Annotated in this window: 39 protein-coding genes and 1 tRNA gene; 29 read left to right on the top strand and 11 right to left on the bottom strand. The window is 68.2% G+C overall.

The window, feature by feature from the left end:
* From NJ4_RS19930 to pyk, 14 genes are all read left to right on the top strand, one after another.
* On the top strand, positions 1-1792 hold a 1792-nt coding region (locus NJ4_RS19930; RefSeq protein WP_067439360.1), incomplete at its 5' end, for an ABC transporter ATP-binding protein.
* A 52-nt stretch (positions 1793-1844) separates the two neighbouring features.
* Complete coding sequence (hisI, locus tag NJ4_RS19925) at positions 1845-2195, top strand: phosphoribosyl-AMP cyclohydrolase (RefSeq protein WP_067439357.1); 351 nt, start codon at positions 1845-1847, stop codon at positions 2193-2195.
* Positions 2188-2853 (top strand): Trp biosynthesis-associated membrane protein, encoded by a 666-nt coding sequence (locus tag NJ4_RS19920; protein WP_067439354.1) that lies wholly within the window; start codon positions 2188-2190, stop codon positions 2851-2853. Before hisI ends, NJ4_RS19920 begins: the two co-directional genes overlap by 8 nt.
* A 48-nt stretch (positions 2854-2901) precedes the next feature.
* The gene (locus NJ4_RS19915; RefSeq protein ID WP_067439351.1) at positions 2902-3099 is read left to right on the top strand and encodes an HGxxPAAW family protein; all 198 of its coding nucleotides are present in this window, start codon (positions 2902-2904) and stop codon (positions 3097-3099) included.
* Positions 3083-3514 (top strand): DUF2752 domain-containing protein, encoded by a 432-nt coding sequence (locus NJ4_RS19910; RefSeq protein WP_067439347.1) that lies wholly within the window; start codon positions 3083-3085, stop codon positions 3512-3514. Before NJ4_RS19915 ends, NJ4_RS19910 begins: the two co-directional genes overlap by 17 nt.
* A gap of 83 nt (positions 3515-3597) precedes the next feature.
* Positions 3598-4386 (top strand): indole-3-glycerol phosphate synthase TrpC, encoded by a 789-nt coding sequence (trpC, locus tag NJ4_RS19905; RefSeq protein ID WP_067439343.1) that lies wholly within the window; start codon positions 3598-3600, stop codon positions 4384-4386.
* Positions 4383-5636, top strand: a complete 1254-nt coding sequence (gene trpB, locus NJ4_RS19900) for a tryptophan synthase subunit beta (RefSeq protein ID WP_067439339.1) — start codon at positions 4383-4385, stop codon at positions 5634-5636. Before trpC ends, trpB begins: the two co-directional genes overlap by 4 nt.
* A complete protein-coding gene (gene trpA / locus NJ4_RS19895) occupies positions 5633-6430 on the top strand; it encodes a tryptophan synthase subunit alpha (RefSeq protein WP_067439336.1) in 798 nt (265 codons plus the stop codon). The genes trpB and trpA overlap by 4 nt, the downstream gene beginning before the upstream one ends.
* Positions 6431-6434: 4 nt before the next feature.
* On the top strand, positions 6435-7049 hold the full coding sequence (locus NJ4_RS19890) for an SCO family protein (protein ID WP_245644641.1): 615 nt from the start codon (positions 6435-6437) through the stop codon (positions 7047-7049).
* Positions 7046-8017 carry a prolipoprotein diacylglyceryl transferase gene (gene lgt, locus NJ4_RS19885; protein WP_067439333.1) on the top strand — a complete coding sequence of 324 codons (972 nt, stop codon included), beginning with the start codon at positions 7046-7048 and terminating at the stop codon, positions 8015-8017. Before NJ4_RS19890 ends, lgt begins: the two co-directional genes overlap by 4 nt.
* A gap of 47 nt (positions 8018-8064) precedes the next feature.
* Positions 8065-8829 (top strand): VIT1/CCC1 transporter family protein, encoded by a 765-nt coding sequence (locus tag NJ4_RS19880; protein WP_082748940.1) that lies wholly within the window; start codon positions 8065-8067, stop codon positions 8827-8829.
* Between the two features lie 210 nt (positions 8830-9039).
* Entirely contained in the window at positions 9040-13569 is a 4530-nt protein-coding gene (gltB, locus tag NJ4_RS19875; protein WP_067439330.1) for a glutamate synthase large subunit, read from the top strand.
* Positions 13570-13604: 35 nt separating this feature from the next.
* Positions 13605-15071, top strand: a complete 1467-nt coding sequence (locus tag NJ4_RS19870; RefSeq protein ID WP_067439327.1) for a glutamate synthase subunit beta — start codon at positions 13605-13607, stop codon at positions 15069-15071.
* Positions 15072-15241: 170 nt separating this feature from the next.
* Positions 15242-16690 (top strand): pyruvate kinase, encoded by a 1449-nt coding sequence (pyk, locus tag NJ4_RS19865; protein WP_067439324.1) that lies wholly within the window; start codon positions 15242-15244, stop codon positions 16688-16690.
* A 6-nt stretch (positions 16691-16696) separates the two neighbouring features.
* Here the strand turns inward: pyk and NJ4_RS19860 are convergent, their stop codons facing one another.
* Positions 16697-17452 carry a transposase gene (locus NJ4_RS19860; protein ID WP_067439321.1) on the bottom strand — a complete coding sequence of 252 codons (756 nt, stop codon included), beginning with the start codon at positions 17450-17452 and terminating at the stop codon, positions 16697-16699.
* Between the two features lie 69 nt (positions 17453-17521).
* Positions 17522-17594: transfer RNA gene (locus tag NJ4_RS19855), tRNA-Leu, on the bottom strand.
* A gap of 107 nt (positions 17595-17701) precedes the next feature.
* Between NJ4_RS19855 and NJ4_RS19850 the strand changes: the two genes are divergently transcribed.
* From NJ4_RS19850 to NJ4_RS19830, 5 genes are all read left to right on the top strand, one after another.
* Complete coding sequence (locus NJ4_RS19850; RefSeq protein ID WP_082748939.1) at positions 17702-18307, top strand: ANTAR domain-containing response regulator; 606 nt, start codon at positions 17702-17704, stop codon at positions 18305-18307.
* Positions 18308-18500: 193 nt separating this feature from the next.
* Positions 18501-19751, top strand: coding sequence for a branched-chain amino acid ABC transporter permease (locus NJ4_RS19845; protein WP_217996926.1), 1251 nt, complete (start codon positions 18501-18503; stop codon positions 19749-19751).
* A 12-nt stretch (positions 19752-19763) separates the two neighbouring features.
* Complete coding sequence (locus tag NJ4_RS19840) at positions 19764-20750, top strand: branched-chain amino acid ABC transporter permease (protein WP_067439312.1); 987 nt, start codon at positions 19764-19766, stop codon at positions 20748-20750.
* Entirely contained in the window at positions 20743-21681 is a 939-nt protein-coding gene (locus NJ4_RS19835) for an ABC transporter ATP-binding protein (protein ID WP_067439309.1), read from the top strand. Before NJ4_RS19840 ends, NJ4_RS19835 begins: the two co-directional genes overlap by 8 nt.
* The gene (locus tag NJ4_RS19830; RefSeq protein ID WP_067439306.1) at positions 21678-22436 is read left to right on the top strand and encodes an ABC transporter ATP-binding protein; all 759 of its coding nucleotides are present in this window, start codon (positions 21678-21680) and stop codon (positions 22434-22436) included. Before NJ4_RS19835 ends, NJ4_RS19830 begins: the two co-directional genes overlap by 4 nt.
* Before the next feature lie 143 nt (positions 22437-22579).
* Here the strand turns inward: NJ4_RS19830 and NJ4_RS19825 are convergent, their stop codons facing one another.
* The gene (locus tag NJ4_RS19825; RefSeq protein ID WP_067439303.1) at positions 22580-23866 is read right to left on the bottom strand and encodes an ABC transporter substrate-binding protein; all 1287 of its coding nucleotides are present in this window, start codon (positions 23864-23866) and stop codon (positions 22580-22582) included.
* An 88-nt stretch (positions 23867-23954) separates the two neighbouring features.
* Here NJ4_RS19825 and NJ4_RS19820 point away from each other — a divergent pair, with 88 nt between their 5' ends.
* The gene (locus NJ4_RS19820) at positions 23955-24740 is read left to right on the top strand and encodes a GNAT family N-acetyltransferase (RefSeq protein WP_082748935.1); all 786 of its coding nucleotides are present in this window, start codon (positions 23955-23957) and stop codon (positions 24738-24740) included.
* Between the two features lie 50 nt (positions 24741-24790).
* Here NJ4_RS19820 and NJ4_RS19815 read toward each other — a convergent pair whose 3' ends face one another.
* A complete protein-coding gene (locus NJ4_RS19815; protein ID WP_067439297.1) occupies positions 24791-25240 on the bottom strand; it encodes a PaaI family thioesterase in 450 nt (149 codons plus the stop codon).
* An 86-nt stretch (positions 25241-25326) separates the two neighbouring features.
* Here NJ4_RS19815 and polA point away from each other — a divergent pair, with 86 nt between their 5' ends.
* On the top strand, positions 25327-28032 hold the full coding sequence (gene polA, locus NJ4_RS19810; protein WP_067439294.1) for a DNA polymerase I: 2706 nt from the start codon (positions 25327-25329) through the stop codon (positions 28030-28032).
* 46 nt (positions 28033-28078) lie between these two features.
* Here polA and NJ4_RS19805 read toward each other — a convergent pair whose 3' ends face one another.
* The gene (locus NJ4_RS19805; RefSeq protein ID WP_245644640.1) at positions 28079-29320 is read right to left on the bottom strand and encodes a lipopolysaccharide biosynthesis protein; all 1242 of its coding nucleotides are present in this window, start codon (positions 29318-29320) and stop codon (positions 28079-28081) included.
* A gap of 91 nt (positions 29321-29411) precedes the next feature.
* On the opposite strand from NJ4_RS19805, the gene NJ4_RS19800 reads away from it, so the two are divergent.
* Genes NJ4_RS19800 through NJ4_RS19785 form a run of 4 tightly spaced genes read left to right on the top strand, consistent with a single transcriptional unit; the run spans position 29412 to position 34069 of the window.
* Positions 29412-30278 carry a decaprenyl-phosphate phosphoribosyltransferase gene (locus NJ4_RS19800; protein WP_245644639.1) on the top strand — a complete coding sequence of 289 codons (867 nt, stop codon included), beginning with the start codon at positions 29412-29414 and terminating at the stop codon, positions 30276-30278.
* On the top strand, positions 30271-31587 hold the full coding sequence (locus NJ4_RS19795) for an FAD-binding oxidoreductase (protein ID WP_157551240.1): 1317 nt from the start codon (positions 30271-30273) through the stop codon (positions 31585-31587). Before NJ4_RS19800 ends, NJ4_RS19795 begins: the two co-directional genes overlap by 8 nt.
* A 15-nt stretch (positions 31588-31602) precedes the next feature.
* The gene (locus tag NJ4_RS19790) at positions 31603-32361 is read left to right on the top strand and encodes a decaprenylphospho-beta-D-erythro-pentofuranosid-2-ulose 2-reductase (RefSeq protein WP_067439281.1); all 759 of its coding nucleotides are present in this window, start codon (positions 31603-31605) and stop codon (positions 32359-32361) included.
* 1 nt (position 32362) lies between these two features.
* A complete protein-coding gene (locus NJ4_RS19785) occupies positions 32363-34069 on the top strand; it encodes a hypothetical protein (RefSeq protein WP_067439279.1) in 1707 nt (568 codons plus the stop codon).
* 288 nt (positions 34070-34357) lie between these two features.
* Here NJ4_RS19785 and NJ4_RS19780 read toward each other — a convergent pair whose 3' ends face one another.
* On the bottom strand, positions 34358-35515 hold the full coding sequence (locus NJ4_RS19780) for a glycosyltransferase family 4 protein (protein WP_067439276.1): 1158 nt from the start codon (positions 35513-35515) through the stop codon (positions 34358-34360).
* Between the two features lie 62 nt (positions 35516-35577).
* On the opposite strand from NJ4_RS19780, the gene NJ4_RS19775 reads away from it, so the two are divergent.
* Both NJ4_RS19775 and NJ4_RS19770 read left to right on the top strand, forming a co-directional pair.
* Positions 35578-36330, top strand: coding sequence for a class I SAM-dependent methyltransferase (locus NJ4_RS19775; RefSeq protein ID WP_067439273.1), 753 nt, complete (start codon positions 35578-35580; stop codon positions 36328-36330).
* Positions 36327-40430 (top strand): alpha-(1->3)-arabinofuranosyltransferase domain-containing protein, encoded by a 4104-nt coding sequence (locus tag NJ4_RS19770; RefSeq protein ID WP_067439270.1) that lies wholly within the window; start codon positions 36327-36329, stop codon positions 40428-40430. The genes NJ4_RS19775 and NJ4_RS19770 overlap by 4 nt, the downstream gene beginning before the upstream one ends.
* Here NJ4_RS19770 and NJ4_RS25290 read toward each other — a convergent pair.
* Positions 40331-41521 carry an acyltransferase family protein gene (locus NJ4_RS25290; protein WP_082748933.1) on the bottom strand — a complete coding sequence of 397 codons (1191 nt, stop codon included), beginning with the start codon at positions 41519-41521 and terminating at the stop codon, positions 40331-40333. The genes NJ4_RS19770 and NJ4_RS25290 overlap by 100 nt on opposite strands.
* The gene (locus NJ4_RS19765) at positions 41518-43326 is read right to left on the bottom strand and encodes a hypothetical protein (protein WP_157551238.1); all 1809 of its coding nucleotides are present in this window, start codon (positions 43324-43326) and stop codon (positions 41518-41520) included. Before NJ4_RS19765 ends, NJ4_RS25290 begins: the two co-directional genes overlap by 4 nt.
* A gap of 151 nt (positions 43327-43477) precedes the next feature.
* Between NJ4_RS19765 and NJ4_RS19760 the strand changes: the two genes are divergently transcribed.
* On the top strand, positions 43478-44389 hold the full coding sequence (locus tag NJ4_RS19760) for a DUF3068 domain-containing protein (RefSeq protein WP_281178369.1): 912 nt from the start codon (positions 43478-43480) through the stop codon (positions 44387-44389).
* Between the two features lie 118 nt (positions 44390-44507).
* Here the strand turns inward: NJ4_RS19760 and NJ4_RS19755 are convergent, their stop codons facing one another.
* Entirely contained in the window at positions 44508-44690 is a 183-nt protein-coding gene (locus tag NJ4_RS19755; protein WP_067439261.1) for a hypothetical protein, read from the bottom strand.
* A gap of 142 nt (positions 44691-44832) precedes the next feature.
* On the opposite strand from NJ4_RS19755, the gene NJ4_RS19750 reads away from it, so the two are divergent.
* Positions 44833-45423: a TetR/AcrR family transcriptional regulator gene (locus NJ4_RS19750; RefSeq protein WP_169799298.1), complete on the top strand. Its 591-nt coding sequence runs from the start codon at positions 44833-44835 to the stop codon at positions 45421-45423.
* On the opposite strand, the gene NJ4_RS19745 is transcribed toward NJ4_RS19750, so the two are convergent.
* Positions 45416-46216, bottom strand: a complete 801-nt coding sequence (locus NJ4_RS19745) for a class I SAM-dependent methyltransferase (RefSeq protein ID WP_067439255.1) — start codon at positions 46214-46216, stop codon at positions 45416-45418. The two genes, NJ4_RS19750 and NJ4_RS19745, sit on opposite strands and share 8 nt — an antisense overlap.
* 51 nt (positions 46217-46267) lie before the next feature.
* On the bottom strand, positions 46268-46892 hold a 625-nt coding region (locus NJ4_RS26060; protein ID WP_217996925.1), incomplete at its 5' end, for a binary toxin-like calcium binding domain-containing protein.

The following is a 46892-nucleotide window of genomic DNA, read 5'->3' as shown; positions in this document are numbered from 1 at the left end:
CACGGTCACCACGAGCAGCGTCGACAGCGGCGAGCAGATCAAGGCGATCGCCACGATCCGCCGCGGCCTGCAGCTCTCTCCCGAGCTGGGCAAGGGGCTGGGCCTCACCCTTCTGCTGGCGGTGCTCTCGACCGCCGGTCAGGTGGTCATCCCGATCGTCGTGCAACAGACCCTCGACCGTGGCCTCAACGGCCCGAACGGTCCCGACACCGGGTTCATGATGCGCATGGGCGTGATCGCCGCCCTCGCGATCGTCGTCACCAGCGGGGCGTCGTACCTCATGACTGCGCGGCTCTTCCGTGCCGCCGAGAGCGGCCTGGCCACACTGCGCATCAAGGCGTTCCGCCACGTCCACGACCTGCCGCTGCTCACCCAGAACACCGAGCGTCGCGGTGCCCTGGTCGCCCGGGTCACCAGCGACGTCGACCAGGTCAGCCAGTTCCTGGTCTTCGGCGGCGTGATGATGATCGTGAGCATCGGCCAGATCCTCGTGGCCACGGTGATCATGGTCGTCTACTCCTGGCAGCTCGCCATCGTCGTGTGGGTCTGCTTCCTGCCGCTCATGCTGTCCTTGAAGTACTTCCAGCAGCGGCTCTCCGCGGCCTACGGCGTGGTTCGCCAGCAGGTCGGCGTCATGCTCTCCGCGGTCTCCGAGCCGGTCGTGGGCGCCTCGGTCGTCAAGGCGTACGCCGTCGAGCACCGCACCCAGCAGCGCATCGACACCGCGATCCGGGCCAACCAGGAGGCCGCGACGAAGGCCCAGGGTTTCACCGCGATCTCGTTCTCCCTCGGCGGACTCTCCGGCGGGTTGGCCAACGCCGGCGTGATCATCGTCGGCATCTGGCTCGGCTTCGCCGGTGACATGACCGCCGGCAAGGTGGTCGCCTTCGCGTTCCTGGTCACGCTGTTCGTCTCACCGGTCCAGATGGGCACCCAGATCCTGACCGACGCCCAGAACGCGATCGCCGGCTGGCGCCGGGTGATCGGCATCCTCGACACCCCGGCCGACCTGGTCGACCCCGGCGAGTCGGGTCAGGTCCTGCCCCGCGGACCGATCGACGTGTCGTTCGTCGACGTCGGCTTCGCCTACCCGAGCGGCCCGAAGGTCCTCCACGACGTCTCGATGCACATCGACGCCGGCACCCGCGTCGCCATCGTCGGAGAGACCGGCTCCGGCAAGTCCACGTTCGCCAAGCTCCTCACGCGCCTGATGGACCCGGTCGACGGGGAGATCCGGTTGGACGGGGTCGACGTACGCGACATCCGCCAGGAGTCATTGCGCCGCTCCGTCGTGTTGGTGCCCCAGGAGGGCTTCCTCTTCGACGACACGCTGCGTGCCAACGCCCTCTACGGACGGCTGGGCGCCAGTGACGACGAGATCCTCGGCTCGGCCGCCGAGCTCGGTCTGGCCGACTGGATCGACGGGCTGCCGCGCGGCCTCGACACCCGAGTGGGCCAGCGCGGCGAGTCGCTGTCGGCGGGGGAGCGGCAGTTGGTGGCGCTGCTGCGCGCGCACCTGGTCGACCCCGACCTGCTGGTGCTCGACGAGGCCACCAGTGCCGTCGACCCGCAGCTGGAGATGCGCATCGGGCGGGCACTCGAGCGCCTGATGCAGGGCCGCACGTCGGTCACCATCGCGCACCGCATGAGCACCGCCGAGAACGCCGACGAGGTCGTGGTCGTCGACCGGGGTCGCATCGTGCAGCGGGGGCCCCACGCAGCCCTCCTCGAACAGCCCGGCGGCGTCTACGCCGGCCTGCACGCCTCGTGGGTGGCCCAACAGGGCACGTGACCAGGGCTCCCGTCCTCACACTCGTGACGACACGGCCGTAGGCTGGTTCCTTGTGAGCACCCTCGATCCGGCCATCGCCGCACGACTCAAGCGCACCGTCGACGGACTGGTGCCTGCGGTGGCCCAGCAGTACGACACCGGCGAGGTGCTGATGCTCGGGTGGATGGACGACGAGGCCCTGGCCCGAACCCTGACCACCGGGCGCGCGACGTACTGGAGCCGCTCCCGTCAGGAGTACTGGGTCAAGGGCGACACCTCCGGCCACGTCCAGTGGGTCAAGGACGTCCGGCTGGACTGTGACGGGGACACGCTCCTGGTGAAGGTCGACCAAGTGGGTGCCGCGTGCCACACGGGGGAGCGCACCTGCTTCGACGCCGACCGACTGGGACCGGCCGATGACTGATCCGACAGCGAGCGGCGAGTCGATCGACCCGGCAGAGACCGAGCCCACCCCAGCTGAGCCGGCCGCGCCCAAGCGACCCCGCTCCACGTTCGGACCGGTCCTCCTGCTGGGCCTGGTCGGCGCCGCCCTGGCGGCTGTGGGCGGCAACAAGGCGTGGTACGCCGTCCCCGACGCAGCCGCGAACATCGACGCACCGGTCTCCACCAGCGACCAGTTCGCCCTCGACATGCCTCTTGCCGGTGCGCTGGCCCTGGTGCTCCTGGCCGCATGGGGGGTGCTGCTGGTCACCCGGGGGTGGGTGCGACGGGCCGTGGCTGGCCTGGCCCTGATCAGCTCGCTGGGGTTGGCGCTCACCTACGTCCAGGCGGTACGCACCCTCCCCGACGATCTCGCCGACAAGCTCGCCGACTCCGGCACCTCGCAGTCGACGTCCAGTCTCGACGCCGGGTTCACCGGCTGGTTCTGGGCCGCTGGCGCGGGGATCGTGATCTCAGTGGTTGCGACCGCCCTGGCTCTGCGCTGGGTGCCGAGCTGGCCCACCATGGGCAGCAAGTACGACGCCCCGAGCTCCTCGCGCACCGGGCCGGTCGACGTCGAGCGCGCGAACGACGGTGAGCTGTGGAAGGCCATTGACGAGGGCCACGACCCGACCCTCTGATCGACTGAATAGACTGTCCCCAGTTTTCACCGCGCACAAGGAGCATGCATGTCTGACAACCACGGCAACACCCCCGCAGCCTGGACCGCGGTGATCATCGGCCTGGTGGCCTTCGTCGTGGCCGGTGTCGGCCTGATGCTGTCACCGATCAGCATGCCCATCTTCTGGATCGGCATGGCGCTCCTCCCCGTGGCGATGGTGGTCTTCGTCGTGATGACGAAGATGGGCCTTGGCGACGCTCACTGACACCCGCGCGTCACGGTCGACGCGGCTGCGGCCACCGCTCCTGCTGGCGGCCGGGCTCGGTGCCGCCACCCTGGCCCTGCACGTCAGGGATCCGCACGCGAGCGGGTCATGGGGCATCTGCCCCTTCACCTTTCTCACCGGGCTCCAGTGCCCCGGGTGCGGTGGGCTGCGGGCCGTCAACGACCTGACGAACTTCGACGTGGTGGGCGCCCTGTCGAGCAACCTGATCGTGGTGCTGGGCATCCCGGTGGCGATCGTGTTCTGGATGCGATGGGTGCGTGATGCCTGGACGGGTGCGATCGCCGGCACCCAGCCGAAGGGCGTCTCCACGCCGGTGGTCGCGCTGCTCCTGGGTCTGGTCGTGGTCTTCGGCGTGCTGCGCAATCTCCCCGCAGGGGCGTGGCTCGCCCCGTGAGAGGTGCCTCGGGTCGCTGACCACGAGGATGACAAACTGACTTCTGCTGCCCCTGCAGCGAGTCCCATCTGGAGGTGTGTTGCATGTCCGTGCTCGACGACATCGTCGCCGGGGTCCGGATCGACCTCGCCGAGCGCGAGGAGCGCATCCCCTTCGACGAGATCGTTTCAGCGGCCCAGTCCGTGGTTCCGGCGCGCGACCCGATGCCGCACATGCGTGCCGAGGGCATCAGCGTGATCGCCGAGGTCAAGCGCAAGAGCCCCAGCAAGGGCGACCTCGCCGACATCCCCGACCCCACGGTGCTGGCCTCGGCCTACACCCGCGGGGGGGCGGCCGCGATCAGCGTGCTCACCGAGCGGCGTCGATTCAACGGCAGCCTCGACGACCTGCGCGCGGTTCGTGCCGCGGTCGACACGCCGCTGCTGCGCAAGGACTTCATCGTCACCAGCTACCAGCTGCACGAGGCCCGTGCTGCCGGCGCCGACCTGGCCCTGCTGATCGTCGCGGCCCTGCCGCAGCCCGAGCTCGAGCGGTTGTACGCCGAGGCACGGGGCCTCGGCCTGACCGTGCTGGTCGAGGTGCACGACGAGGAGGAGACCCGGCGGGCGGTCGACCTCGGTGCCGAGCTGATCGGCGTCAACGCCCGCAACCTCAAGACCTTGGCGGTCGACAACGACACGTTCGGCCGCCTGTCCGCACTGATCCCCGACGACAGGGTGAAGGTGGCCGAGTCCGGCATCACCGGAACCGCCGACGTCGAACGCTTCGCGGCCGAAGGCGCCCGCGTCGTACTCGTGGGTGAGGCCCTGGTCAGGGACGGTGACCCGGAAGGCGCCGTGCGGGCGATGACTGCGATCGGGAGAGACTCATGAGTGAACTCAGGTTCGGCGCCGACGAGCGCGGCTTCTTCGGCAACTTCGGCGGGCGGTTCATGCCCGAGGCACTGGTCGCCGCGCTCGACGAGCTGACCGTCGCCTGGCAGGACGCCATGGCCGACCCCGAGTTCACCGACGCCTTCGAGAAGATCCTGCGCGAGTACGCCGGCACGCCGAGCCTGCTCTACGAAGCAGAGCGGCTCTCGAAGAAGGTCGGGGCCCGGATCCTGCTCAAGCGCGAGGACCTCAACCACACCGGCGCGCACAAGATCCGCAACGTGCTCGGCCAGGCCATGCTCACCAAGCGGATGGGCAAGACCCGGGTGATCGCCGAGACCGGTGCCGGCCAGCACGGCGTGGCCAGCGCCACCGCCGCGGCCTACTTCGGCCTCGACTGCACCGTCTACATGGGAGCCGTCGACACCCGGCGCCAGGCCCTCAACGTGGCGCGCATGCAGCTCCTCGGAGCGAAGGTGATCCCGGTCGACTCCGGCTCGGCGACGCTGAAGGACGCGATCAACGAGGCCCTGCGTGACTGGGTGGCCAGCGTCGACCACACGGCGTACCTCTTCGGCACCGCCGCCGGGCCGCACCCGTTCCCGAGCATGGTGCGCGACTTCTGCCGCGGCATCGGCGACGAGGCACGCCAACAGTGCCTCGACCAGTTCGGCGCTCTCCCGGACGCAATCGCCGCGTGCGTCGGTGGCGGATCGAACGCGATCGGCCTGTTCACCGCGTTCCTCGAGGACGAGGACGTCGCGATCTACGGCTTCGAGGCGGGCGGCGACGGTGTCGAGACCGGCCGTCACGCCGCCACGATCGGGGCCGGAGAGAGTGGCGTGCTGCACGGTGCCCGCACCTACGTGCTCCAGGACGAGGACGGTCAGACCATCGAGTCCCACTCGATCTCCGCCGGACTCGACTACCCGGGCGTCGGCCCCCAGCACTCCCACCTGTCCGAGATCGGGCGGGCGACCTACCTGCCGGTGACCGACGCCGAGGCGATGGACGCGATGGCCCTGCTCAGCCGCACCGAGGGCATCATCCCGGCCGTCGAGTCGGCCCACGCCCTGGCCGGGGCGCTGAGGATCGCCGAGCAGCTGGCCGCCGAGAAGGGCCCCGACGCCACGATCCTGGTCAACCTCTCCGGTCGTGGCGACAAGGACATGGGCACCGCCATCGACTGGTTCGGGCTGGGCGGCACCGAGGGTGAGACCGACGACCAGACCGAGGGAGACCACCAATGAGTGCCAAGCGGGCTTTCGAGCTGGCCAGGTCCGAGAGCCGCGCCGCCCTGGTCGGCTACCTGCCTGCCGGGTTCCCGGACGTCGACGGCTCGATCGAGGCGATGAAGGTCATGGTCGAGTCCGGCTGCGACGTCATCGAGATCGGCCTGCCCTACAGCGACCCGGTGATGGACGGCCCGACCATCCAGGCCGCAGCCCAGCAGGCACTCGAGGGTGGCGTCCGCACCCGTGACGTGCTGCGCACCGTCGAGGCGGTGGCCGCCACCGGTGTGCCGACCCTCGTGATGACCTACTGGAACCCGGTGGAGCGCTACGGGGTCGAGAAGTTCGCCGCCGACCTGGCCTCTGCCGGCGGCGCTGGTCTGATCACGCCCGACATCACCCCCGACTTCGGTGAGGAGTGGATCGCCGCCGCGGATCGCCATGACCTCGACAAGGTCTTCCTGGTCTCGCCCTCGTCGACCGACGAGCGGATCGCGATGACCACCGCCGCTTCGCGAGGATTCGTCTACGCCACCGCGGTCATGGGCGTCACCGGTGCCCGGTCCACGACCAGTGATCTGGCCGGCCCCCTGGTCGCGCGCACCAAGAGCACGACCGACCTGCCCGTCGGCGTCGGCCTCGGTGTCTCGACCGGTGACCAGGCCGCGGAGGTGGCCTCCTACGCCGACGGTGTCATCGTCGGGTCGGCCTTCGTGCGCACCCTGCTCGACGCCGGCCCCGACAGGCAGGCCGGACTCACGGCTCTGGCCACGCTGACCCGTGACCTGGCAGACGGCGTACGACGTGGGTAGCCGCGTGCAACGGCGTGTCCTGGCCGCAGCGGCCGTGACGGCTGCCCTGGTGCTGACCGGTTGTGCGAGCGGCAGTGAGCCGGTGGGCGAGGAGGGCTTCCACGGCACGGCGCTGAAGGACAAGTACGCCGCACCCGTGCCCGCGCTGACCGACACCGACGGCCTGGCCTACTCACTGGCGAAGCAGACCGGCAAGCCGCTGACTCTGGTCTTCTTCGGCTACACGAACTGCCCCGACATCTGCCAGATGGTGATGTCGAACATCGCGTCCTCGCTGACCCGTCTCGATGACGACCTGCGGGACGAGGTGGAGGTGGTGTTCGTGACCACCGACCCGGCTCGCGACGACGAGAAGGCGCTGCGCACCTACCTCGACCGGTTCGACGAGGACTTCGTCGGCCTCACCGGCAAGCTCTCCACGATCGCCGACCTCGCCACGTCGTTCGGTGTCTTCATGGGGCGGGAGCCGAAGCTGCCCACGGGCGGCTACGACGTCACCCACACCACCCACGTGTTCTCGATCGACGCGAATGACGAGGTTCCGGTGGTCTGGAACCAGGACACCTCGGCTGCCGACCTGGCCGATGACCTCACGACCCTGTTGAAGGAAGACTCATGATCCTGCAGACCATCCCGAGCCCTTCGGAAGGCGTCTGGGAGCTGGGCCCGTTCCCGATCCGGGCCTACGCGCTGTGCATCATCGCCGGCGTCATCGCGGCGATCTGGATCGGCGAGAGGCGCTGGGTGGCCCGTGGCGGGAAGCCCGGTCAGATGTCCGACATCGCCCTGTGGGCGATCCCGTTCGGTCTCGTCGGCGCCCGGCTCTACCACGTGATCACCGACTACCACCTCTACTTCGGCGAGGGCAAGGACCCGATCACCGCGCTCTACGTGTGGCGTGGCGGGCTCGGCATCTGGGGCGCGATCGCGCTCGGCGCGGTCGGCGCCGTGATCGGTGCCCGGGTGATGGGGATCAAGATCCTCCCGGTGATGGACGCCCTGGCGCCCGGCGTGATCGTGGCGCAGGCATTCGGCCGCTGGGGCAACTGGTTCAACCAGGAGCTCTACGGCAAGCCGACCGATCTGCCGTGGGGGCTGGAGATCGACCCCGAGCACCGGCTGGCCGGGCACCTCGAGGACGCCACCTATCACCCCACCTTCCTGTACGAGTGCATCTGGAACCTCGGTGTCTTCGGCCTGCTGATCTGGGCCGACGCGAAGTTCAAGCTCGGCTTCGGCCGGGTGATGGCGCTCTACGTGATGGGCTACACCGCCGGCCGCGGCTGGATCGAGACGATGCGCATCGACACCGTCCAGATGGACGACGTGTTCGGCCTGCGGCTCAACGTGTGGACCTCCATCGTGCTGTTCCTGGCTGCACTCGCGTTCTTCGTCTGGTCCTCGCGCCGGCACCCGGGTCGTGAGGACAGCGTGCTCCGGCGACCCGAGGACGAGGCGACCGCCGACTCAGCCGAGGGCGCCGACGACGTCGATGAGGACGCCGACGCCGAGACCGACCAGCCCGAGACGGACGAGCCCGAGACGGACGAGCCCGCGACCGAGAAGTCCGAGGACACCGGCAGGTGAGCCTCTCCTTCGGTGCAAACGCACGTCGTACTGACTAGGTTCTGGGCATGGGCACCACGGACGCGACACCAGACTTCGGGCACGAGACCGGTGACCTCGGCAATGAGAGCGGTGACATCGGCCATGAGCACGGCGACGTCAACGGCGGCTGGCTGCGGCCCGCGGTCTTCGGCGCGATGGACGGGCTGGTCTCCAACGCGGCCCTGATCGCCGGTGTCGCGGGTGGCACCCGGGACGCGACCGACACCTCGGCCGTCGTACTGGCCGGTCTGGCCGGTCTCGCGGCGGGAGCCTTCTCGATGGCCGCGGGGGAGTACGCCTCCGTGGCGAGTCAGGCCGAGGCGGCCGAGTTCGAGGTGGAGAAGGAACGCCACGAGATCATCACCAACCCCGATGCCGAGCGGGCCGAACTGGCCGAGATGCTCACCGAGCGGGGGCTGGACGCCGAGCTGGCCGCCCAGGTCGCCGACCAGGTCCACCGCGACGTCGACAGTGCTGTGGCGGTGCACTCCATGGAGGAGTTCGGGATCGACCCCGACGAGCTGGCCCGGCCCGGGGTCGCCGCAGTCTCCTCCTTCGTCTCGTTCTCGCTGGGTGCCTTCGTCCCGGTGCTGCCCTACCTGCTCGGCGCCACGGTCCTGTGGCCGGCGATGGCCCTGACCCTGATCGCCCTGTTCGTGTGCGGAGCCCTGGTCACGCGTCTCACCAACCGGCCCTGGTGGTACGGCGGAGGCCGCCAGGCGCTGCTCGGGGCAGCCGCCTTCGCGATCACCTATCTGGTCGGAATCGCGGTCGGCGAGGGCGTCGGCTGAGCGGCTCGCGAGTGGCTCCCGAGCGGTCCGCGCACCCCTGAGACGCATCTCACGAAGGGGGTGGCCGCGTGGTTACGGCTCGTTCAGGGCCCCCGGAGAGTGTTAGTCTTTCCCACCGCGAGGGCCAGTGTCGTCCCCTGCTTGATTCATTTCTTGCATTGCCAGTTCGCCTTCCCGCTTCGCCGGGTCGGCGCAGATGACGACGGGAGAATGCCCATGCACGCATTCCCGCCGCCTCAGGGGTTGTACGACGGAACCAGCGAGCACGATGCTTGCGGCGTTGCGTTCGTGGCAACCCTGACGGGCGTGGCCAGCCATGACATCGTTTCGAAGGCGCTGACTGCCCTCCGCAACCTCGAGCACCGCGGCGCCGCGGGTGCCGAACCCAACTCGGGTGACGGCGCGGGCATCCTCATGCAGGTGCCCGACGCGTTCTTCCGCGAGGTCCTCGACTTCGACCTGCCGGGCGCCGGCTCGTACGCCGTGGGCACCGCCTTCCTGCCGGGCGACGCCGAACACGTCGCCAAGACCCGCCAGCAGATCGAGCAGATCGCCGCCGACGAGGGCCTCGCCGTCCTCGGCTGGCGTGAGGTGCCGACCAACGACGCCCCGCTCGGCACGACCGCCCGCGACTGCATGCCCGCCTTCGCGCAGCTGTTCGTCGCCGGTCAGGGTGCCCGGATCGCAGGCATGGCCCTCGAGCGTCTGGCCTTCTGCCTGCGCAAGCGCGCCGAGCGCGAGACGGACGTCTACTTCCCGTCGCTCTCGTCGCGCACCATCGCCTACAAGGGCATGTTGACCACCGACCAGCTCGACCAGGTCTTCCCCGACCTCGTCGATGAACGGGTGGCCTCGGCGGTGGCCGTGGTGCACTCGCGCTTCTCCACCAACACGTTCCCGAGCTGGCCGTTGTCGCACCCGTTCCGGTTCATCGCGCACAACGGTGAGATCAACACCGTCATGGGCAACCGCAACTGGATGCGGGCCCGCGAGGCGCTGCTCTCCTCCGACCTGATCCCGGGCGACCTCGAGCGGCTCTACCCGATCGTGACTCAGGGGGGCTCCGACTCCGCCTCGTTCGACGAGGTGCTCGAGCTCCTGCACATGGGTGGGCGTTCGCTGCCGCACTCGGTGCTGATGATGATCCCCGAGGCGTGGGAGAACCACACCGAGATGGACGACAAGCGTCGCTCCTTCTACGAGTTCCACTCCGCGATGATGGAGCCGTGGGACGGGCCGGCCTGTGTCGTGTTCACCGACGGTCGCCAGGTCGGCGCGGTTCTCGACCGCAACGGACTGCGACCCTCGCGCTACTGGGTCACCGACGACGGCCTCGTGGTGCTGGCCTCCGAGGTCGGCGTGCTCGACCTCGACCCGGCCACGATCGTCCGCAAGGGCCGCCTGCAGCCGGGCAAGATGTTCCTGGTCGACACCGATGAGCACCGCATCATCGAGGACGAGGAGATCAAGTCCGAGCTCGCCGCTGAGCACCCGTACGACGAGTGGCTGCACGCTGGCCTGATCCACCTCAACGACGTGCCGCAGCGTGAGCACATCGTGCACACCCACGCGTCGGTGACGCGTCGCCAGCAGATCTTCGGCTACAGCGAGGAAGAGCTGCGGGTGCTGCTCACCCCGATGGCCAGCACCGGCGCCGAGCCGATCGGCTCGATGGGCACAGACACGCCGATCGCGGCGCTCTCGGACAAGCCGCGACTGCTGTTCGACTACTTCGCGCAGCTGTTCGCGCAGGTGACCAACCCGCCGCTCGACGCGATCCGTGAAGAGCTGGTGACCTCGCTCAACGGCACCATCGGGCCGGAGTCCAACCTGCTCGAGCCGACCCCGGCCTCGTGCCGCCAGGTCGTGCTCCCGTTCCCGGTCATCGACAACGACGACCTGGCCAAGATCCGTCACATCAACCGTGACGGTGACATGCCCGGGTTCATCACCCACGTCTCCCGCGGCCTCTACGAGGTCGAAGGTGGTGGCGCGGCGTTGGCCAAGCGGATCGACGAGATCTGCCAGGAGGTCTCCGACGCGATCGCCGGGGGCGCACGCATCATCGTGCTCTCCGACCGGCACTCCACCGCCGAGCTGGCGCCGATCCCGTCGCTGCTGCTCACCGGTGCGGTCCACCACCACCTGGTCCGCGAGAAGACCCGCACCCAGGTCGGCCTGCTGATCGAGGCAGGCGACGTGCGCGAGGTGCACCACGTGGCCCTGCTCGTCGGGTACGGCGCGGCCGCAGTCAACCCCTATCTCGCGATGGAGTCCGTCGAGGACCTCGCGCGAGAGGGCTACTACGTCAAGATCGAGCCGGAGCAGGCCGTCCGCAACCTGGTGAAGTCGCTGGGCAAGGGCGTGCTCAAGGTGATGAGCAAGATGGGTGTCTCGACCGTCGCGTCCTACACCGGTGCCCAGATCTTCGAGTGCGTGGGCCTGTCGCAGAGCGTCGTCGACAAGTACTTCACCGGCACCACCTCCAAGCTGGGTGGCATCGAGTTGGACGTGATCGCCGAGGAGGTCGCCCGCCGGCACGCCACGGCGTACCCACGGGGCGGCATCGCGCCGGCCCACCGTGAGCTGAACATCGGTGGCGAGTACCAGTGGCGTCGTGAGGGCGAGCCGCACCTGTTCGACCCCGAGACCGTCTTCCGCCTCCAGCACGCCACGCGCGCCGGCCGCTACGACGTGTTCAAGCAGTACACCGCGCGGGTCAACGAGCAGTCCGAGCGGCTGATGACGCTGCGCGGCCTGTTCAAGTTCAAGGAGGGCGAGCGGGAGCCGATCTCGATCGACGAGGTCGAGCCGGTCTCCGAGATCGTCAAGCGGTTCTCCACCGGTGCCATGTCCTACGGCTCCATCAGCATGGAGGCCCACGAGACGCTCGCCATCGCGATGAACCGGCTGGGCGGCAAGTCCAACACCGGTGAGGGCGGCGAGGACCCCGAGCGCCTCTACGACCCGGAGCGTCGTTCGTCGATCAAGCAGGTCGCCTCGGGACGCTTCGGCGTGACGAGCGAGTACCTCACGAACTCCGACGACATCCAGATCAAGATGGCGCAGGGTGCCAAGCCCGGTGAGGGCGGCCAGCTGCCCGGTCACAAGGTCTACCCGTGGGTGGCCAAGACCCGGCACAGCACGCCCGGCGTGGGTCTGATCTCCCCGCCGCCGCACCACGACATCTACTCCATCGAGGACCTCGCCCAGCTGATCCACGACCTGAAGAACGCCAACCCGGCGGCTCGGGTGCACGTGAAGCTGGTCGCCGAGATGGGGGTCGGCACCGTTGCTGCCGGTGTGTCGAAGGCGCACGCGGACGTCGTACTCATCTCCGGCCACGACGGCGGTACGGGTGCGTCCCCGCTGACCTCCCTCAAGCACGCCGGTGGACCCTGGGAGCTCGGCCTGGCCGAGACCCAGCAGACACTGCTGCTCAACGGCCTGCGCGACCGCATCGTCGTGCAGACCGACGGCCAGCTGAAGACCGGTCGCGACGTGGTCATCGCCGCCCTGCTGGGCGCCGAGGAGTTCGGCTTCGCCACCGCACCGCTGGTGGTCTCCGGCTGCATCATGATGCGGGTCTGTCACCTCGACACCTGCCCCGTGGGAGTCGCGACGCAGAACCCGGTGCTGCGCGAGCGCTACTCCGGCAAGGCCGAGTACGTCGTGAACTTCTTCGAGTACATCGCCGAGGAGGTCCGTGAGATCCTCGCCGAGCTCGGGTTCCGCACCCTCGACGAGGCCGTCGGCCACGTCGAGAGCCTCGACACCGAGAAGGCCGTGACCCACTGGAAGGCCGCCGGTCTCGACCTGTCGCCCGTGCTGCACCTGCCGGCGCTGCCCGAGGGGGCGGCTCGACGCAACACCACCGGTCAGGACCACGGTCTCGACAAGGCGCTCGACAACGAGCTGGTCCGCATCGCAGCGCCCGCGTTGGAGAGCGGCGAGCCGGTGCGTGCCCAGGTCGAGGTGCGCAACGTCAACCGCACCGTGGGCACGATGCTCGGCCACGAGGTGACCAAGCGCTACAAGGGCGAGGGTCTGCCCGACGGCACGATCGACATCACCTTCACGGGGTCGGCCGGGCAGTCGTTCGGCGCCTTCGTGCCGCACGGTGTCACGCTGCGACTCGAGGGGGACGCCAACGACTACGTCGGCAAGGGCCTCTCGGGCGGCCGGCTCGTGGTGCGTCCGGACCGTGCATCCACGTTCGACGCGTCCCAGCAGATCATCGCCGGAAACACCATCGGGTACGGCGCCACGTCCGGGGAGATCTTCCTCCGTGGCCAGGCCGGCGAACGGTTCGCGGTGCGCAACTCCGGCGCCTCACTGGTCGTCGAGGGCGTGGGCGACCACGGCTGCGAATACATGACCGGCGGCAAGGTCGCCGTCCTCGGCCAGACCGGGCGCAACTTCGCGGCCGGCATGTCGGGCGGCTACGCGTTCGTGCTCGACATCGACGAGGGCCGGGTCAACCCGGAACTCGTCGAGCTGAGCCCGGTCGAGGGCAAGGCCGCCGACGAGCTCAAGCAGCTGGTCACCAGGCACTTCGAGGAGACCGAGTCCACGGTCGCCGAGGAGCTGCTCGCCGACTGGGACAACGCACTGTCCCGATTCACCGAGGTCATGCCGAGCGACTTCAAGCGAGTCCTGGAAGCGCGCGCGGAAGCGCTCGAAGAGGGGCTCGACGAGGAGCAGGCAGCGGCCCGCATCATGGAGGTTCTTCATGGCTGACCCGCACCCCCGGCACAGCATCGAAGGAGGCCGCAATGGCTGACCCCAAGGGATTCCTGAAAGACGGCCGCGAGGTCGCAACCCGTCGTCCCGTGGAAGAACGGGTCAAGGACTGGAACGAGGTCTACCCCGACGGCATCGGCCGCACCCTGCTGCCGATCATCACCAAGCAGGCCGGACGATGCATGGACTGCGGCATCCCGTTCTGCCACCAGGGCTGCCCGCTCGGGAACATCATTCCCGAGTGGAACGACCTGGTCTGGCGGGACGACTGGGAGGGCGCGATCGAGCGGTTGCACGCGACCAACAACTTCCCGGAGTTCACGGGTCGCCTGTGCCCGGCGCCCTGCGAGACCGCGTGCGTGCTGGGCATCAACCAGGACCCCGTGACGATCAAGAACGTCGAGGTCTCGATCATCGACAAGGCGTGGGACTCCGGCTTCGTCCGGCCCCAGCCGCCCGAGTGGCTGTCGGGCAAGACGGTCGCGGTGATCGGCTCCGGCCCCGCCGGCCTGGCCGCCGCCCAGCAGCTGACCCGTGCCGGTCACACCGTCGCGGTCTACGAGCGGGCGGACAAGATCGGTGGCCTGCTGCGCTACGGCATCCCCGAGTTCAAGATGGAGAAGCAGCACCTCGACCGGCGCCTGGACCAGATGCGCCGCGAGGGCACGGTCTTCCGTGCCGGCGTCGACGTCGGGACCGAGATCACGGCCGACGAGCTGCGTGAGCGCTACGACGCGGTGGTCATCGCGGTGGGCTCCACCAAGGCGCGCGACCTGCCCGTGCCCGGCCGCGAGCTCGGTGGCATCCACCAGGCCATGGAGTTCCTGCCTCAGTCGAACCGAGCCTCGCTCGGTGAGGAGGTGCCGGACCAGATCCGCGCCGACGGCAAGAACGTCGTGATCATCGGTGGCGGTGACACCGGCGCAGACTGCCTCGGGACGTCGACCCGTCACGGTGCGGCTTCGATCACGCAGCTCGAGATCATGCCGATGCCGGGCGAGGAACGCCCCGCCAACCAGCCGTGGCCGACCTACCCGATGACGTTCAAGGTCTCCTCGGCCCACGAGGAGGGCGGCGACCGGGTCTACGCGGTCTCCACCAAGGAGTTCCTCGGCGACGAGGACGGCAACGTCCGGGCCCTGGTCCTGGTCGACGTGGTCTTCGATGGGGGCAAGCTGACCGAGATCGAGGGCACCGAGCGCGAGATCCCGGCCGAGCTGGTGCTCTTCGCGATGGGCTTCGTCGGCCCCGAGCAGGACGGTCTCATCGACCAGCTCGGCGTCGAGCTCGACGAGCGCGGCAACGTGGCCCGGAACAACACGTACGCCTCCTCGGTCGAGGGCGTGTTCGTGGCCGGCGACGCCGGTCGTGGGCAGTCGCTGATCGTGTGGGCGATCGCCGAGGGCCGTGCCGCGGCCGCCGGCGTCGACGAGTTCCTCACCGGATCGACCACGCTTCCGGCGCCGATCCCGCCGACAGCTCGTCCGCTCGTCGTCTGAGCCGCAGGAGCGAGGGACGAGCGGGTCGTGTCTGATCGACCCGTCGTGAGTTCGGATCGACCCGTCGTGAGTTCGTACGAACTCACGACGGGTCGATGCATTTGCTGCCTGATCAGCCGCTGTGAATGGCGCGTTGCTCCCGCGTTAACGCCGGCCGGTAGGTTGGGGCCGTGCGTAGAGCAAAGATCGTGTGCACCCTTGGGCCAGCCACGTCGTCCCCCGAGTCAATCCGCCAACTCGTCGATGCCGGCATGGACGTGGCCCGGCTCAACATGAGCCACGGCACGCACGACGACCACCGCCGCAGCTATGACCTGGTCCGCAGGGCCTCCGACGAGAGTGGTCACGGGGTCGGCATCTTCGCCGACCTCCAGGGCCCCAAGATCCGTCTCGGTCTGATCGAGAACGGGCCGATCAAGCTCAAGAAGGGCCAGAGCTGGGCGATCACCACGCGCGACATCCCCGGGGGCAACGAGATCGCCTCCACGACGTACGCCGGCCTGCCCGGTGACGTGAAGCCCGGGGACCCGATCCTGATCGACGACGGCAAGGTGCGACTGGAGGTCGTCTCGGTCGTCGAGGACACGGTCACCACCAAGGTGGTCGTCGGTGGCAAGGTCAGTGACCACAAGGGCATCAACCTGCCCGGTGTCGCGGTGTCGGTGCCGGCGCTGTCGACCAAGGACATCGCGGACCTCAAGTTCGCGCTGTCGCTGAGCGTCGACTTCATCGCGCTGTCGTTCGTGCGCAATGCGGCCGACGTCGAAGACGTGCGAACGGTGATGCGTGAGGTCGGCGTACTCGTTCCGGTGATCGCCAAGATCGAGAAGCCGCAGGCGATCGACAACCTCGACGAGATCGTGAAGGCCTTCGACGGGTTGATGGTGGCCCGCGGCGACCTCGGCGTCGAGTGTCCGCTCGAGGACGTGCCGTTCCTCCAGAAGCGGGTCATCGACAAGGCTCGCCGCAATGCGAAGCCGGTGATCGTCGCGACGCAGATGCTGGAGTCGATGATCTCCGCGCCGGCACCGACGCGTGCCGAGGCGTCCGACGTCGCCAACGCGGTCCTGGATGGCACCGATGCGGTGATGCTGTCGGGTGAGACAAGCGTGGGGGAGTACCCCATCGTGACGGTCCAGACGATGGAGCGGATCCTCGGTTCGGCCGAGGACCACGGCCTCAAGCACATGACCGCGATCGACTGGAACCCCAAGACCCGCGGTGGCGTCATCGCGAAGGCCGCCGCCGAGGTGGGGGAGCGGGTCGGCGCGAAGTACCTCGTCGCGTTCACCCAGAGCGGCGACTCCGCGCGTCGTCTGGCGCGCTACCGCGGGCACATCCCGATCCTGGCGTTCACCCCCGAGGCCAAGGTGCGTTCGCAGCTGTCGATGACGTGGGGGGTGGAGACGTTCAAGACCGCTGCGGTCGAGCACACCGACGAGATGGTGCGCCAGGTCGACGAGGCTCTGCTCTCGATTGGCCGGGTGGAAGAGGGCGACCTGGTGGTGATCATCGCCGGTTCGCCGCCCGGCATCCCGGGATCGACGAACGCGCTGCGCATCCACCGCATCGGCGATGCGATCAACGAGGTCGCTCCGGCCTACCACCGCCGGGGCTGAATCCGTTCAGGCCTTCGGGCCGATCGCCGCGTCGAGGGCCGCGACGGCTTCGCGACGTGAGACGGAGAGATGGAACCGGCCGGAGCGTCGCCACGGGATCTGCAGTTTGTCGAGGGCGGCACCGCAGAGTGCGTGGATGTCGTCGGAGCGGTTGCTGAACTCCCACCGGGGATAGTCGTAGCGCTTCTTCTCTCCGGCGACGACCTTCGTGGCCCAGTTCCTGGTGCGACATCCGTCGGAGTGGAACAGGCCGCGCAGGAAGTCGGCCGGGTGGGCGTCGACGATCTCCTGCTGCCACGGCTCGAGGGCGATCGTGCGCTCGTGCTTGCGGCCCGGCCCGTGCTGGGGGAAGAGGCACAGCCAGTGTTTCCAACCGGCCTGCACGACGGTGGTTCCAGGTGCCGGGACATGAAAGACCGTGCGGTGTGGCGCCAGCGTGGCGATGAGCTCTGACACGTCATCGACGATGCCGGGATGGCTCTCGTCCCACGAGACCCGCAGGACCACCTTCCCCACGTGGGTCGACAGGCAGCCGTCACCCAAGTAGAAACCCAGCAGCGCGGCGTAGGAACAGAGAGACCACGAGCGGTGGGGGGAGCACCTGGGACACTGCTTGTCGATCTGGCGGCTCGGCGAGTTCGGCCGGTCTCGCCACTCACGGATCGTCGAGCGAGCCACTCCGAGACTGCGCGCAACGTCGGACACGCTCGAACCGGCCGCCAACGCATCACGGGCTGCCGATCGCACGCGGTCGTTGTACATGCTCCGAGTGTCGACGAGAGCACCGACATCGCGGCTGCGACGAGTCGGCCCGCAAGGGCCGGAGGAAAGTACCCCGGGTGGGATTCGAACCCACACTGTATGCAGTTTGAGTGCATCGTCTCTGCCGTTGGACTACCGGGGCCAAAGGCGAGCACAGGCTACCGGACGGGGCGTGGACTGCTGGATCGGGGCACCCCTGGTCGCCGGTGATTTCGCCGCGGCGCGGACTGCGGCCCTAGTCTGGAGGGCGTGAGTGAACAGCCCAGCACCAGCACCCGTCGCGTCGTCATCGCCGAGGACGAGGCCCTGATCCGCATGGACCTCGCCGAGATGCTTGCCGAGGAGGGGTACGACGTCGTGGGACAGGCCGCCGACGGCGAGCAGGCCATCGCCCTGGCTGAGCAGCTCCAACCCGACCTGGTCATCCTCGACGTCAAGATGCCGCGGCTGGACGGCATCTCCGCGGCCGAGCGCATCGCCGAGAAGCGGATCGCGCCGTGCCTGATGCTCACCGCGTTCTCCCAGCGCGACCTCGTCGAGCGGGCCCGGGATGCCGGGGCCATGGCCTACCTGGTCAAGCCGTTCTCCCGCAACGACCTGGTTCCGGCGATCGAGATGGCGGTGAGCCGGTTCACCGAACTGGCCGCCCTGGAGTCCGAGGTCGCCGACCTCACCGAGCGTCTTGAGACCCGCAAGTCGGTCGAGCGGGCCAAGGGCGTGCTCCAGAAGGAGCTGGGCCTCAGCGAACCCGACGCCTTCCGCTGGATCCAGAAGACGGCGATGGACCTGCGTCTCTCGATGAAGCAGGTCTCCGACGGCGTCGTCGAGCACGGTCCCGGGAGCGCCACTCCCTGAACTGCCAGAAGGTCACCGTTTGACAACGGATCGGCGATGATCCGCCAGTGTGGCCTCCGTCACTCCTCCGCGCCCTAGACTGCCGTGTGCACCGACCGAGGTGCGTGATCGGAGGAAGCGAGTGAAGGTCCGACCGTGGCGCCGCCTGAGGGCGTCGAGCAGGGCAGTCGCTTTGCTCTTGCTGACGTTGCTCGTGGCACCGCTGACGTTGTGGCTGGCGTCATCGCCGGCCAGTGCCGCCGACACCCTGTGCCTCCCGGACGACAAGTCCGCGTGTCTGGCAGGCACGATCCGCTCGGAGGAGGACGTCGTCCCCGACGCCGAGCTGACCGTCACCGGCCCGAAAGGGTTCGAGGAGTCGGTCACCACGAGTGAGACCGGCAAGTGGAACGTGAAGGTGACCGAGCTCGGTGCCTACACCGTCACCCTCGACGAGGAGAGCCTCGGTGACGACCTCGAGGCACTGGACACGGTCGGCAAGACCAACGTGGCCAAGTTCAAGACCACTCGGGCCGTCGTGATCGAGGTGCGCACCACCAATTACAGCGGTGAGACCAGCTGGATCGAATACTTCACCAAGAGCGCGATCAGTGGTCTGCGACTCGGCCTCCTGCTGGCCCTGGCCTCGGTCGGCCTCTCGCTGATCTACGGCACCACCGGGCTCTCCAACTTCGCTCACGCCGAGCAGGTGACCATGGGCGGGCTCCTCGGCTACGCGGTGATCAACCTCGGCGGTCTCAACCTGTGGCTCGGTGGCCTCATCGTGGTGATCATCTGCGGCTTCACGGGCTGGCTCCAGGACCGGGTGATGTGGCAACCACTCCGCAGACGTGGGCTGGGCCTGATCCAGCTGATGATCGTGACCATCGGGCTCTCCCTCGCCCTGCAGTACGTCTTCCAGTACTTCGTCGGTGCCCGCAGCGTCCGCGTGGTCAAGGAGAACCCGGAGACCTTCAACATCGGGTTCGTCGAGCTGACCTACCAGTCTGTCGCGGCCATGCTCATCTCGATCGTCGTGCTGGGCGGGGTCGGCTACGCACTGCTCTACACCCGTATCGGGCGCGCCACCCGGGCCGTGGCCGACAACCCGGCACTCGCCGCCTCATCGGGCATCGACGTCGACAAGGTGATTCGTCTGGTCTGGACGGCATCGGCCGCCCTGGCCGGCCTCTCGGGCATCCTCTACGCGCTCGTCACCGGCAACATCAAGTGGGACTCCGGCATGCAGATCCTGCTGTTGCTGTTCGCGGCCGTCACCCTCGGTGGTCTCGGTACGGCGTTCGGTGCGCTGGTCGGGTCCATCATCATCGGGCTGGTCATCGAACTCGCCCCGGTCGCCCATGTGCCCGGCGACTTCAAGTACGCCGCGGCAATGCTGATCCTGATCCTCGTCCTCATGTTCAGGCCCCAGGGCCTGCTCGGGCGAGCCGAGCGAGTGGGCTGAGAGGACTTCACCATGGACACCGTCATCAACATCTTGAACTCGATGGCTCGCGAGGCGATCGCACCTCAGACCGCCGCCGTGGCCATCGCCGTCATCGGACTCAACGTCCACTTCGGATTCACCGGCCTGCTCAACATGGGTCAGGCCGGCTACATGCTGGTCGGCGCCTACGGGTTCGCGATCAGCGTCCGCGAGGGTGCGCCGCTCCCCGTGGCGATCCTGATCGGTCTCGCCGCGTCCGTCGTACTGTCCCTGGTCCTGGGCCTGCCCACGCTGAAGCTGCGCGGGGACTATCTGGCGATCGTGACGATCTCAGCCGCCGAGATCATCCGTTTCATCGGTCGACAACCATTGCTCGAGAACGTCACCGGTGCCGCCCAGGGCATCCCGGGCGGTGACTACCGGGTTCCGTTCCAGGACCTGTCCTTCCTGGGGGCGGGCCAGACCAGCTTCGGACCGTGGAACTACTTCAACACCGGCGTCAACGGCTGGTGGGTGCGCGTCGTGGCCTGGGGGGTCGTGTTCCTGGGCGTGCTGATCGTGTGGTTGCTGGCCCGCAGCCCGTGGGGGCGCCTGCTCAAGGGCATCCGGGAGGACGAGGACGCGATCCGCAGCCTCGGCAAGAACGTGTTCGCGATCAAGATGCAGGCCCTGATCATCGGCGGCATGTTCGGTGCCCTGGCCGGGATGATCTACGTGCTTCCGTCGTCGGTGCAGCCCGACTCGATGGGGCGCCAGCTGACCTTCTTCTGCTGGACCGCGATCCTGCTCGGCGGTGCCGCGACCATCTTCGGGCCCGTGCTCGGTGCGGTTCTCTTCTACGCCACCCGCATCTTCATCAAGGGCTTCGCCAATGCGACGGTGCCCGACAGCATCATGAACACGCAGCAGACCGAGCAGTTCTCCTGGATCGTCGTCGGGGTGGCACTGATGCTCTTGGTCATCTTCAGACCGCAAGGCATCCTCGGGAAGAAGAGGGAGTTGCAGTTCAATGTCTGATCACGACCAGTCCACTCAGCTGGCGCCCCCCGCGGGCGCGGCCGAGCCGGGCTCGACGAAGTCTGACCCGATCCTGGTGGTCGACAACGTGGTGCGCCACTTCGGTGGCATGACTGCCGTCGACGTCGGTCACCTCGAGGTGCAACGGGGGGTGATCACCGCCCTGATCGGCCCCAACGGTGCCGGCAAGACCACCTTCTTCAACCTGATCACGGGTTTCGACCGGCCCACTGCCGGGGCGCACTGGTCCTTCGACGGTTCCGCGCTCGACAAGACCTCTGCCTCGCGGGTGGCGCGCGCCGGCATGGTGAGGACCTTCCAGCTGACCAAGGCCCTGAACCGCATGACGGTGATGGACAACATGATGCTGGGCGCGCGCGGGCAGACCGGGGAGAACCTCTTCCTCTCCTGGCTCAAGCCCCTGTGGAGCAACCAGGAGAAGGAGATCAGGGACAAGGCGCTCGGCCTGCTGGAGCGGTTCAAGCTCCTGGACAAGCAGGACGACTACGCCGGCAGTCTCTCCGGGGGGCAGCGCAAGCTGCTCGAGATGGCCCGGGCACTGATGAGTGACCCGAAGATGATCATGCTCGACGAGCCGATGGCAGGGGTCAACCCGGCCCTGACGCAGTCGCTGCTCGGTCACATCCAGGCGCTCCGTGATGACGGCATGACGGTGCTCTTCGTGGAGCACGACATGCACATGGTGCGACACATCTCCGACTGGGTGGTGGTGATGGCCGAGGGCAAGCTCATCGCCGAGGGCAAGGCCGGTGAGGTGATGGCCAACCCCGTGGTGATCGACGCCTACCTGGGCGCGCACCACGACACCGACCTCGGTGACGACGCCCTCCTGGAGGAGGGCTCAGACATGGAGGAGCAGCTGGCCGACGAGGTGGCCGAGGAAGAGACCAGCCGGGAGGACCAGGCATGAGCGACCAGGCAGAAGCCGTCATCGAGGCCCGCGAGGTGGTCGCGGGCTATCTTCCCGGCGTCAACATCCTCAATGGTTGCAGCGTCGCGGCGTACCCGGGCGAGATGATCGGGATCATCGGCCCCAACGGTGCCGGCAAGTCCACCCTGCTCAAGGCGATGTTCGGCCTGGTCAAGGTGCACTCCGGTTCGGTGATCATGCGTGGCGAGGAGATCACCAACCTGCGGGCGAACCGCCTCGTGGAGATGGGTGTCGGGTTCGTCCCGCAGAACAACAACGTGTTCCCGACCCTGTCCATCGAGGAGAACCTCCGCATGGGGCTGTTCATGCGGCCCAAGAAGCTGCCCGAGCGTCTGGCCGCGATGTGGGACCTCTTCCCGGTGCTGCACGAACGGCGCAACCAGCGCGCCGGTGCGCTCTCGGGAGGTGAGCGCCAGTCGCTGGCAATGGCCCGCGCCTTGATGATGGAGCCGTCGGTGCTCCTTCTCGACGAGCCCTCGGCCGGGCTCTCGCCGGTGCGGCAGGACGAGACCTTCCTGCGCACCCGCCGCATCAACAAGACCGGCGTCTGCGTGGTCATGGTCGAGCAGAACGCCCGACGCTGTCTCCAGATCTGCGATCGTGGCTACGTCCTCGACCAGGGCAAGGACGCGCACACCGGCACCGGTCGCGAGCTGGCCAACGACCCGAAGGTGATCCAGCTCTACCTCGGCACCCTGGCCACGGACGTCGAGGCCGAGAAGGGGGCCCACTGAGGCCCTCAGTCGAGGGCTCAGGTGGTCGCCCGAGCAGCCACCCGAGCACTCGACCCACCTGTGTTGGATGACCCATGAGGAAGCCCCCCGGACCAGGTGGTCCGGGGGGCTTCCTCGTTGGTGGTGCTGGTGAGACCCTTCGGTCAGCTGGTGCCTTCGACCGTGCTGGAGATCTCGTTCTTGTTGTCGCCGTTGTACTTGTAGATGCCGACGAACGCCGACGACGGGTCGTTCTTCTTGTTCAGCGGGCCGATGCCGGAGGGACCGGAGTAGCGGATCTCCTTGCCCTCACCGAGCAGCTTCACGCAGTCGGCGTAGCTGGTGCACTCTTCACCGTTGGTGGCACCCGAGACGGCGGCGAGGTTCTTCTGGATGGTGACCGAGTCGGTCTTGCCGCCCTTGACCGCGGCCAGCGCGGCCAGCATCACGGCGTCATAGGACTCGGCGCCGTAGGCGTAGTCCGACAGCTTCTGGTTCTCGGCACTGTCGTAGAAGCCGTTCAGCCGGGCCTTGAACTCCGGCTCCGGGTCGGTGCCGGGGATCGTGCCCTGCGCGCCCTCGAGCGTGCCGGCCTCGAAGTCCTCGCTGTAATCGGCCGTGTTGCCGTCGGTCATGTAGATCTTCGACATGTCCCAACCCTGCGAGGCCAGCTCGGGGATGATCGCCTTGGTCTCGTCGAAGGCGAGGATCACGATGGCGTCGGGCTTGGTGTTCAGCGCGGCCGTGACCTCGGAGGAGAACGTGGTCTGACCAGCCGGGAACTCCTGGCCCTTCTTGCCGTAGACGACCTCGCCGCCGGCCTCGGTGAACGTCTTCGAGATGGCGTTGCGCAGGCCCGTGCCGTAGGTGTCGTTGAACACCAGGAAGGCCAGCTTCTGGTAGCCGTCCGAGGCGATCAGGGTGCCGAGTGCGCTGCCCTGGATGCCGTCCGGGGGAGCGGTGCGGAAGTAGTAGTCGGAGTAGCCGCTGAGGTCGACCGCGGTGTTGGCGGGCGAGATCTCGACGACCTTGGCCGCGGTGAACGTGTCGACCACGTTCTTCGTGACGCTGGAGGCGGCAGCACCGATGACCACGGAGGGCTTCGCACTGATCAGCGCATCGGCCGTGCTGGACGAGACCGACATGTCGGTCGAGTCACCGGAGTCCTTGATGTCGTGACAAGCCTTCGACCCGTTGACTCCACCCGCGGCGTTGATGTCGGAGACGGCCAGCCCGACGCCCGCGATCTCCGGCGGGCCGAGGTAGGCCAGGTTGCCGGTGAGCGGAAGGATGCCGCCGACGCGCAGCGCGTTCGCGCTGGTCTGGTCGTTGGCGCACTGGTCGTTGGTGAACTTCTCGTTCGAGGCGGCCGAGTCGTCCTTCTTGTCATCGCCGCCGTCATCCGAGCCACAGGCGGTCAGGGTGAGGGCGAGTGCCGCTGTCGCAGCCATCACCTTGACCCATTGGGAGTTTGATCGATGCACGTCGTGAACCCTTCTGCAGAGGTTGAATCACATAGCCACCGGCGCCCACCCCGGGATGCGCGGCCTGCGTGAAGCCACCGTAGGACCGTCGACCCGGTGTGGCATGGACCACACCCTCGTCGTTAGCGAACCGTTACGTCAACGCAATGCTCGCCCGGGTGGGCCGCGACGTGCACGCAGCAGCCGGGTGTTGGGGGACTCCCATGACAGGGTCCCCTCCCGGGGCGTAGTCTCCTGCTGTTCGGGGCGATGGTTGAAGGAGGCAGGACCGATGAGTCGATCGCAGGTGGCACTGCGTGACGCCACGCCGGAAGACGTGCGCGAGCTGGTGGGCCTCTGGGCCGACCTGATGCGACGACCCGTCACGGGCACCCCTGAGGACGACATGACGGGCATCGTCGCCCTCGCGGCGGCGAGCGAGACCGACCGCATCGTCGTGGCCGAGTACGACGGCGAGCTGGCCGGCGCGGTCTACCTCCGCATCGGAGTGCTCTCGCCGATCAACCTTGATCCGGTCGTCCAGGCGATCTCGCCTCACGTTCACCCCAGGTTCCGGCGCCGTGGCATCGGCCGGGCGCTGATGGAGGCCGCGGTGCAGCACGCCGAGGAGCGTGGCATCGGGCACGTCGCCGGCGCCTCGCTGAGCAGCTCACGCGACGCGCACCGGTTCCTGGCGCGGATGGCACTGGCGCCCCAGGCCGTGCTGAGGGTCGCGCCCACGCACGTCGTACGCGCGAAGCTGACGGGTCGTCGTCCGGCCTCGTCGGTGGTTCACCGCCAGCCGCTCGGTCAGGTTCTGGCCCAGCGTCGCTCGTTGCGCCGCCAGCGCGAAGTCGTCTGAGCCTCGATCCCCCGATGCCGAGGCCCGTCTGGCGGGGCTCGGCCGGTAGATCAGGCCCGATCGGCGGGAATCAGCGCGCAGGTGATGCGCGAGGTGCAGACCCGCTTGCCCTCCTCGTTCGAGATCACGATCTCGAACGCCGCCATGGTGCGACCTCGGTGAATCGGCGTCGCGACACCGGTGACGATGCCGGAGGTCGCGGAGCGGTGGTGGGTGGCGTTGATGTCCACGCCGACCGCGATCTTGTCGGGGTAGGCGTGGATGGCCGACCCGATCGAGCCGAGTGTCTCGGCGAGTACGACGGACGCGCCGCCGTGCAGCAGGCCGTAGGGCTGGGTGTTGCCCGCGACCGGCATCGTCGCCACGATGTGGTCCCGGGAGATCTCGGTGATCTCGATGCCCATGGTCTCGTTGAGCTTGCCCATGCCCTGAGGCATCGCGGCGACAAACTCCTCGATGCTGAGATCGGCCAGGGACTCGGGTGCGGTGCCGTCGGTCATGGCCCCATTGTGCCGACCACGCTCCACGTGGACGCAGGCGGCCATGGGGGTCGGCGTCCGTCGGTGCCAGTGGATAGAGTCGACGCGTGCCCGAGACCGAGAGCCCTGCCCGCCCGCGCCTGCTTCTGCTGGACGGCCACTCGTTGGCCTACCGAGCGTTCTTCGCGCTCCCGGTGGAGAACTTCTCCACCGCCAGCGGGCAGCACACCAACGCCGTCTACGGCTTCACCTCGATGCTGGTCAACGTGCTGCGGGACGAGCAGCCCACTCACGTCGCCGTGGCGTTCGACAAGTCCCGCCAGACCTTCCGGCTCGCCGAATACAGCGAATACAAGGCGAAGCGCAACAAGACGCCCGACGAGTTCCGCAGCCAGCTGCCGCTGATCCAGCAGATGCTCGACCACCTGCGCATCCCGCACCTCGAGCTCGACGGCTTCGAGGCCGACGACATCATCGCGACGCTGACCACACAAGCGCTCGCCGACGGTATGGAAGTTCTGATCCTCACCGGCGACCGTGACTCCATCCAGTTGGTCACCGACGACTCGACGGTGCTCTACCCGATGCGTGGGGTCAGTGACCTCGCCAGGCTCACGCCCGCCGCGGTGGAGGAGAAGTACGGCCTCCCGCCGCACCGCTACCCCGAGCTCGCGGCCATCGTCGGCGAGACCTCCGACAACCTGCCCGGCGTCCCGGGGGTCGGCCCGGGGTTCGCGGCCCGCTGGATCAACCAGTACGACGGCCTCGACAACGTGATCGCCCGGGCCGACGAGATCACTGGCAAGAAGGGCGAGGCACTGCGCGAGCACATGGGCGACGTGATCCGCAACCGTCACCTCAACGCCCTGGTGCGCGACCTGACCCTGTCCGTGCGCCCCGGCGAGATGGCTCGGCAGCCGTGGGACCGCACGTCCGGCCTCGAGCTGCTCGACGAGCTCGAGTTCCGTGGCGAGCTGCGCACCCGCCTGATCGAGGTCATCGACCCCGAGACCGAGCCCGAGGTCGACGAGAGCGGGTTCGAGCTGGCCGGTGAGCGACTCGTCCCCGGATCTGTCGCAGCGTGGCTCGAGGAGCACGCATCCGGCAGTGACCGAGTCGGTGTCGCGGTGCAGGGCTCCTGGCGGGCCGGCACCGGCGACGTCGTCTCGATCGCCCTGGCGACCGGCGCCGGGGCGGCCGCGTGGATCGACGCCACCGAGATCTCGCCCGAGGACGACGCCGCGATCAGCGGGTGGCTGGCCGACCCCGAGCGGGCCAAGGTGCTGCACGACGCGAAGGGCCCGCGGCTCGCCCTCGCCGCGCGCGGATGGCCCCTGCGCGGTCTCGCCGTCGACACCGCGTTGGCCGCCTACCTGGTGCAGCCCGACCAGCGCTCCTACGACCTCGCCGACCTGACCCTGCGCTACCTCAAGCGCGAGCTGAAGCAGGACACCGGCGACGCCGACCAGTTGAGCTTCGACGCGATCGACGACGGCGGGGCCAGCGACGTGGCGATGCTGACCGCGCGTGCGGTGCTCGACCTGGCCGACGCGCTCGACGACGCTGTCGAGGAGCACGGCGGCACGGCCCTGCTGGCCGACGTCGAGCTGCCCCTGGTCGACACGTTGGTCGCGATGGAGCAGACCGGCATCGCCGTCGACACCGACTATCTCGAGGGGCTCGAGTCCGACTTCGGCGACCAGGTCAGGGCCGCCGCCGACGACGCCTACGAGGTGATCGGCAAGGAGATCAACCTCGGCTCGCCCAAGCAGCTGCAGGTGGTGCTCTTCGACGAGCTCGACATGCCCAAGACCAAGCGCACCAAGACCGGCTACACCACCGACGCCGATGCGCTCCAGTCGTTGTTCGAGAAGACCGAGCACCCGTTCCTGCAGCACCTGCTGCGGCACCGCGACGTGATCCGGTTGCGTCAGACCGTGGAGGGCCTGCTCAAGACCGTGGCCGGAGACGGTCGCATCCACACGACGTACAACCAGATCATCGCGGCCACCGGTCGGCTCTCGAGCACCGACCCGAACCTGCAGAACATCCCGATCCGCACCGAGGCCGGCCGCCGGATCCGGGAGGCGTTCGTCGTCGGCACCGGCGGCGACTTCGAATGCCTCCTGACCGCCGACTACAGCCAGATCGAGATGCGCATCATGGCGCACCTGTCCGAGGACGAGCAGCTCATCGAGGCGTTCCGGTCGGGTCGTGACTTCCACTCGATCACCGCCGCGAAGGTCTTCGACGTGCCGGCCGACGAGGTGGGTGTCGAGCAGCGCGCCAAGATCAAGGCGATGAACTACGGGCTGGCCTACGGGCTCTCGGCGTTCGGCCTGTCCCAGCAGCTGCGCATCGAGCCGGCCGACGCGCGGGTGCTGATGGAGGACTACTTCGAGACCTTCGGCGGCATCCGCGACTACCTCAACGGCATCGTCGACGAAGCCCGCCGCAGCGGCTTCACCGAGACGATCATGGGGCGCCGCCGCTACCTGCCCGATCTGACCAGCGACAACCGTCAGCGTCGCGAGATGGCCGAACGCATGGCACTCAACGCGCCGATCCAGGGCTCCGCCGCCGACATCATCAAGGTCGCCATGCTCAACGTCGACACGGCGATCGCCGATGCTGGTCTCGCCTCGCGCATGCTGCTGCAGGTGCACGACGAACTCGTCTTCGAGGTGGCCACGGGGGAGAAGGACGCCCTCGAGGAGCTGGTACGCCGCGAGATGGGCTCGGCCGCGGAGCTGACCGTTCCCCTGGACGTCTCGGTGGGCACCGGCCGCAGTTGGCACGAGGCCGCACACTGATCTCGGGCTGATCCGACGCACGCGCGTCGGATCAGCCCTGACCCGGTCAGACTGGTGACGGCTCCGCGGCGGGGGTTCGCACCAGGTAGAGGCTGAGGGCGAACAGCACCGCAAGCAGTACGGCGTCCGTGGCGACCACGACCGCGAGCAGGCCCTCGAGGCTGCTGACCGTCATCCCCAGACCGACGAGCACGACCAGGGCCGCCCAGACCAGGTAGATGGAGCGTTGCCCCTGGCGGGCCAGCACCGAGTAGACCAGCAGCTGGAGCATCGAGAGTGCGGTGCCGAGGATGGCGAAGAGCCACAGCTTCGACTGGATCTCGGAGTAGTCGTCGCCACCGACGAAGATCATGGCCAGGCTCGAGAGGACCAGCGCGCCGAGGATGGCCACCGCCCCGAGTCCGGCGACCAGTGACAGGCTGCGGGTGAGAGCTCGGCGTCGTTCGCTCGCCGAGGCCATCGCCGGGAACGCGAGAACCACCACGAACTGGGGCAGGAACAGGACTGCCTTGGTGAGGATCAGCCCGCCCGCGTAGAGCCCGGCATCATGCGAGTCGAGCACGTTGCGCGCGACCACGATGTCGACGTTGGAGAGCGCGAAGAACGCGAACAGGGCCTGGGAGTTGTGGATCGCCTCACGAACCATCGGTCGTGCGGCGTGGTGGTCGCTGCGCTGTCCCGGGCGTCGCACCTGGCGCAGTGCCAGCCATCCGACGACGACGGGCGCGAACTGTCCGATGACGACGCCGAGCATGGCGTTCAGCTCACTGGGTTCCCACGCGATGAGCGCGACGCCGATGAGGAGCCGAGGTACGCCGTTGGCGATGTAGACCAGGGCCAGCGGCATCCAACGTCGTTCACCCTGCAGGATGCCGGCCTGACCACCCATCACCGTCATGGGAATCGCCGCAACACTCACCAGTGCGGCGACGACGAGGTTGTCCAGCTTGAGGACGTAGTTGACCAGCGGAGTCAGCACGACGAGCAGTACGCCGACGGCCAAGGCAGCCCGGTAGGTGACCCGCATGATGGTGTGCTCGATCTGGCCGACATGGTCGGGTTCGGCAGAGATCCGGCGGGCGGCAGTGGCCTGCAAGCCCAACTGGAGCACGCTGATCACCAACAGGGTCGCCATCAGGCTGGCAAGGGCGCCGTAGGCCTGCGGTCCCAGCAGGCGCGCGGCGATCATGGTGAAGCCATAGGTGGCTACATTCATGACGCCCATGGCGACTGCGATGGACCCGCCACCCAGCAGCCACTTGGGCATGCTCCGCTTGCTCTTCGACACGTGTTGCACCTTAGAGGGTCTCGCACAACTGTCAGGCACCGCAGCGCCGCGCGGCATGGTCGGGCGCCCGGGTGGCCCTACACTCTCCCGGGTGACGACGACGGCGGCGCTGGTGCGAGGGATGCGTCCTCGTCAGTGGGTGAAGAACCTGCTGGTGCTGGCCGCCCCCCTCGCCGCAGGCACCCTGCTCGAGCGTTCGGTCATCGGCCCGACGCTCCTGGCATTCCTGTGTTTCTGTCTGGCCTCCGGCGCGGTCTACCTCATCAACGACTGCCTGGACCGCGACTCCGACCGGTTGCACCCCCGCAAGCGGCTGCGTCCGGTCGCATCAGGAGAGCTGACCCGAGTCTCGGCCTCGGTGTGCGCCGGAGCTCTGGCCACCGTGAGCCTGGTCGTCGCCTGGCTCACGTCCCGGGACTTCGCGGTCCTGTTGGCGGCCTACCTGGTGATTCAGTTGGCGTACGCCCTGTGGCTCAAGCACGAACCGGTGATCGACCTGGTGATCGTGGCCTCCGGGTTCCTGCTCCGTGCTCTGGCCGGCGGCGTGGCCGTCGGGCTGCCCATCTCCCAGTGGTTCCTCCTGGTCTCAGGGTTCGGGTCGTTGTTCATCGTCGCGGGCAAACGGTTCTCCGAGATCAGGTCGCTCGGGTCCGACGCCGGCACCCGCCGCTCGCTGATCCGCTACACCGAGAGCTACCTGCGCTTCGTGTGGTCGCTTGCGGCCAGCGCGACGGTGCTGTCCTACAGCCTGTGGGCGTTTGCCGAGAACGTCCCGGGTGGAGTGCCCTGGCACACCATCTCGATAGCGCCGTTCATCGTCGGAGTGCTTCGCTACGCCGTCGACATCGACGCCGCCAAGGCAGCCGAGCCGGAGGACATCGTGTGGGGTGACCGGGTTCTGCAGGTCGTCGGGCTGAGCTGGCTGGTCGTGGTGTGCCTGGGGGTGCTCCGTGCCTGAGCTGAGCGGTTGGGGCCGCACCGCTCCGTCCTGGGCCCAGACACCCAGCCCGGCAGAGGATCTCGGCAGGCTGGTGCGCGGCTCGCATCCTCGCGGCGTACTCGCCCGTGGGCTCGGACGTTCCTACGGCGATGCCGCCCAGAACAGCGGGGGCCTCGTTCTCGCTCCGGGGCCCCCCAGCATCACGGTCGACAGAACGCGCCACGTGGCCACCGTGTCAGCCGGAACCTCACTGCATGACCTGATGCGGCAGGTGATGCCGATGGGCTACTTCGTCCCGGTGACCCCCGGCACGCGCTACGTCTCCGTCGGAGGTGCGATCGCCTGTGACATCCATGGCAAGAACCACCATCTCAGCGGCAGCTTCGCCCAGCATGTCGAGTCGCTCGACCTGATCGGTCCCGACGGAACGACGCGGACACTCGGGCAGGACACGGACGACTTCTGGCTGACAGCGGGTGGGATGGGATTGACCGGCATCATCACCTCGGCCGTGCTGAGACTGACGCCGGTGGAGACCTCGCTGATGTCGGTGGACACTGAGCGGGTCCCCGACCTGCACACCCTCATGCGGCGGATGCGCGAGTCGGACGACGACCACACCTACTCCGTCGCGTGGATCGACACGCTGGCCAGCGGTCGTGCCCTCGGCCGGTCGGTGCTCACGCGTGGTGAGCACGCGAGCGCACAACAGGTCCGACACCGCCGTCGTGGGGGAGCGCTGCCGGCCGAACCGCGGCTGACCGCCCCGCCGTACGCACCGGGCTGGCTGATCTCGCGGCCCACGACCAAGGTGTTCAACGAGATGTGGTTCCGCAAGGCCCCGGCGCACCGGGTCGGTGAGATCACTGACATCCCCGCCTTCTTTCACCCACTCGACGGTGTCGCGGGCTGGAACCGGCTCTACGGGCGGAGAGGGTTCGTGCAGTACCAGTTCGTCGTGCCGGATGCTGGGGAACAGGCCATGGTCGAGATCGTGCGGCGGCTCGCGGATGCCGGCCACCCCTCGTTCCTCGCGGTGCTGAAGCGGTTCGGGCCGGGCAACCGAGCGCCACTGTCCTTCCCGATGTCGGGGTGGACCCTGGCCGTCGACCTTCCCACGCACCCCGGCCTCCGCACACTGCTGGCCGAGTTGGACCGGATCGTGGTGGCTGCCGCGGGCAGGCTCTACCTGGCCAAGGACTCCCGACTCGACGCAGAGACCCTCTCCGCGATGTATCCGCGACTCGACGAGTTCCGGGCCGGCCTGCGCCGCCTCGATCCTGACCGCGTGTTCCGGTCCGACCTCGCACGCCGCCTCGACCTCTGACCCTTGGAGACCCACATGATCAACGCGCTCGGCCAGCCCCAGTCCCTCTTCCTCCTCGGCGGAACGAGTGACATCGCGCTCGCCGTGGTTGACCGGTACGTCGCGATCGGTGCCCGACCACTGGTGATCCTCGCAGCCCGTCCAGGTCCACGCCGGGAGGCGGCGGCCCAGCGGGTTCGCGACGCCGGGCTGGAGGTCGAGACGGTCGACTTCGACGCCGACGACGTCGAGAGCCACCCGGGTCTGATCGCCGACGTGGCCAAGGGGCGCGACCTCGATGTCAGCGTGGTCGCCTTCGGCGTCCTCGGTGACGAGGAGTCGGCCTGGCAGGACCATGCCGAAGCGGTCCGGCATGCACGGATCAACTACCTCGCACCGGTGAGTGTCGGAGTCCTCCTCGGCGAGGTCGTACGCCGACAGGGCCATGGCGCGATCGTCGCCCTGTCGTCGGTGGCCGGCGAGCGGGTACGACGCTCCAACTTCGTCTACGGCTCCGGCAAGGCCGGCATGGACGGCTTCTACCTGGGTCTCGGTGAGGCGCTGCGCGACCACGGCGGACACGTGGCCGTCATACGCCCCGGTTTCGTGCACACCAAGATGACCGAAGGACGCGCACCGGCACCGCTGTCGGTCAGCCCCGAGCAGGTGGCCGAAGCCGTCGTCGAGGCCGTCGCCGACAGGCGTGAGTTGACCTGGGTGCCGGGGGCCATGCGGATCGTGATGTCCGGGTTGCGTCACGTGCCGCGCAAGGTCTTCCGCAGGCTGCCGGTCTGAGATGAGGCGCGCACTCCCGGTTGCCTGGTCGGCCCTGCTGACGGCAGTCATGCTCTGGCAGGCATTGGGCCCCGGCTACGTGCTCTCCTACGACATGGTCTGGGTGCCGGACCTGGCGATGCGACCTGACTTTCTTGGGCTCGGCTCGGCCCTGCCCCGTGCGGTGCCCTCGGACGCCGTCGTCGCTGCGCTCGACGAGGTCGTCCCGGGGATGCTGCTGCAGAAGGTGGTGCTGGTCGGTGCCCTGATGGGCGCCGGTCTCGGCGCCGCGCGGCTGGCACCGCCTCACTCGCTGACCGGGCAACTGGCCGCGATCTCGCTCTATCAGTGGAATCCGTTCGTCATCGAGCGTCTTCTCATCGGGCACTGGCCGGTGTTGCTCGGCTACGCGGTGTTGCCATGGCTGGTCGTCGCGAGCCGGCGAGCCCGCAAGCACCAGCGGTTCCCACCGGTGCTGTGCCTGCTGCTGCCGGTGGCCAGTCTGAGCGCCAGTGCGGGACTGATGGCGGCCCTGGTCATCCTGTTGCTGGGTTGGGGACCACGGCTGCGGACCAACCTGGCGCTCGTGGCCACCGTGGTGGCGGCCAACGCGCCGTGGTTGGTTGCCGGAGCGGTGCACGTGGAAGCGGCCACGACGGATCCGTTGGGGGCCGAGGTGTTCGGCTTGCACGGCACGCGGTGGTTGCCGGCACCCGTGGCGGCTCTGGGGCTGGGCGGGTCCTGGAACAGCGACGTGGTGCCGGCCTCTCGCGGCGGTGCCCTCGGCCTGATCGCGCTGCTCGGTGTCCTCGTGCTGTGTGCTTTCGGAGTGCGGCACTGGTGGCGCAACACGGATCGCCGCGAGACTCTCGGGCTACTGATCTGCTGGGTGGTCGGCTGGGGGATCGCGGTGCTCACCTGGGCCTGCCCCGGGGCCATGGGCAGCCTCTATGAACACGTCCCGGGTGCCGGTCTCCTGCGCGACGGGAGTCGCATGCTGGCACTGTGCGCCCCCCTCTTGGTGGCGACGGCGTCCCACGGAGTGGGCGAGCTGCGAGCGCGGGTGGGTGCAGCCGAAGCGCCGGGCGTCGCGGCGACCGTCGCGCTGGTGCTGTTCCCGGTGGCGGTGCTCCCCGACGCCGCGTGGGGCGGCAGCGGCGCCCTGCACGCCGTGGACTACCCCGACTCGTACGCCGCAGCGGCGGACGTGGTCGAGGATGTTCGCGCCCGGGGAGGGGACGGCGACGTGGTCGTGCTCCCGTTCACGAGCTACCGAGCTCCTGAGTGGAACGAGCGTCGCAAGGTGCTCGATCCCCTGGGCAGATACCTCGATCCCGACTTCGTGGTCAGCGGCGATCTCGCCGTCGACGGCCGTACGGTCGCGGGGGAGGACCCGCGTGCCGTGCGGGTCGGTGTGGCGCTGGCCCGTCGTACGCCGCAGGCCCGAGCGGAGGCACTGGCAGATCTGGGGATCGGATTCGTCGTCCTCGACAAGGACGAGGTGCTGCCGGGACTGCCGGCCGAGCTGGCGCCCGAGGTCGCCGGGCGACGCACGGAAGCCGGCCGGGTCACGGTGATCGCACTGACCGACCCAGCCCCTGCGGCGACCAGTCCGGGCACCCGCGCAGCGGTGACCGTCGGGTGGCTTCTCTACCTCGCCCTGCTGGCCGGCGCCGCCGGTTCGGTCGTGCGAAATCTGGCTCGACGGCGCGGGTCCGGAGTTTCGTGAGATCTCCCAACCCGCTGCTAGGGTGTGCCCAAACCTAGGGAGGGTTTCTGCATTATGGGAACTATTGTCACGCCTATTGTCAGCCTGTTCGCGGGCGCGGTGCTTGCTGGAGGGACCATCTTCGGGCTGGTCAGCACGCAGACTTCGTCCGGTCCGTCGCCTGCCGACTCCAACAATCCGGTCATCGACTACGGATCCAACAAGTAGTCACGGCGAGTCTTCAGGCGATGACCTTGGGCGGTTGCCCGAGGTCATCGCCCTTTCGGGGGGTTTCCGGGGTCGGGCGGCTCACTCCGGGTCGAGCGCCGCGACGTAACCGCCGTCGAGCACGGTGCGCAACACCGCTGCGAACGATTGCTGCGCGTGTTCCCAGGTGAACATGTGGCTCACCTCGGTGGCGCCGTCGCCCAGCTGCTTGCGGCGTACATCATCACGGAGCAGCTCGCCGAGAACGCGCGTGAACTCCTCCCGGTCGTCGACCAGGACTCCCGAGCGACCGTCGATGATCGACTCGCGGGTGCCGCCCGCGGACCTGTAGGCGACAGCAGGGGTGCCCATCATCCCGGCCTCGCCGACCACCAGGCCCCAGCCCTCCTTCAGTGAGGGCAGTGCGAGCAGCCACGACTGGGAGTAGACCTCGTACTTGCGCTCCTCGCTGACGTGCCCCTCGAAGACGACCGCGTCGGTCAACCCCCGCTTCCGTGCATGGTCACGCAGCTCGGCCTCCCACCAGCCTCCGCCCACGACGACCAGCTGCAGGGTGGGGAACTCTCCCCGGAGCACGCCGACCGCGTCGATCGCGTGCTCGACCTGCTTGTGGGGGACCAGGCGGCCGACGACGCAGATCGACGGGTGCGGTGTGCGCGGTGTGTGGGTCGGCTCGTGCTTGTCGGTGCCGTTGTGCACCACGGCGATGCGTCGCTGACTCACCCCGAGACCGGTGAGCTCGGTGCGGGTGGCCCGCGAGACCGCGACGTATTGGCTCCGGCGGTAGAGCCTCGGCGCAACCCGGCTCTCGATCCACCATCCGACGCGTCCGGTCGCGCCGGGATAGACCACCGGCCACTGCTCTCGGTGCACGTGATGCACGAGGACGACGACCGGCTTGCGGGTGACGGTGCGGGTGAAGAACGGCATTCCGTTCTGGACGTCGACGACGAGATCGACGTCGCCGAGCTCGTGGCGGAACAAGGCACGGACGCCCTGGGCGTAGACCGACATCTTGGTGCCACGTCGCACGAAGCGGACGCCGTCGACGGTCTCGTCCTCCGGAGCCCCCGGGTGGGCGGCACACAGGATGGTCACGCGACACCCGCGCTGAGCCAGACCGGAGGCGATCTTCTCGAGGTAGCGCTCGGCTCCGCCGCCCTCGGGATTCTTGGTGTCCCGCCAGCTGAAGAACGCGATGTGACAGCCCTCGAGGGACGCCGGGTGCTCGCTGTGCATTGGGGGAGGTTACCCCGAGTGCTACTGGTGGGTTACATGTTCGGTTCGGGTAGTGTCGGCGCGTGCCGAGCCCGTCGACGCAACATCATCAGCCATGGAGGCCGACACTTCGGCGTTCGGTCCGACTCTTCGGCGACTTCCAGCACGAGCAGGACGATCCGCGTCGCTTCTACACCTCCCTCGCCGAGGACTCGGTGGGCCATGTCTCCCACCACACCGACTTGGAGGGACGCACGCTGCTCGACGTCGGGGGAGGTCCCGGCTATTTCCGCGACGCGTTCCGTAGCGCCGGTGCGACGTACTTCTCCGTGGATGCCGATGCCGGCGAGCTCAGTGGTTTGGGAGAGATCGCGCCCGGCACCGTTCTGGGCAGCGGCATGCAGCTCCCGTTCCGCGACGATGCCGTCGACGTCTGCTACTCCTCCAACGTGCTGGAGCACGTCGACGATCCGTGGCGCATGGCCGAGGAGATGGTGCGGATCACCAAGCCTGGTGGGGTCGTGTTCATCTCCTACACTCTCTGGTACGGCCCTTGGGGAGGCCACGAGACCTCGCCCTGGCACTTCCTCGGCGGACGCCGGGCCCGGCGACGCTACGCCAAGGTCCACGGGCACGAACCCAAGAACAAGTTCGGAGAGTCGCTGTTCAAGGTGACGGTGCGCCAGGGACGACGCTGGTCACGACGTCAGCAGTCAGCCGACGTGATCGCCTTCGAACCGCGGTACCACCCGGGCTGGGCGCGCTGGACCGTCCACGTCCCCCTGATCCGGGAGCTGAGCACCTGGAACCTCGTCATCATCCTGAGGAAGCGATGAACGAGGGGGACCACGCCTCCGCCACCACCCCGCTGCGCCGAAGCATCTATGCACTGGTCCTGGTGTTGTTCGCGTTCATCCAGCGACCCGGGCTCCTGGTCGCCGACACGAAGTTCGACCTGGTGGTCAGCCCCGGCCGATTCCTCACGCGGGCCACGAGCATGTGGGACGGAGGGGCAGCCTTCGGACAGATCCAGAACCAGGCCTACGGGTACTTCTTCCCGATGGGCCCGTTCTTCTGGATCGGCGAACAGCTGGGGCTCGAACCGTGGGTGACGCAACGCCTGTGGTGGTCCCTGCTCCTCGTCCTGGCGTTCTTCGGGTTGCTCAAGGTCGCCGAGACGCTGGGGGTCGGGAAGCCCTGGACCCGGGTCGTCGCCGCCTTCGCCTATGCACTGAGCGTGCACATCACCACCATCATCGGGGCCTCGTCGGTGGAGGCCTGGCCCACTGCCTTGGTGCCCTGGGTGCTGTGGGCCGTGATGCGCGGTACTCATTCTGGCTCGGAGCGGCGCTGGGCCGCGGCCGCGGGCCTGTTGACGGCCGCCTGCGGAGGCGTGAACGCCGTCGCGGTTGCCGCCGTCCTGCCTCTCGGCGCCTGCTGGATCTTCACCCGTGAGGGTGGACGCCGTCGCTGGGTGTTCTTCGCCTGGTGGGTCGGCTGCACCCTGCTCGCCACTCTGTGGTGGCTGGTGCCGCTGTTCCTCATGGGCAGCTACAGCTTCCCCTTCCTCGACTACATCGAGAACGCCACCGTCACCACCCTGCCCACGGACCTGCCCGACGTCGTCGGCGGCTCGTCGGTCTGGGTGCCCTACATAGACTCCGGCACCTACGGGGCCGGCCACGGCCTGGGCATGACCCCGTTCCTGATCGTCGACGCCGCGTTGCTCGCAGGTCTGGGTCTCGCCGGCCTCGCGCGCAAGGACACACCGCACCGCCAGTTCCTCCTGGTCTCCTTGCTCGTCGGCGTCGCGCTGCTCTCCTTCGGCTACACCGGCGACGGTGCCGGCTGGTTGGCCGGATCGCGGCAGGAGCTTCTTGACGGCGCACTGGCACCGTTGCGCAACCTGCACAAGTTCGATGCGGTGCTCAGGCTGCCGCTGGTGCTCGGCCTGGCGCATGTGCTGGCGGTGATGATGCCGTCATGGAAGCGTGCCACCTGGTCCGTCCGGTTGTGGCCCGGTGTGGCCGTGCTCGCCCTCGTGGGCACCGCCAGCCCGTGGTTCATCCCCTCGGTTGCACCCGCAGGCGCAACCGAGGCCGTGCCGGACTACTGGGTCAAGGCGGCCGACTACCTCAACACCGATGATGTGGGGGGTCAGCACGGCCGCACGCTCGTGGTGCCGGCCGCGGCCTTTGGCACCTATGACTGGGGTTCGCCACGCGATGACGTGCTGCAGCCACTGATGACGGCGGCCTGGGGGGTGCGCAACGTCGTGCCACTGGCCGAGCCGGGCAACGTGGCGTTCCTCGACGCCGTCACGGCCGAGGTCGAGTCCGGCGCCCCGAGCCCGCGACTCGCCGCGATCCTGAGCAGCAACGGGGTCAGCCGCCTCGTGGTCCGCAACGACCTCAACCGTGGACTCTCCGGCGCACCCGACCCGGTCATCCTGCACCAGGCACTGGAACGTTCCCCCGGTCTGAGGCCGGTGGCCAGCTTCGGCCCGTCCTTGGGTTGGAAGCCGTCGGCGGACGTCGAGGGCGGCCGGGTGCTGCCCAACGGTGGGTTGTCGGACACGTATGCAGCGGTCGAGGTCTACGAGGTCGGCGACGCGGTCGGTGCGGTCTCGGTGGTCGACGACACTGCGGTGCCGGAAGTCGCCGGTGCAGCCGGCGCGGGCTTCGACACGACTCTGGTGCCGGGCAACTTCGTCCTCGCCGGTGACGACTCGAGCGACCATGATCGCGACTTCGTGCTGACCGACACCCTCCGCAAGCGGGAGAAGGCGTTTGCCTCGGTGCGCCGGAACGAGTCGTCGACGATGTCCTCGGACGACGCCTGGCGGCTCTCAGGACGCGAGCACTTCCACCGCATGCGGCCCGACGAGGAACGTTGGATGGGCACCACGGTCTGGGACGGCGTACGCCAGGTGACCGCGAGCTCCTCGCAGGCCTGGGCCGACTCCGCGCCGCCCATCGACCGGGGCAGCGATCCCGGTGCCGCCCTCGACGGCGACCCCGAGAGTGCCTGGCGCACGGCGCCCGGCCGCTCCAGCGTGGGTCAGTGGTGGCAGGTTGACTTCGACTCGGGCACCGACCTCGACGATGTCGTCCTGACGGTTCCGGAGGACACGTTCGTGTCGCGGGTGCGTCTGTCCAACGGTACGGCGTACGTCGACGTCGACCTCGAGGACGCGGGGGAGCCGCAGCACGTGACGACCACGCTGGGTCAGTCCGACTCGCTGAGGATCAGCGTGTTGGAGGTCGCCAAGGGCGCTGACTACCGCAGCTTCGAGCTGGCCGAGGTGGAGGTGCCCGGGGTCGTGGCCCAGCGCTATCTCGCACTGCCGGAGCCACCGGCGGACGCCGACCTGAGTGGCATCTCCCTCAATCGTGACCGTGGCACCTCGGCCTGCTCCGCAACCTCGGAGAGCCTCGTCTGCCAGGACGTCTGGGCCACCCGAGGTGAGGACGGAGACGTCATCGCCCGGCGGTTCGACCTGCCGACGAGCAGCACGCAGGAGATCGCCCTGCGAGGGTCTCTGCGCAGCGGTCCGGCCGCCGTCGAGGAGGTGTCGGCGTCTCTGCCCTTCGAAGTCGGCGCCAGCTCGTCGGGCAGTACCGACCTCCGCGGATCCGTGCTCGCCACTCTTGACGACGACGACCGGAGCACCTGGGTCGCGGACACGGATGACGAGGACCCCGCTCTCAAGATCGTGTGGCCCAGGCCGCAACGCATCTCCCGGATCGGACTGGTCACCGACGCGTCAGCACCCGGCGCCCGTCCGACCAAGGTGGCGGTCACCGCCGGTGGCCGCACTCGCGAGGTCGACCTCGACGCTGACGGCAACGGGCGGTTCCCGGCGGTGACGACCCGGCGGCTGACCATCGAGGTTCTCGAGACGGCACCGGTCTACTCGGGCGTGGTCGATCCCGCCGCCAGGATGCCGGTCGGCGTCAGCGAACTGGTGGTGAAAGCCTCCCCGGCAGGGCCGAACCTGCTCCAGACGGCCGACCGAACACTGCGCCTGCCCTGCGGCGAGGGCCCTGGCCTCCAGGTCAACGGCGCCCACGTCGACACCTCGGTGACCTCCACCCTGACCGATCTGCTGAACGGGAGGATGGATGTCGTCGCATGCTCGCCCACCGTGAGCCTCGATGCTGGTGAGAACTCACTGCTGACCGAGCCGACTGCGGCGGTCCGCATCGACCACGTCGATCTCACCGTGCCGGAGGGCGACTCGAGCAGCAGTGCCGGGGCCGACGAAGCGGTGCCGGTGACCGCATGGTCCGATCACGAACGCACTCTGCAGCTCGGTCCTGGAGACGGCCGGCGGATCCTCGTGGTGGCCGAGAACTTCAGCTCAGGCTGGGAGGCCAGGATCGGCGGCCAGCTGCTCGAGCCGCAGCGCGTGTCCGGGTGGAAGCAGGGCTGGGTGGTGCCCGAGGGTGCGTCCGGTGAGGTGCAGCTGACGTTTGCTCCTCAGTCGTGGTTCGTCGGCGGACTGGTGGCAGGGGCGCTCGGGCTGGTGCTGCTGCTCGGACTGGCCCTGGTCCCTGCCCGTCGGGGTGAGCGACCGGCAACGAGCCGGGAGGCTTCGCGACCGACCATCTGGTTCGTCCTCGTGCCCGCGGCGGGCCTTCTTGCCGGATGGGCAGGTTTCGCCATCGCAGTGGTCGGGCTCCTGACCGGAGCCGTCGCGCGGCGGCGGTTCCCGACGACCGAGGCGTCGACGTCAGGTCCAGGGATCCTCGCAGCCGTCCTCGTCGTCGGCGCCGGTCTGTGGACGGCGTGGGACCGGTCTCGCGCCGAGACGCTGACCAGCTCGTGGGTGGGTCAGCTGCTGGTGTTGGGCGCCTTCGTGGTGGCGGTCTTCGGTGCCTTTGCGAACGGACCAGAGTCCTTGAAACGCAGCATCGGTCGTTCGACCAGATAGTAGGCCGCTGTGGCGGCGACCAGGGTGAGCAGCAGAGTGAGCATGAAGACGTCGGTGAAGCGGCCCTCGAACGGGTCGAGATCGAGGCCGCGGAACACGGCGTTCAGGATCACCATGTGCAGGCAGAAGACGCCGAAGGAGATCTCGCCCAGGAAGTAGGGAATGCGGTGGTTGCACACCCGGCGTACCCAGCCCTTGTGCTCGTCCCCGAACACCAGGGGCAGGACGAGAAGCCCGGCGGCCACCGCATACAGCGTGCTCTTGATGACCGCTTCCCACGGGTCTGACGTGTCGAGGGTTCGTGGACCAGCGATCGGGGTGCAGGCGACGGCGAAGACCAGCACCGCGGCGACCCAGCAGCCACCGGGGTCCTCGGCCAGACGGTGAAGGATGTGGCTGCGCGCCTTCATCGAGTCGGCGACGCTGACCGTGGCCAGCCCCATGCCGACAGCGAACCAGCCGAAGTAGCCGGGCAGCCACTGGGCGAAGTGACCCTCGGCCCCCGGGACGGTCGCAGCCCAGGCCATCCAGACGAGTCCGGCGACAGAGAGAACTCCCAAGGTCAGCAGGATGCGGGTCTCGGAGAACGAGCGCCGCCACAGCAGCAGCCAGCAGAGCAGCGGAAGCACGAGGTAGAAGGCGACTTCGGTGACGAGGCTCCACATCTGGGTGAGTCCGAACGGGAGCAGCCCGGGCCGGTAGAGCTGGGTGAGTGTGATGTTGCGCAGCCAGTCACTGGTCGAGAAGAGGCCTTCGTTGAGTGGCTCGGACGTCGCCACGACGAGAACGGTGAACCAGTAGAGGGGAAGAATGCGCAGGGCGCGCTTCCACAGGTAGTGGCCGGTGGAGGGGGCGACCCGACCGGAGGCCGCTCTCATGAGAAACGGACGGCCCAGGAGAAAGCCCGAGAGCACGAAGAAGATGGCCACACCGAAATCGAAGCGGGCCAGCATCGCACCGGTCCAGCCGTCGATGATCCGGCCGGTGTTGAAGGCGGAGTGGGTGCTCAGCACCATGAGCGCTCCGACACCCCGCAGCGCGTTGAGTCCGGGGTAGTAGTGCCTGGCGGAGGGCTGGCTCGGGGCGTTCATTGCTCGCCCGTCGGTTCGGTGGCGACTGGCAGACCGACCTCGGCGTCATACAGGCACACCCGCGATCGGGCGGTGGCCGGTACGTCGACGGTGATCGAGGAGAACGCGCCCTGCACGTGGAAGTACATGTTGTGAAGACCCTGCTCGAGATTGACGTCGTACGACGAGTCACCCGCGGTCACGGTCACGGGGGTGGCTTCCTCGGCCGAGTAGGACATCCGGGTCCAGAGGTCCTTGGTGTCCACCATCGAGCTCAGTTGGATCTGGGCACTCCGCCCGGGCACCCCGACGAAGCCGCACTTCGTGGGCGACGGCTCGGACATGTGCATCGGGCTGATGGCAACCGGACGGACCGTGCCCCTGTCGTTGAGCACGAAGAGCTGGTCTTGGGTGGCAAGCGGGAACGACATGCGCTGGCGATAGCTGTGGAGCACGTACTTGGTGGTGTTCAGGGGATACTCGTAGCCCCACATGATGTAGTCGGGCACCGAGACATTGACCAGAGGAGTGGGCTCCTCAACCGTGCCCAGCGTCTTCTCCGCGTTGGTGAAGTAGTCCCGTGGCGCGTCGGCCTCGACCCAGTGCGACCCGTACTGCCAGCTCGAGACCAGCCCGAGCGTGCTGACCACGACAACGGCACCGACCACGGCCGGCGCCCGGGAGAGGAACGGGCTCGTGGTTGCGTGACGGGGCTCGGCCGACTCAGCCGCCCCGACTACAGGGAGCAGGGCCAGAGCCAGGGCCAGAGGCACGACCATGGCGAACTCGGTGAGGTAGCGGAACTCAAGGCCGGCCGTCGGCCCGACGACGGATGCCCGGGCCGATCCGAGTAGCACGACACCACAGACCAGGAACCAGGCCACCAGCAGCCAGGCCCGGAGGGACCTGTCGGTGACGGTGGAGACGTGCAGGACGAGGGCGATGACCGCACACCAGCCGGCGACCACGAAGAGACCCGGAGGATCGGCCAGCTGGAATGCGCCGGTCAGCACCCTCCAGTCCACCGGGCCGCCGATCACGCCGGGTAGGAGCGCCTTGCCGAGGAGGTTCCACACCAGTTCGAGGTGGGGGAGCTTGGAGTCCGAGCCACCGAAGTTGTAGGCGAAGTGGACGTAGGCGGCCAGATAGACGACGCCACTGAGGACGTGGATCACGGTGGCGCTGCGATAGGTGCGCCAGACGTGCACGACGCGTTGCACCGAAGAGCCGGTCGCAAAGTAGGCAAGGGTGATGATCGCGATCGCGCCGTAGACCAGCAGCACCTTCTCGTAGAAGGCGAGGCACGCGATCAGCATCAGCGCGGTGGCGATTGCCCACCGCAGTCTGCGGGTCCTCAGGTAGTTGAGGTGTGCCCACAGTCCCCAGCCGAGGGCGATCTGCAGGGCGATCTGGTTCACTCCCGCCGCCCACCAGATGTACGCCGGGAACGACAGGCCGAGGAACAGGTAGAGCGTGAGCGGAACCAGCACGGCCCACCGGGAGCCGAAAAGCGAGCGCAGCAGAACCAGGAAGCCCACACTCGCGAGTGCCTGCATGGCGACCAGCGTCACGGCGTACGGCGTGTAGTCGAGGGATCCGTCGTGGCCGAACACCCAGGTGAGCAGGAAACCTGCCGGCATGAAGTGTCCGCCGTACCCCTCGAGCAACAGGTTCGTGGTGAGAGGGGCGTCGTTGACGCGGGTCAGGAAGACCAGGTCGTCGAACTGGAACCAGTTGTTGAATGCGAACCACCCCCGGAAGAGCAGCTGGAGGCCGATCAACGCCAGCCCGACCATGACGACTCGATCAGGAAATCTGCTTCGCACCCGCGCACTATGTCACACGGATCACCCGGGCAGGACGCCGAGAATTCGGGCACCTGAGCGCCCCCCTGCATGACGTGATCGAAAGAACGCTACTGGCGAGTCACACCTGATACTGTTCGGCGACTGTTGTGATCCTGGGGAGGGAAAAACGGTGCGAAAAACCATCCACTTGGTTTTGTTGGGCTTGGGTGCATTTCTGTTGGTGGCGGCCATTGTCGCCACAATCTGGGCGCCCGGGCAGGTGAAGAGGACCCCGCTGGACACGGACAGCACGACGCACCTCGCCGGTCAGGGAGAGAAGCTGAATCCGGCGACGGGAAACGTCGAGCCGATCCAGGTGCGGGCGACCAGCTACACCAAGGCGGACTCCAAGAAGTCCGATGACGACGTCATCGTCTTCGTCAGCACGACCTGCCTCGTGCTCGACAAGCCCGACACCCCCGACTGTGGTGTCGAGGGAACTGGCGAGGACGCCGACCCCAACGTCGTCAACATCTCCACGGACGTCTTTGCGACGGATCGCAAGACCGGCGAAGCGGTCAACGACTCCAAGTACCTGCCCGACGACGCGGAGAAACACGACGGTGTCGTCAACAAGTTCCCGTTCGACACCGAGAAGAAGAGCTACCAGTACTGGGACGGCATGCTCGGAAGAGCCGTCGAGGCGAAGTACAGCGGCTCCGAGAAGGTCGACGGTGTCGAGACCTACAAGTTCGACGTCGACATCGTGGACGAGCCGGCAGAGGTGGTCACCGATGTCGAGGGCATCTACAGCATGGACAAGTCCATGTGGATCGAGCCGCGCACCGGGGCCATCATCAAGCAGGAGCAGCACGAGGTTCGTACGCTGGAGAACGGTGACGTCCTGCTGGACCTCGAGGTCGCGTTCACTGACGACCAGGTGAAGTCCAATGCCTCCGACGCAGATGACAACATCAGCAGCCTCAACTTGCTGACCAAGACGGTGCCTTTGATCGGCTACATCCTTGGGCCACTGCTGATGCTCATCGGCGCTGCCCTCCTCATTCTGTCCCGGCGAGGGGTCGGCACGCGCAAGGGCTGATGCTCACAGAACCCGAACGGCGGTCGTCCACCTGCGGTGGGTGTCCGCCGTTCGGCGTTGACGCGCTTGGGGGAGGAATGAGCGAGGCGGATGGAGCTTCACTCGTCCCGGTCTTGGCTCAGTGAGCGAAGTGAAGCCCGCCGTAGTAGCTCTTCATGGACTCGCCACGGGCCAGACGCTCGCTGCGGTTGGCGACGACGAAGGACGTGACAACAGTGACGAGGCCGATCGCAGCGGCAGTCAGGACGACGGCGTAGACGGCGATCAGGGCGGTGAGGTTGGGGAGGAGTTCGAAAGTCATGATCAATCCCTTCTACGAATGTAGAAATCTTCTACACCTGTAGATTACGCGCTGTGAGGCATGAGTCAAGTCGCGCGGTAGTGTCCTCGCTCATACCCACGCAACTGATCCCTGAATGAGTCGGATGTGCCAGGAGGCTCCTTTGACAGAACTGAGCCCGAGGCGGACAGAGATCCTGGATGCCGCGACGTCGGTGCTCGCCCGAGAGGGACTCCGCGGTCTGACGCACCGAGCGGTGGACCGCGAGGCCGGGCTGCCCCAGGGCAGCTGTTCGGCCTACTACCGCTCGCGAGCAGCACTGCAGACCGCACTCGTGCGCTACGTCGCGGCGCAGGTGACCGCAGAGGTCGAGCAACTGGCCGACTCCATGCTCGACTCGTGGGACGGCGTTGAGGCGGCTGAGGCGGTGACCGTGATGCTGCAGGGATGGTTGAGCCAGCCCGCACGCCAGGTGGCGCACCTGGAACTGAGCGTCGCGGCGAGCCGGGATGCCGAACTTGCCGGCGAGCTCACCGGGGTCCACGAGAATCTGATCGGCGTGGCGGCCACCGTCCTCGCACGTCGGGGCCTGTCGGACGCACACTCCCTGGCCGAGACGATCGTCGCCGCCCTGGACGGAGTGCTCCTCGCCGCGCTCAAGATGCCGGCGGCTCAACGAGCCGGCTTTGTCGCGCACAGTGTCCGAGTGCTCATCCTCGGCGCGACCGAAGGCGGACTCGTCGACCTCAAGTAGGGCGCGACAGCTCGGCCACGAAGATCGCCGTACCGGGCGTGAGCAGGCCGCGTGTGCGTGACCACCCGCCCCACGTGCGGTCATGCTCGGCGGGCCATTCCGGTTCCTCGAAGCGGATCAGCGCCATGCCTTCCGCGGCCAGCAACGAGACCCAGTCGCCAATGGTGCGGTGGTGCTCGACGTAGTTGACCATGCCGGTCGCGTCGTCCACCTCGACGTACGGTGTGCGGTCCCAGTAGGACTGGTTGGCGACCAGGCCCTCCTCGCCAGGATCGTCCTGGAACATCCACCGGGTGGGATGGGTGACCGAGAACGCGAACCGGCCGCCCGGCCGCAGCACGCGTGCGGTCTCGCGGACTGCTGCGGCGGCGTCCGCGACGAACTGCAGGGCGCCGAAGGAGCAGAAGACGATGTCGAAGGAGTCCGGCGCGAACGGCAGCTGGGTGGCGGTGCCGCACACGGATGGTACGGCGATGCCGGTCTCGGCGTCGATGCGCCGGGCGTGCTGGAGCTGACGCATGGACAGATCGAGCCCGATGGCGCGACCGCCGTGGTCGTTGACCCATCGGGAGCACTGACCGGCTCCCGATCCGAGCTCGAGGACGTCGCGGTCATGGACGTCGCCGAGCAGTTGCAGGTCCGCCTCGGACTGGCCCTCGGGCCCCCACACGAACCCGGCATCTCCCAGGAAGGAACCGTGCGTGGCCTGGTACTCGTCGGCGTACCGATCCCAGTCGCGACGATTGGCGCGGCGGGAGTCGTCCTCGCCCACCGGAACCCTGAGGGCGCGCACGAAGGGGCGCCGGGAATCACCCGGCGCCCCTTCGACCCTCACCTCAGGACATCAGCGGCCCAGCGGACGACCCGGCGAGGAACGCACGTTGCTCGGGTTGCTGCGGGCCTTGATCTCGCGACCGTCGGTGTTGCCGCCGCGGTCGGTGTCGTAGTTCACCGGGCTGGACTTCGCCTTCTTGAAGCGCTTGTTCCTGGCGCCGGTGCGCTCGTCGTTGTCCCGTACGCCGTCAGCGTCGGTGTCCTTCTTGCGCGGGTCGCTGCGGACCTTGCCGATCGTGTAGGTCTTGATCGCGCCCTTCTTGGACACGATCACCTTCTGCTTGATCGTGTAGCCACGGACCTCGAGCCCGTCGTGGATGCCGTCGGCATCGGTGTCGCGTCGACGGGGGTCGGTCCTGACCACGCCGATGCGGCGGGCCTTGTTGCGCCCGAGGCGCACGACCTGGGTGATGTTCATGCCCAGGACCTCTTGGCCGTCGGTCAGGGTGTCACCGTCGGTGTCGCGCACCAGCGGCTTGGTGCGCGTGGTGTTGACCTCGCGGCCGTCGGTGAGTCGGTCGTTGTCGGTGTCGGTGTCATGCGGGTTGGTGCGCTGGGTTGCCTCGGCGCCGTCCTTGAGCCCGTCGCCGTCGGTGTCGGCCGCGTTCGGGTCGGTGGTGGCGTTGTCGTAGTCA

The organism is Nocardioides jensenii JCM 1364 = NBRC 14755 (genome assembly GCF_001552535.1).
Classification (GTDB): domain Bacteria; phylum Actinomycetota; class Actinomycetes; order Propionibacteriales; family Nocardioidaceae; genus Nocardioides; species Nocardioides jensenii.
The sequence above is the reverse complement of the archived record's forward strand: the minus strand, read 5'-3'. Positions and strand labels throughout refer to the sequence as shown.

What these genes read in the sequence shown, in the direction of transcription:
- NJ4_RS19920 (WP_067439354.1), top strand. Translation starts at nt 2,188, where the DNA reads ATGACTGATCCGACAGCGAGCGGCGAGTCGATCGACCCGGCAGAGACC.
- NJ4_RS19915 (WP_067439351.1), top strand. Translation starts at nt 2,902, where the DNA reads ATGTCTGACAACCACGGCAACACCCCCGCAGCCTGGACCGCGGTGATC.
- trpC (WP_067439343.1), top strand. Translation starts at nt 3,598, where the DNA reads ATGTCCGTGCTCGACGACATCGTCGCCGGGGTCCGGATCGACCTCGCC.
- trpB (WP_067439339.1), top strand. Translation starts at nt 4,383, where the DNA reads ATGAGTGAACTCAGGTTCGGCGCCGACGAGCGCGGCTTCTTCGGCAAC.
- trpA (WP_067439336.1), top strand. Translation starts at nt 5,633, where the DNA reads ATGAGTGCCAAGCGGGCTTTCGAGCTGGCCAGGTCCGAGAGCCGCGCC.
- lgt (WP_067439333.1), top strand. Translation starts at nt 7,046, where the DNA reads ATGATCCTGCAGACCATCCCGAGCCCTTCGGAAGGCGTCTGGGAGCTG.
- NJ4_RS19880 (WP_082748940.1), top strand. Translation starts at nt 8,065, where the DNA reads ATGGGCACCACGGACGCGACACCAGACTTCGGGCACGAGACCGGTGAC.
- gltB (WP_067439330.1), top strand. Translation starts at nt 9,040, where the DNA reads ATGCCCATGCACGCATTCCCGCCGCCTCAGGGGTTGTACGACGGAACC.
- NJ4_RS19870 (WP_067439327.1), top strand. Translation starts at nt 13,605, where the DNA reads ATGGCTGACCCCAAGGGATTCCTGAAAGACGGCCGCGAGGTCGCAACC.
- NJ4_RS19860 (WP_067439321.1), bottom strand. Translation starts at nt 17,452, where the DNA reads ATGTACAACGACCGCGTGCGATCGGCAGCCCGTGATGCGTTGGCGGCC.
- NJ4_RS19840 (WP_067439312.1), top strand. Translation starts at nt 19,764, where the DNA reads ATGGACACCGTCATCAACATCTTGAACTCGATGGCTCGCGAGGCGATC.
- NJ4_RS19835 (WP_067439309.1), top strand. Translation starts at nt 20,743, where the DNA reads ATGTCTGATCACGACCAGTCCACTCAGCTGGCGCCCCCCGCGGGCGCG.
- NJ4_RS19830 (WP_067439306.1), top strand. Translation starts at nt 21,678, where the DNA reads ATGAGCGACCAGGCAGAAGCCGTCATCGAGGCCCGCGAGGTGGTCGCG.
- NJ4_RS19825 (WP_067439303.1), bottom strand. Translation starts at nt 23,866, where the DNA reads ATGGCTGCGACAGCGGCACTCGCCCTCACCCTGACCGCCTGTGGCTCG.
- NJ4_RS19820 (WP_082748935.1), top strand. Translation starts at nt 23,955, where the DNA reads ATGCGCGGCCTGCGTGAAGCCACCGTAGGACCGTCGACCCGGTGTGGC.
- NJ4_RS19815 (WP_067439297.1), bottom strand. Translation starts at nt 25,240, where the DNA reads ATGACCGACGGCACCGCACCCGAGTCCCTGGCCGATCTCAGCATCGAG.
- NJ4_RS19790 (WP_067439281.1), top strand. Translation starts at nt 31,603, where the DNA reads ATGATCAACGCGCTCGGCCAGCCCCAGTCCCTCTTCCTCCTCGGCGGA.
- NJ4_RS19785 (WP_067439279.1), top strand. Translation starts at nt 32,363, where the DNA reads ATGAGGCGCGCACTCCCGGTTGCCTGGTCGGCCCTGCTGACGGCAGTC.
- NJ4_RS19780 (WP_067439276.1), bottom strand. Translation starts at nt 35,515, where the DNA reads ATGCACAGCGAGCACCCGGCGTCCCTCGAGGGCTGTCACATCGCGTTC.
- NJ4_RS19770 (WP_067439270.1), top strand. Translation starts at nt 36,327, where the DNA reads ATGAACGAGGGGGACCACGCCTCCGCCACCACCCCGCTGCGCCGAAGC.
- NJ4_RS25290 (WP_082748933.1), bottom strand. Translation starts at nt 41,521, where the DNA reads ATGAACGCCCCGAGCCAGCCCTCCGCCAGGCACTACTACCCCGGACTC.
- NJ4_RS19755 (WP_067439261.1), bottom strand. Translation starts at nt 44,690, where the DNA reads ATGACTTTCGAACTCCTCCCCAACCTCACCGCCCTGATCGCCGTCTAC.